Genomic DNA, 56,459 nt, shown 5'->3' with positions numbered 1-56,459 from the left:
CTCATCCGGCACGCCGCGCACGATACAGCCCCAGCGGCCAAGCAGCGTCGACAGCCCTTCGAGAATCGACGGGTCATCGTCGATGCACAACACGCAGCGTCCTTCTATTGCCGAACTGTTCACGACCGTATCGCTCAGGCTCGATACGATCCGTGTCGGATCGCCCGCCTGGACGAGGAAGCGGAATGTCGAGCCGCGCCCGGGCGCCGAGTTCATCTGCAACTCGCCACCGAGCAGGTCAACCAGGCGGCGCACGGTTGGCAGCCCAAGCCCGTGCCCCTGGCGCGCGTCGCGCTGCGGATTCGCGACCTGATAGAACTCTTCGAAAATGCGCCCCTGTTCAGCGAGCGGAATGCCGATGCCCGAATCGCGCACTTCGATATAGCCGCCCGAGCGCCGCCCCGCGCGACGGAAACCGAGCCAGATCGCGCCTTCCTCGGTATAACGCACCGCGTTCGACAGCAGATTGCTCAGCACGCGTTCCAGCAGCACCGGATCGCCGTGCACGATCATCGAGGTCGGCGCAATGCGCAGCGCCAGCCCTTTCGCCGCGGCCTGCGGCCGGTACTGGCTGCCGACACGCTCGAACAGTTCGGCGAGCCGGAAATGCAGCCGGATCACCTGCGTCACGCCGCTTTCGAGCCGCGCCAGATCGAGCACCTGATTGAACAGCTGGTTCAGCGCCTCGACGTTGCGCACGATGTGGTCGGCGGTCTTCGCGTGCTGCGCCGGCGCGACCGTGCCGTCGTTCAGCGAAGCGGCGAGCAGCCCGATCGCGTGCAACGGTTGCCGAAGGTCATGGCTCGCCGCCGCGAAAAACCGGGTTTTGGCAAGGCTGGCCTCCTCGGCGACCAGCTTCTGCGCCGCCAGCGATTCCGCCAGATATTGCTGGTCGACGCGCGCCTCGACCACGCGGCGAAACAGCTTCCGGTAGCTCAACGCATACACGTTGATCGCGCAGAAGAAGAACGCCAGGACGATCGCGAGAATCGTTCGATCGAACGTATGGACGCTGAAATGCAGCGCAATCGAAGGCAACAGCAGGAACGGAATCGCGGTGACGAAGTTGCGAAAATCGAAACCGTTGGCCATGAACACGCCCGCCGCAAGCGTGACGAGCATCACCGTGTGCAGCAGCGGCAGGTCGGCATGCGGGCTTTGGAAAGCGAACCAGATGGCCGCGCCCGGCGCCGAGTAGAGCAGCATGCCGCGCAGCGCGTGAAGGTTGATCCATCCGCGCGGCGTCAGCGCGGTGGGCCACCGGCGATTGCAGAGCCACAGCGCCAGCCCGGCGCAGTTGGCGACGGCGTAAAACCCGAAACACAACGCGAAAAGATGCGGCGACGGAATGTCCGGCCAGTAGATCGAGATCAGTACGACGATCGAAAACCAGTGCGACACGAAGGCAATCGGGTCCTGCGCGTACAGGACCGGCACAAGATCTTCGTCAATGGCCCGCTGGATCGGATCGGCCCGCATCGTGCGGTCTCCTTGCTGGAAGCCAGCTGTCTGAATGGCGAACCGTGCTGGCTGCTCGCCCCGTTGTGCCGCGTCGTAGCGATGGTTTACCCGGGAGTTTACCCATCAGCTACCACTTAATCCATATAGGCGAAGGCGTCGGTAAAAACCATACTGGTTGCAACTTACCAGCGCGGCCAAAGCCTTTCGGGGCTTTTCAAACAGCCAGATTCACGGCTTCCCGGCGGATTATCCGCCTCCCCCGCGCTCCATGCCCCAAATATTCGACGGAGGCTTTCATGGGCGCTCTTCCGGGCCGCGACCTGGCACGACATCTCGACGACGCAATCCTGCCCGATCTGTGGCGGCGCCGCACGCAGCTGTCGCACGACGAAATGGCGTCGATGTACGACCTCGTCCGGCGCGCGCTGCGCACGTACCATCCCGTCGAACTGCAGGCGCTCGGTGAAGACAAGGAAGAACTCGTCGCCCAGTTCATCTATACGAAGGTGCTGCGGCTCGCGCCGGGCCATACCGAATCGCAGGCCTGCCCGGAAAGCGCGCCCTCGAGCAGCTACGCGCTCTGTGCGTATTTCCGCCGCTATCTGATCGACTGTCTGCGTAGCGCAAGCCATCAACGCAATGTCTCCATGGAAAACGACGGCATGGAACAGGAAATCGACCTGCACGCCCAGGCCCTCGAAGATCCGGTCGACAGCGTGTTGATGGACTACGGTCTCAACGAACACTGCGTGCGCCGCGCCGCCCGGGCCTTTATCGCGAGCCTCGAGGAGCCGGAGCAGATCGTGCTGGCCGGCAGCCTTGGCTGGTGCTCCGAATGCAAGGGCGGTCTGTCGGCCGTTGCCGCGCAATACAGCGTGCCGTCCTACCACTATCGCGCCGTCAAACTCGGCGTCACCATGAAAAAGACGGCCGACGCCGACGATTTTTCCAATACGAAGATCGGCCGCTGGCTCGTCGATGTGCTCGGCATCGCGATCAACCTCGACAATCGCGATGCCATTCTCGTCGCGCTGAATCTGCTCGCGGCCGAATCGAACGCGCAGGAAATGAATGAAGCAGCCGCATAACTGAAGCGCAGCCTGGGCGCAGTCTTTCGTGTGCGGACCGGCCGCATGAAAGACTGCGCGTTTTTTCAATTGCGTCTGCTTGCGCCGTCTAAGATAAATAGGCCCGGGGCGCTCCCCCGCGCTGTCGCGTCCAGTCCCGTCCATTCCTGCCAGGGTTTCCCCGCCCTGCGCCCGTGCATGAGAGGTGGTCGTATGAACCGCTTGTCCAGCGCCATTGCGGCGATAGAGCCACATTACGAGGTCGTTGTCGTCGGATCGGGCTATGGCGGCGCTATTGCCGCGAGCCGCATGGCGCGTGCAAAGCGCAAGGTGTGTCTGCTCGAGCGGGGCCGCGAATTCATGGCGGGCGAGTTTCCGTCGACGCCCATCGAAGGTGCCGGGCAGGTGCAGTACAACACGGCAGTCAAGCAGATCGGCTCACCGCTCGCGCTGCTCGAAGTGCACCTCAATGCCGAAGTGAACGCGGTGGTGGGTTGCGGGCTCGGCGGCACGTCGCTGATCAATGCGAACGTGGCGCTGCATCCTGATCCGCGACTGTGGGACGATCCGCGCTGGCCGGCCGCGGTACGCGACGACAAGGACGGTTTGCGCGACGGTTACGCGCGCGCGGTCGCGATGCTGACGCCCTCGCGGGTGCCGGACGATTTTCCGCGTCTGCCGAAACTCGATGCGCTCGAAATGTCGGCAAAAGCGCTGGGTATGGAACAGCGCTTCTACCGGCCGCCGATCACCGTCACTTTCACGACGGGACCCAACGCGGCAGGCGTCCATCAGGAACGCTGCATCGGCTGCGGCGACTGCAATTCCGGCTGCAATCACGAAGCAAAAAATTCGACGCACATGAACTATCTGCCCGATGCCGTCGCGCACGGTGCGCAGATTTTCACGGGCGCTGCCGTGCATTCCGTCGTGCGCGACCCAGCCACGCAAAAATGGCGGGTGCGCTACCAGATCGTCGACGTCGGCCGGGAAATCTACGACGCTCCCGACCTCTTCGTGACCGCCGATCATGTGATCCTGTCAGCAGGCACGATCGGTTCGACCGCCATTCTGCTGCGTTCCCGAGAAGCCGGTCTGCCCGTTTCGCCGCAACTGGGTCATCATTTCACCGGCAACGGCGACGTGCTCGCGTTCGCGTTCAACACCGATACAGAAATCAACGGCGTCGGCTGGGGTACGCACAAGCCAGGCGAGATTTCGCCGGTCGGCCCGACGATCTGCGGGATCATCGATCATCGCGACACGCCGGATGTGAAGGACGGTTTCGTCATCGAGGAAGGTTCGCTCGCGGCGCCGATCGGCGGCCTGATGATGGGCGTCCTTGGACTCACAGCGCCGCTCGCAGGCGTGCCTGTGCCGGATCTGCCGGGCGAAGGCAAGCTGGACGACGAAGCGCGCATTCTCGAAAGCATTCTGCGCGGACCGTATCACGGCGCAATGCGCAACACGCAGACGTATCTCGTGATGGCGCACGACGATGAAAGCGGTCAGATTTCGGTCGAGAACGGCCGGCCGCGCATCAGCTGGCCCAATGCAGGCAAGCAGCCCATCTACGAGACCGTCGAAAAGACGCTCGAAGAAGCGACTGTCGCGCTGGGGGGCAAATACCTGCGCAATCCCATATCCCTGGACGCATTCAGGGACCGCCAGGTGACCGTGCATCCGCTAGGCGGCTGCGGCATGGCGGAAGACGCCGCGAATGGCGTCGTCGACCAGGCGGGCCGCGTGTTCAGCGGCCCGGCAGGCAACGCGGTACACGATGGCCTCTACGTGATGGACGGCGCGGTGATGCCGATGTCGCTCGGCGTCAATCCGCTGCTGACGATTTCCGCGCTGGCCGAGCGCAACTGCGCGCAACTGGCCGCATCGCAGGGCTGGGCGATCGACTACGAGTCCGCCGGCACGAACGCTCCGCCTGCGCCGCCGAAAGCCGGCATCCGCTTTACAGAAACGATGATCGGCGACTACACGCCGACAGGCGCGAAAGATGCCGTCAACATGCGCTTCACGGCGACCATCCAGTCGGACGACCTCGAAGACATGATGCAGAATCCGCGGCATCAGGCGGGCATGTCCGGCACGATGACGTGTCCTGCACTTTCATCGCAGCCGCTGACGATCAGCGATGGGCGTTTCAACCTCTTCGTCGTCGACGAAAACAACGTCGACCGGCGCGACATGAACTACCGGATGACGCTTCAGTCCGTAGAAGGCAAGGCGTACTACTTCTTTGGGCAGAAAATCATTACGCGCACGTCCCTGCTCGAACTGTGGACGCAGACGAACACGCTCTACGGTCAGATGCGCGAAGCGCCGGCCGAGGATGCGCCGGTGATCGGCACCGCGACGCTCATCATCACGTTCGAGAATTTCCTGAAGCAGTCCCGCACTTACGACATTACCAACGCGCCCGATAACGAAACGCGGCTCGCGATGGCCGTGAAATTCGGGAAGTTCTTTAGCGGCATGCTGTTCAACGAATATGGCGGCGTCGCGACGCCGCTGCAGTACTTCGATCCTGACGCGGCACCGCGTGTGAAGCGCGCGTTGCGCACGCCAGTTCCACAAGTCTCGTTCTTCAAGACCGATGACGGCAAGACTTTGAGACTTACCCGCTTCCACGGCGGCGACAAAGGTCCGGTGTTGCTGATCCACGGCTCAGGCGTATCGAGCCGCATCTATTCGACTGACCTCATCGATACGAACCTCGTCGAATTCCTGTGCGCGACGCAACACGATGTGTGGCTCGTCGATCTGCGCGTAAGCATCGAGCTGCCGAGCGCGCCCGATCCTACGACCGCCGACGCCGTCGCGCAATACGACATCCCCGCGGCTGTGGCGAAAGTGCGCGAACTGTCGGGCGCGGACAGCATCCAGATTGTCGCGCACTGCTTCGGCGCGGTTGCCTGCACGATGTCGCTGCTGTCAGGGCTTAAGGGCGTTCGCTCGGTCGTGCTCTCGCAGGTTTCCGCGCACCTCGTTCCACCGCCATTGGCGCGGATAAAGGCCGGCTTGCACGTGCCGGATATTCTTAAGCATTTCGGTATTGAGGATATGAGTGCGTACACGAAACGCGATTCATGGCCGAAGAATCTGCTCGACGACGCATTGCGCTTTTATCCGGTAGAAGACGATGAGGAATGCACGAACGCAGTGTGTCATCGCGCGACGTTCATGTATGGTCTTCTCTACGAGCATGCGCAGCTCGACGAGCTGCTGCATTCGAATCTGCAGGAGCTGTTCGGCGTACACGATGTCGAACTCCTCGACCAGCTGGCAGAGATCGTTCGCAAGGGACATGTGGTGAACGCTTCCGGCGATGACGTATATATGCCCAACCTCGCGGGCATGAACCTGCCGATTGCGTTCATTCACGGCTCGGAAAACCGCGTGTACCTGCCCGAAAGCACGGAGAAAACGTACAACCTGCTTGTCGATCAGTTCGGGCCGGACAAGTTCGAGCGCCACATCATCGACGGTTACGGCCACATCGATTGCATATTCGGCAAGCAGGCTGCGGTCGACGTGTATCCGGTGATCGCAAGGCATCTGCTTGCGCATTGAGTTTTTCAATGCGCTAACGATCCGGGAACGCTAAAGCAGTTTGCCCGGATTCAGGATGCCGTTAGGGTCGAGCGCATGCTTGATAGCGCGCATCGCCGCAAGCTCCTGCGGCGAGCGCGATATCGGCAGAAATTCGCGCTTGAGCAATCCAACGCCATGCTCCGCTGATACCGAGCCGTGCAGCGGCCCGAGCATGTCGTAGACAAACGCGTAGATCGCATGATGATCGATGCCGGGCACTGAATGGCCGTCGACGGTCACGTGCAGGTTCGAATCGCCGATATGGCCGAAGAAATATGAACGGTTGCCGGGCCATTTGTCGTTGAGCGCGGCGCGGCATCGATCGACGAAGCGGCCAATCTCGCCTATCGACAGGCTCACATCGAAATTGACCGGATCGAGCCGCGACGGAAACTCCGCCGTGCATTCGCGGATCGCCCACAACGCACGTGCGTCGGCAACTGATTGCGCGATCACCGCGTCGCGGATTGTCTGCGCTTCTAGCGCTTCGTTCAGCGCGGACGCAAAACGCTCGCCGTCATCCGTCGCATCGAAGCTGGCGTGTTCGATCAGTGCATAGAGCGGATGCGCGTCTGCAAACGGCGAACGTGCCTCAGCGGTGAGCGACACGCCAAAGTCGAAAAAGTCCGGCCACATGATTTCGAACGCGCCGATATCGTTGCCGAAACGCCTCGTGAGACCGCGTAGCAGGTTCACCGCTGCGTCGTAGCCATCGAGCGCGACGAGCGCGGTATGGCGCGAAGCGCGCTGCGGATGCAGCTTCAGCACCGCGCGCGTGATGATGCCGAGCGTGCCCTCCGACCCGATGAACAGATGCTTGAGGTCATAGCCAGTGTTGTTCTTCACCATCCTGCTCATCGAAGTCAAAACGGCCCCATTGGCAAGCACCGCTTCGAGCCCCAGCACCTGATCGCGCGCAGTACCCGACTGGATCACGCGATTACCGCCCGCGTTCGTCGCGAGATTGCCGCCGATCTGGCATGAGCCGCGCGCGCCGAGATCGAGCGTCAGTTCGAAACCTGCTTCCGCCGCCGCATCCTGCGCGACCTGCAGCGTAGTGCCGGCGCGCACGGTCATGGTGGCCGAGGCGATGTCGATTTCCTCGACGCCACTCATGCGGTCAAGCGAAAGTGCGATGTCAGTCGCGCGGGGAATCGCGCCGCCCGCGAGGCCGGTCATGCCGCCCTGCGGCACGACGCCTTGACGCGCTTCGTTGCAGATCATCATTGCGCGCGCAACTTCTTCCGTCGTACGCGGCAACAGCAGCGCAGCGGGACGCATCGGTTCGAGACGCGTGTAATCCGTCATCGAGCGTTCGCCGATCTGCTCGCCCGTACGCACCGCATCGTCGCCGAGTGCTTCGCGTAGCGCGTTGATGGTCGCCGCTAGCGCTGTGACGTGTTCCATCGTCATGCCGTGGTTCCCTGTGGTGCGTGTTTTTTCCGGTAGCCCATCGAATCGTTGATGCGCCCGAGAATATAGTCGCCTGCCGCGACGGGCTCATATCGGCGTTCGGTATCGCTCGCGCCAAGATCGCGCGGATCGACCAAAGCGCCATACGTAGGATCGTAAAACGTCGCGATCGAATAGCGCTCGCGACCCGACGCATTGATCACGCGATGCAGCGTCGAGCGAAAGCGGTCGTTGGTCCAGCGCGCGAGCAGGTCGCCGACGTTCACCACGAAGCTGCCGGGAATGGGCGGCGCATCGACCCATGTATCGTTCGCGATCTCTCGCACCTGCAATCCACCGACCTGATCCTGCCACAACAGCGTGATGCAGCCATAGTCGGTATGCGGTGCAACGCCGAACTGGTCCGCATCGGACAGCGGCGGTTGCGGCGGGTAATACACCATCTGCGTGCGCTGCATCCGCTTCGTATAGCGCGACGCAAAGAAATGCTCATCGATGCCAAGGCCGACGGCGACCGCGCGCAGCAGATCGGCGCCGCACACGGCCACTGCCTCGTAATAGCCGTACAACGCGGGCCGCAGTTCGGGCATGAAGTCCGGCCAGTTGTTCGGGCCGCGCAGCGCCTGCCCCGCGAGCACATCGGGATCGTCCTCCGCCAACTCCAGTCCGATGCTGAAAAACTCCTTGTAGTCAGGCCTTTTCGCCTGATACATCGTGGCGTCGCCTAAAGCGTTGAAGCCTCGATGCCGCTGGTTCACAGCCGCCCGGCGTTTCGTCTCGACCGGAAACGAGAAGAACATGCGGGCGGCCTCTGCGGCGGCATCGATGGCCGGTTGCGGCACACCATGATTGACGATGTAGAAGAAGCCGATCGTCGTGCACGCTTCGTAGATTTCGCGGCCGACGCGCGCGAGCGCCTGCGGATCATCGCCCGCGCGTACGCCAGCAAGGTCGACGACCGGAATGCGGGTGACAGGTGGCATCGCAACGCTCCATATCGGGCCTGCACAACAAGGCAGGCTCACGGTGGGAAAGGACCTCATGACTTCATCGTTGTATATACCGCCAAAAGCACCTTCGCAAGGTACACCGCAACGCCGTGCGAAAGCCAATGATCAGACCGTTCGTACCGGAACATACCTTATTTATTTCCCGGCAGAACTGCGGTATATACTGCCCCGCATGGCTCGCGTCGACCATCATTCACGCGGCACCGCTTTGCCCACCGGAGAATCTCATGAGCATCCTTGCAGGCTGGAAGTGTCGTCTGATGGCGTTGACGTTGTGTGCCGCGAGCGTCGGCAGTGCGTATGCGGACGATCAACTCGCGAAGGTGAAAAAGGCCGGCGAGCTCGTTGTCGGCACGGAAATGCAGTTCGCGCCGTTCGATTTCCTCGAGAACGGCCAGCAGGCAGGTTTCAACAAGGACCTCTTTGCAGAAGTCGGCAAGGAACTCGGCGTGAAGGTGCGTTTCATCGACCTGCCGTGGCCGAGCGTGCTGCCCGGTCTTGAAGCGGGCAAGTTCGACATGGTCGGCGGTCCGCTGACGGTGACGAAGGCGCGCATGGAACGCTACACGTATACCCTGCCCATCGCCGATGCTACCGACGCCCTCCTCAAGCGCGCCAACGACACCGCCCTCAAGCAGTCGTCGGATATCGCCGGCAAGACGGTCGGTGCGGGCAAGGGTTCCGCGCAGCTCGACCAGCTCAAGAGCTACGTCGCCACGCTGCCGAAACCGCCTGAAATCCGCGAATACGTCGACAACAATCAGGCTTACGCCGATCTCGCCGCGGGGCGCATCGCCGCTGTCGCGAACTCGATGACGAACATTGCATACGTCGCGAAGCAACGCCCGGAATCGTTCGCGGTTGTCACGCCGCCGTTCGGCGCAAAAGTCTACTTCGCGTACTGCCTGCGTAAAGACGCGGACAGCAAGCCGCTCGCCGATGCGTTCAACGCCGCGCTCGTGAAGATGCACAGCGACGGCCGCCTCGCCACGCTGCAGAAGAAGTGGTTTGGCGTCGCGATGGATGCGCCCACAACCATGCCCACACCGAACTACTGATGCACCGATGACGTTTGCGATGCGTGTCGACGTAAAGCCTGAGAACACGCATCGCTGTTTAACCTTCGCCCGCTGGTGCCATGTTCAGCACAACCGTCTTCGCGCAGGGTTTGCCGTTGCTGCTTCACGCGGCCATCGCTACCGTCGGCATTTCGCTGACCGGGCTTATGATCGGCTTCTTTGTAGCGGTCGGCGTGTGTTCCGCGCGGCTGTCGACGAATCGCGCCGCACGCATGTTCGGCGGCGCCTATGTGTTTTTCTTTCGCGGCGTGCCGATGCTGGTGCAGCTGCTGCTCGTTTATTACCTGCTTCCGTTCGTGGGAATCAACGTGTCGCCGCTCGTTGCTGCAATCAGCACCGTGTCGCTCTGTTCCGCGTCGTATATCGCGGAAATCCTGCGCGGGGGCTTTCTGAGCATCCCGCACGGACAGATCGAAGCCGCCCGCATGCTCGGCCTTTCGCCGTTCGACATGCTGCGGCGAATTCAGGTGCCACAGGCGTTCCGGCTGACGTTGCCTTCGCTCGTGAACGAAATGGTCTTGCTGATCAAGGCGTCGTCGCTGATCTCGGTGGTCGGCGTCGCTGAAATCACGCGCACTGCGCAGAATATTGCTGCCAGCACGTATCGTCCGCTGGAAGCGTATGTGGCGGCGGGCCTGATCTATTTCGTGATCTGCGGGGTGCTTTCGCTGGTTGCACACGCCGCCGAATACCGTTTGCAGCACGCCTGAGGCTATCGCGATGCAGCAATTCGATCCCACCATCATCACGCACAATCTGCAGCCGATTGCGGCAGGTCTCGCAACCACGCTCGGCACGTGGGTCGCGGGCGTGCTGATCGGCCTGGCGCTCGGTTTCGTGATCGCCGTCGTTCAACTCTTTGGCGGACGCTGGATACGCGGTGTACTGCGCGCGTATATCGAGTTCTTTCGCGGCACGCCGTTTCTCGTGCAGCTGTTTCTGCTCTACTACGGCGGACCTTCAATCGGTCTCACACTCGAACCGATGACCGCAGGCGTCCTCGGCCTCGGTCTTTACGGAAGTGCCTATTTTGCAGAGGTTTTCCGCTCCGGATTCCAGTCTGTCCCGCCCGGTCATCTCGAAGCGGCATCGTGTCTTGGACTATCGCGGTGGCAGGCCGTCGTGCGCATTCAGGTGCCGCAGATGCTCGTGCTGATCGTGCCCGCGCTGACGAACCTGATCATCGTGCTCAGCAAGGAAACGGCCGTGCTGTCGATCGTTACCGTGCCTGAACTGACGTTCGTGCTGACCGGTATTGGCTCGGCCACGTTCGCCTTTGTCGAGACGCTGCTGGTGCTGTGCTTCTGTTACCTCGCGCTGGTCGAGCTGACGTCGCGCGCGGGCATGTGGGCCGAACAACGGCTCTCCCGCTTCATGGCATGACTCATGGCATGACTCATGGCATGACCCGAGGCTGAACACTGGACGTGAACATGAATGCGATGACCGATATGCCCTCCTCTCTCACTTCCGCCACTCCGTCAGAACGAAGCGCTGCTGCGCCGCTGATCGAGGTGCGCGATCTCCGCAAGCGCTTTGGCGAAAACGAAGTACTGCGCGGCGTCGATCTCGACATCAGAAAATCGGAAGTGGTGTGCATCATCGGACCCTCGGGTTCGGGGAAGAGCACGCTATTGCGTTGCCTCGCCGCGCTCGAAACCTACGATCAGGGCGACGTACGCATCGAAGGCGAACTGCTCGGCTATAGCGAACGAAACGGCAAACGCGTGCGCGCATCGCAGGGCGACATCAATCGCGTGCGTCGCAATGTCGGCATGGTGTTTCAGCAGTTCAACCTGTGGCCGCACATGACTGCGCTAGGGAATGTGATGGAAGCGCTACGGCGCGTGCGCAATCTGTCCGGCGACGAAGCCCGTCGACGCGCGCTCGCGATGCTCGACACAGTCGGTCTCTCGCATAAGGGCGATGCGTATCCGGCGAAGCTGTCCGGCGGCCAGCAGCAGCGCGTTGCGATTGCGCGTGCACTCGCGATGGAGCCGCACATCATGCTGTTCGACGAGCCGACGTCCGCGCTCGATCCGGAACTGGTCGGCGAAGTACTGCAGGTGATGAAGCAGCTTGCGCGCGATGGCATGACGATGGCCGTCGTCACACACGAAATGGGATTCGCCGCGCAGGTCGCGGACAAGGTTGTGTTCATCGATCAGGGACGCATTGCCGTCGAAGGCAACCCGCGCGACGTGTTTCATGATGCGCAGCAGCCGCGTCTGCGGCAGTTTCTGCAGAACTATATCGACCGCAATGCCTTCTGGACGCGCAGCGGCGCCGATGGAGAACCCGCGTGAGCGGCAGCGCTTCACGCGGCGGCAGCGGGAGCGGCGGGAGCGCAGCGCAGAGCCCGGCGAACGGCATCGCCGCGGCACCACCGGCCACGCGCTATGAGCAGGTCAAGCGCTATATCCGCGACACGATCGAATCCGGCGCGCGACGACCTGGCGACCGCATTCCATCGGAACTCGATCTCGTAGCATCACTCGGCGTATCGCGGATGACGGTGAACCGCGCGCTACGCGAACTCACGAGCGAAGGACTACTCACACGTGTATCGGGCGTCGGCACATTCGTGGCTGAAACAAAGCCACAGTCGACGCTCCTCATGATCGCCCATATCGGCGACGAGGTCCGCTCACGCGGACACGAATACACCTACGACACGCTGCTCACGCAGCGCGAAACCGCGCCGGCCGTTGTATCGAATGCATTGGGACTTGCGCCGGGCGCATCGGTGTTTCATGTGATCTGCGTGCATCGCGAGAATGGATTACCGGTGCAGCTCGAAGACCGCTACGTCAACCCCGCGATTGCACCCGACTTCATCCACCAGGATTTCTCTTCCGTCAGACCTTCGGAATATCTGTTCGCAACCGTACCGGCACATGATATCGAGCATATCGTCGACGCTGGACTCCCGACGCGCGCCGAAGCCGCGTTACTCGAAATCGCGCAGGAAGAGCCGTGTCTGACGCTCGTGCGGCGCACGTGGACGAGCGGCGTTGCGGTAACGTTCGCGAGATTCGTGCATCCGGGGTCGCGCTATCGGCTCGGGTGCCGGTTCACGCCCGATACGTCGCAACGCCAGGGCTAGAGCCAGCGTGAGTCGTTAGTCACGCACAAAAAACCGTCACACGTGCCCGGCCAGATGGAAACGTGACGCCGGATGCCACAGACGCACCGACGTCGCCACATCGGCGCCGACCCACGTCCTGCGCCATAGCAACAGACACGGTTCCCCGATCTCCATCATCAGATGACGCCGCACGTTCGCGTCCGGCTTCTGCGCGTAGATGCGAAACTCCGCGCGCTGGATCGGCGCGACGCGCACCATGTAGTGATTCGGTGTCTCGATCGTGAAGTCCTGCTGGAGATACTCAGGAAACACCTTCGGGTTCACGAAACGATCTTCATACTGGATCGGCTCGCCTTCTTCGGCGTGCACGATGCACGAATGAAACGCCGGCCCCGCTTCGAGACCGAGCGCCTCCAGTGAAAGCGGGTCGTCGCTGGGCTCGAGCGTCAGCACCCGCGCCGTGTGGCGATGGCCGCGCGCGGAGATTTCGTCGGCAATATTGCGGATCTCCAGCACGGTCGACTCATAGCGCTGCGGCGCGACGAACGTGCCCGAGCCTTGCACGCGCGTCAGCACCCGCTCGGTGGTCAGTTCGCGCAGCGCACGCGAGACCGTCATGCGCGCCACGCCGAACTCCTTCACGAGTTCGGTTTCGGACGGAATCAGCCCGCCGGGTTTCCAGACGCCTTCTGCGATGCGCTTCACCACGTAGCGCTTGATCTGCTCATAGGCAGGCAACGCTCTCATCGATACGACCGCGCCAGCGCTGGCCGTTCGATCCTGTTCTAGTTCTGGTTGCTCGTTCAGATTCACGTCGACCTCGTGGGTTGTACGCAATGCGCCAGACAGCTTGCCGGTTGGGCCGCCACTGGGTCAATCAACCGGTCGGTTCAACCGGCGCTCGCCACCGAATGTGAATCGTTTGCCGCGATGCTGGCAGCGTCGGTGGCGGTTATGTTTGTGTTGCTGGTGAGCGTGAAGTCAGGGGCGTCTGCGGGCGGCGTCGCGGGCTTGCCCGGCGTCGGAAAAGGCGGTGGCGCGGCGTCGGCGATCAGACGGAACGCGGCGGCCATGTCGTCCGCGAGTGGGCGGTCGTCACGATACGTCGGCACCAGGCCGCGCACGCGACGCCACAGTGCATCGGTGTGCGGCGCACGCGACGCATCGATGGTCTGCAGGTCATACGCCTGCGCGGCGGCCAGCAGTTCGATCGCGACGATACGGCCCGCGTTTTCGATAATTTCAAGCGCCTTCAAGGCAGCGGGCGTCGCGTGACACAGATGATCTTCCTGCAGGCCCGACGTGATGCCACCATCGAGACTCGCCGGCGCGGCAAGCCGCCGGTTCTGCGCGACAAGCGAAGCCGCCGTGTACTGCGCGATCATGAAGCCGGAGCATGTGCCGCCAGGCTCCGCGAGAAACGCGGGCAAGCCGCTCACCAGCGGATTCACGAGCCGGTCGAGACGACGCTCGGCCATCGCGGCGACCTGCGCGATTGCGGTGGCGAGACTATCCATGGCCAGCGCAATCGATGCGCCCACGGCATGCGCCTGCGAATACACACGCGGCGCGTCGGGCGTGCCGGCGACGATCGGGTTATCGGTGATCGAAGCGAGTTCACGATTGACGACGTCCACAGTCGCGGAGAGTACGTCGCGCGCCGCGCCGTGGACATGCGGAATGGTCCGCATGCTGAGCGGGTCCTGTGTGCGCTGTCCAACAACCGCAGCGAGAATGCCGCTATCAGCAAGCGCATTGCGCATCCGTTCGCCGACGACGTTCAAACCGGGCGACACGCGCAGCGCGAGCGAATCGGCGTCGAACGCGGCAAGCTGTCCACGCAGGTTCTCGAAGCTCATGGCCGCGACGGCGTCGGTCCAGTCGAGCAGACGTTCGGCGCGCGCGAGCGCCAGGGCAGCAAGACCCGTTACGCAGGGCGTGCCGTTAATCAGGCTTAAGCCCTCTTTCGCTTCGAGTACGAGCGGTTCGAGCCCGAGCCGCCGCAGCGCCTCGCGGCCGGAAATGCGTTCACCGCGATGCCGCGCGTGCCCTTCGCCGATGCACACCAGCGCGATATGCGCCATGTGACTTAGATAGCCGACTGAACCAAATGCCGGCACTTCCGGCAGGCAATCGGCATCGAGCAGCGCGACGAGCCGGTCGGCGACTTCGAGCCGGATGCCGGAATGGCCGTGAGCGAAATTATTGACTGCTGCTGCGATGATCGCGCGGGTTTCCGCGGCGCACAGCGGCGCGCCGACACCCACCGCATGGCTCATCAGGATATTGCGCGACAGCGTGCGCTGCTCGGATGGCGAGACGATCACATCGCACAACGCGCCAACGCCAGTATTCACGCCATACGCGCGAATCCCGCGCTCGACGATCTGTTCGACGAGCACACGCGCCGCCGCAATGCGCGCGCGGGCATCGGCGGACAGTTCGAGCGGCGCGCCGGCGGCGATCGCCGCAACCTGGCGCCAGTCGAGAGGACGATCGGAACGGATCACAGCCATGATATTGCTCAGTTTGCAGTACGGTGATGGTGGCTCGAAACGAATTGCTTGAAGCGCTCGGATTTGAGTTCGCCGAAGACTTCGTTCGGCGTGCCATCCGCTTCGACCTGTCCTTGATGCAGGAACATCACGCGATTCGACACGTGGCGCGCAAAGCCCATTTCGTGCGTGACGACCAGCATCGTGCGGCCTTCCTCAGCGAGCGAGCGCATCACGCGCAGCACTTCGCCGACGAGTTCCGGATCGAGCGCCGAGGTGGGTTCATCGAACAACATGACCTTTGGATGCATGGCGAGCGCACGCGCAATCGCGACGCGCTGCTGCTGGCCGCCTGAAAGATGCGCCGGATAGTGGCCACGCTTTTCCACGAGACCGACCTTTGCGAGCAATGCTTCGGCTTCTTCGATCGATTCGGCGCGCGTGCGCTTCAATACCCGCATCGGGCCTTCGATCAGGTTTTCGAGCACCGTCATGTGCGACCAGAGGTTGAAGTTCTGGAACACCATGCCGAGCTGCGAACGAATGCGATCGACCTGACGACGGTCGCGCGGCTGCAGCTTGCCGTCGCTGCGCCGCTTCATCTGGAGTTCTTCGCCCGCGAGCGAAACCGAACCGTCGTCCGGCGTTTCCAGCAGGTTCAGGCAGCGCAGGAAGGTGCTCTTGCCCGAGCCGCTCGCGCCGAGGATCGAGATCACGTCGCCTTCGTGCGCGTCGAGCGAAATGCCCTTCAGTACGTGATGCTCGCCGAACGACTTGTGAATGTTCTTGACCGACAATGCAACGGGTGCCGTAGCGTTCATGTGATTCTCCAGAATGACTGCCGTTCAGGGTGCGGCACGACGTGCTTCAGTGGTGGCGGAAACCGGGCGTTGCGCCGCTGCGGGCGGCGCATCGCGCAGGTGGCGCGACAGGCGGCGTTCGAGCAGACCGAGCAGACGCACGACAACAAAATTCAGGAACAGATAGATCAGCGCCGCGCAGATGAACACTTCGGTGGTGCGATAGGTCTGCTGGATGATCTGTTGCGCGACGCCTGTCACTTCCCACACGGTGACGAGACTCGCGAGCGCCGTCGATTTGACGAGCAGCACTGCTTCGGTCGAATACGCCGGCAGGCACTGACGCAGCGCGATCGGACCAATCACCCGACGCAGCAGCGAGAAGCCCGACAGGCCGATCGAGTACCCTGCCTCGATCTGTCCGACCGGCACGGCCATCAGACCGCCGCGAATGATCTCGGCCGTATAACCCGCGGTACACAATGCGAGCGAGAGCACCGCGCACATATACGGCTGGCGCAGGATCGGCCACAGGAAGCTCTCGCGGATCACGCCGAACTGGCCGAGCCCGTAGTACACGAGAAACAGCTGGATCAGGAGCGGCGAGCCGCGAAACACGAGAATGTAGGCGCGAGCGAAGCGGTTCGGCAACCAGTGCGGGGACACGCGCATCGTCACGATCACGAGCGACAGCAGGCCGCCCAGGATCAGCGACGAAAAGAACAGACCGAGCGTGACCGGCACAGCGCCGAGCAACTGGCGCACCGTGTCGAGGAGGAAATCGAAGTCGAAATGCATGATGTCGGTGTCCCTGTCAGTTGCGCGCGAAATTGCGCTTGAAGGACCGGCCGACCCGCGCTTCTGCGTGGTTGAAGACACGGTTCGAGATGCCCGTCATCAGCAGATACAGCGCGCCGCCCACAACGAAGAAGGTGAAATATTGATGCGTCGAACCCGCCGCGATCTGGCTTGTGCGCAGCAGTTCGGCGAGGCCGGTGACGGAAATCAGCGCCGAGTCCTTGAGGCTCAGCTGCCACACATTGCCGATGCCCGGCAACGCGAAGCGCAGCACCTGCGGAATCAGGATGCGGCGCGCGACCAGCAGCGTCGGCATGCCGGTGGCACGCGCCGCTTCGAGTTCGCCTTTCGACACCGCGAGCACCGCCGAGCGATAGACCTCGGCCTGATACGCGCCGGAAATCATCCCGACGGCCAGCGCGCCGATCACGAACGGCGGCACGCCGACAAAGCCTTCCGCGCCGAACCACTGCCCCACCGTGGTCACGAGCGTCGAGCCGCCGAAGTAGAACAGATAGATGACGAGGAGTTCGGGCACGCCGCGAAACACCGTCGTATAGAAATCGCCGATGACGCGCAACGTGCGATGGCGTGACAGTTTGGCCGCGGCGACCAGCGCGCCGAACACGGCTCCAACCGCGAGCGCCGCCAGCGTCAGCCCGACGGTCATCAACGCCGCGAGCAGCAACACGCCGCCCCAGCCTTCCGGCCCGAAGCCGAGCATCTCGATCAGAGCCATTCGCTACTCCTCAACCAGTACGATCGATGAACCGACGGTTCGCGTGGCACGTGCGCCGCGCGAACCGTTACAGCCATACAGCGTTACCGCAGGGTTGCGTGCTGTGTGTGCGGGTTGCATCGCACAGTGCAGCCCTGTCATATCGCGTTGCAGATCAAGGCGTGACGTCGGTCTTGAACCACTTGTCGGCCAGCTTCCTGACGGTGCCATCAGCCAGCGCGGCGCTGATCGCCGTGTCGAATTTCGCTTTCAGATCGGCGTCCTGCTTGCGGAATGCCAGGCCTTCACCCGGACCCCAGATCGGGCCGCCGATCTTCGGTCCAGCCAGGATGATCGACGCGTTTTCTTTCTTGTCCATGTTCGCGGCGTAGTACGTCACGTCGTCGAACGAAGCGTCGATGCGGCCCGCGACCAGATCCAGATCGCGTTCCGGCGAAGTCTTGTAGACGCGGATCGTGGCGACGTCCTTGAAGCCGTCGTTGATGAATTTAGTGTAGACGGTGCCCGACTGGATACCGATCGTCTTGCCCTTCAACTGCTTGCGCAGTGCGTCGACGGTCGGCTGGTCAGTTTTCGGGTCGCCAGTCAGCTTGACGGGCGCGGCGGTGGGCGAAGCTTTCGCCAGCACTTTCGGGTCGGTCACAGCGAACGTGGCCGGCGTGGCCGCATACGGCTTCGAAAAAGCGATGATTTTTTCGCGCTCAGGCGTGATCGAGATCGCGTCCATCAGCACGTCGAACTTGCCGGCCTGCAGGCCCGGGATCATGCCGTCCCAATCCTGGGCGACGAGATTGCACTGGATCTTGATGCGCGCGCAGAGATTCGCGACCAGTTCCGGCTCGAAGCCGCCGAGCTTGCCGCCCGGCAATGTCAGGTTCCACGGCGCATAGCCGCCTTCGAGTGCAATCGTGACCGATTTCCATTCTTTCGCCTGCACAGGCGCCGCGAGAATCGCAGCCGTGCCGAGAACTGCGCCAATCAATGCCTTTGCCAACGTAGTGCGCTTGACCTTCACGTCGAATCTCCTTTGATTGAGGACCACCAGACCACCGGTCAAGCGATCACCCGCCCGGCGAATTTGTATAGACAAGTCTGCACGAGACAAAAAGCAGTCGCAAGAAAATTTGTCGAAAATCGCGGAAAGTTGGGGTAAGCCCTATGGATAAAGGCCTTTAAGGCGGGTCGAGGCGCGGGATAGTCACAACGGCAGTGGGGAGATTCGCGCCGGGATGGGGCATTTTGTCTAGACAGGTTGATGTGATGGTGCAGACAATGCTTCAGGCTGGAGCGTCAAGGTACGTCCCGCATTCGACAGGCTTCACCGCTCCCGGCAGCCAGGCCCAGACGGACGGGATTTATCCACGATTGTCCCCAAGCACCCGCTTCGGCATCCGCCGCAGTGCCGCCCGCTGGATCACCGGATCATTCAGCCAGCTCACCACACGCCCGGCAACAACCGGTATCTCACCCGCCCGGCGTACTCCGCGTAACCCGGCAACTGCGCCGCCAGCATCCGCTCTTCCATGACCGCCCGCCAGCCGATGCCGGCCACAAGCAAAGGCACGCACGCCAGCCCCCACCACGAGCCGAGCAGCAACGGCGAGCCGATGAAGAACAGGATCGCCGCCGCATACATCGGATGACGCACCCACGCATACGGGCCAGAATCGATGACCTGATGCCCGCGCTCCGTCTGCACCTTGACGACCGGCGCCGCAAAACTGTTCGCGCGAAACACGAACCACGTCATCCAGACGCACAGAAACATCGCGAGCGCGCCCGCGATGTTCAACCATGGCGGCACGAACGACCACTGCCAGCGACGCGCATCGAGCGCCATCAGCACGAGCCACGCGCACCACACGACCGCGACACAGGCCATGAACAGCTTGTCCCACCCGCTCTGGCCGCGCTGCACGAGCGGCTTGAGACGCTCTTCGAGCAATCCTGGATCATGTCGCGCGAGCCGCAGGCCGATCCATAACCCGAGCGCACCCATCTCGGCCAGGTAGCACCAGCCAGCCGGCCACGCCCATGTGCCTGCCGCGCCGAACAGCAGAACGCCCATGCCAGCGAGCCACAACACCGTCTGGACAACGAGTCGCGTAATCATTGTGTTATGTGCCTACGTACGCAGCACGGCGCGTCCCTTCACGCGCTCGAACACACGGCCAGGATCAATATCGCCTGTATCGATGCCGAAAAGGCCGCGCAGAACGTCCGCGAGTTCGCTCGCATCGGCGATCGGTCGCTCGGTCACGTGGCCGTCCTTCGTACGTTCCGTCAGACGGTCGTCGAAGAGCGTCGCGCGACCGCCCGGCACCACGCGCGTCACCACCAGATCCGTCGTAAAGAACGATTCGGGATACGTCGACGTGTACCAGTTGCTCACTTCGTAGTCGATCCATTCCACGCGGTTCAGATCGAAGCGATAGACCTTCGCCCATGTCTCGCCCGCCTGCAGTTCGAGGTCGAATGCGCCGTGCGATGCGTCAGCGAGGCGGAACGGTTCGAGTGTCGTCTGCTGCGTTTCGCCAGCGATGAGGCGCAATGGCGACGTCAACGTCGCCGAGCCGAAACCGACGTCGGCCATCCACGCACTGCCATCGAGATCGACGCGCATCAGCATGTGCGTTCGCGGCGGCACGGCGTCGGGATCACGGCCCCACAACACGCGCGCAATGAGCGGCGTGACTTCGAAACCGAGCTGCATCAGCACGTGCGCGAAGAGCCGGTTCTGCTCGAAACAGTAGCCGCCGCGACGACGCTCAACCAGCTTGTCGACGACTGCGGCAAGATCGAGCGAAACACGGCGACCGGTCAGCGGATCGAGGTTTTCGAACGGGATTGCGTGCGCATGTAGACGCTGCAGATCACGCAGGACGTCGAGGGTCTGCGCGCGCGGCCCGGTGTAGCCGATACGCGCGAAATAGCGGTCGAGGTCGAGTGGGTTGGCCATCGGGGTCTCCTGCCCGGTCGCATCGAGGGAATTGAACGCGTCACGAACGCCTGGCGAACGCGTTACGGAAATGGATCATAACCTTGGGCAACGCGACCCGCTGCCCGCGCTGCCCGTTTCCCCGGCGCGGAAAACGCGCCGGGGAAAGTTGGGAACGACGCGCCGCGCGGCTTACTGGACGCCCTTCAACGCACTCGTCGCGATCGACGGCACCGATATGCCATGACTCGACGCGAACTGCACGGCCGCGCTCAATGTTGACATCAGCGATTGCAACTGGCCCGGTGCGGACTGCGCGATATATGAGGCGGCCTGAGCCGTCTGCGGATTCAGCCCCGACTGCAGCAGCGACGATGGGCTCATCTGCCCGACACTGCCCAGCCCTGACTGCAGGCTCGAATACTGGCTGACGCCCTTGCCCAGCGACGAGAGTCCGTCGGTGAATGCCTGCTTGTTGACTGGCGTACTGGACGACGCGCCGCCCGCGAAAGCCTGCGTCAACGTCTGCGACAGCGACTGCTGCGTGCTGCCGACCTGCGACAGCGTACTGGCCGAAGGCACGCCGCCGCTGAGCAGACCGGCCGCCTGCTGCGCCTGACCGGCCGCACTGCCAAGACCCATTGCCGACGCAAGGCTCGATTGCCCGCTCAGCACCTGCTGGTTGGCGCCGACATAGTTCTGAAGTAGCTGCGTGACGCCGCCCGACGAAGGCGCCGCGCTGTTCGCGGCGTTTCCGCCGCCGCCAATGCCGAACTGCTGAAGGTTGAGCTGCGCGTGAGACGCGCCGCTCGCCAGCAGCCCTGCACCGGCAATCAACGACAACGAGAGCGAGAGGATGCGTTTTTTCATGTGTATCTCCTGACAGTAGCCTTTCGTGGCAATCGTGCGCTTCGACAGCACGCTGACGGCAGCGTTCGGCCGCCTGGCCATCCCGCTGATGCAAAGCAACGAAGGCACATGAAAGTTATAGCGTTTGCCGCACCGCCGACGGCGACGTTTTCGTCTGAGTTGAGATTCATCGGCGACGCCTCACGCTGGTGTAACGGTTTCCAGCGAACATGCGCTACTTCATGCGCCCATATCTGACCGGCAAAACCCCAAAAATCCAGCCAATCCTTTCTTTTTAATTACATTTATATTTCCTGACAATTACGGAAAAGCGGCTTTTATCGCCGTTCGTCAATCTCTTGTATAAATTTAAGTAATGTCTATGCGAATCATTCTCATTTGTGTTGACTGAGCTATGCGGGGTGCGTACGATTCTGCTTATCCGCAGTGCGTCATGTCGTCGACCGCTGCTGCGATCTGGCGTCCGACCTTTGCCTTCCATCTTGCAGATCGTCACGCAAATACCAACAAACAAGGATTTCGATGAAGCTCGTCCGGTCCACACGGCTCGCTCGTGAAGCGCGTTCGCGTGACGAAGCCCGACCGCGCACTCGCGCGATGCGCGTCCCGCCCCTCCGCAGGGCGGCGTTCTGTACGGCGTTCGCGTTTGCGACATTAAGCGGTGGAGCTGCATTCGCAGCCGCCAGCCCTGATGCCACGCCTGAAGCGCCTGAAGCCGACCTGAACATCAAGGCGCAACCCGCCGACCAGTGGACCGGTGTCTGGACACGTCAAACGCTCCTTGGCGATATGGGCGGGTTGCGTCCGTGGCTCGGCAAATACGGCGTGACGTTTGGCCTCACCGAAACCAGTGAATATCTCGCCAACCTGCGCGGCGGCCTCTCGCGCGGCGGCGATTACGATGGTCTGACAACAGCCACCGTCACCGTCGATACGCAGAAGGCGTTCGGTCTTCAGGGCGGCACCTTCAACGTCAGCGCGCTGCAGATTCACGGCCGCAACCTGAGCGCCGACCGGCTCGGCACGCTGAACACGGCGAGCGGCATCGAGGCACAAGGCGCGACCCGTCTGTGGGAAATGTGGTACCAGCAGTCGTTCCTGAACAAGCGGCTCGACATCAAGGTCGGTCAGCAAAGTATCGACCAGGAATTCATGACGAGCCAGTATTCGGCGCTCTTCGTGAACACGATGTTCGGCTGGCCGGGCGTTCCTTCGTACGACATGCCGTCGGGCGGTCCGGCGTATCCGCTGGCTGACCTCGGCGTACGCGTGCGCGGGCAGATCACGCCTTCGCTGACGGCATTGGCCGGCATCTATGACGGCGATCCGCTCGGCAACGATCGTGACAACCTCAGCGGCACGAACTTCAACCTGCACAACAGCACGCTCTTCATCGGCGAGTTGCAGTACGCGATCAACCAGCCGGCTGACGGCGAAATGGTCGGTATGGGCAAGACCGGCCTGCCGGGCACGTACAAGATCGGCGTCTGGTACAACAACGGCCGCTTCGCCGATCAGCGCTTCGACAACACGGGCGTTCCGCTCGCCAACACGACCCTCTCGACCGGCACGCCGCAGTCGCATCACGGCGACTACAGCATCTATGCCGTCGCTGACCAGATGGTGTGGCGTCCCGATCCGGACGAGCCGCGCAGCCTCGGCGTGTTTGCGCGCGTGATGGGCGCGCCGGGCGATCGCAACCTGATCAGCGCGAGCGCCAACCTCGGCATCGTGATGAAGGCGCCGTTCCAGGGTCGCGACAACGACACCGCGGGCATCGCGCTGACGTACATCAAGGTCGGCAGCCACGCACGCGACTTCGACCGGGACAGTCTCGCGTTCACCGGCGGCCCGTACCCGATCCGCAACAGCGAAACCGTGCTGGAAGCGACCTATCAGTATCAGGTCACGCCATGGTGGCAGCTGCAGGCCGACGCGCAATACACGTTCAACGCAGGCGCGGGTCAGAACCCGAACGACACGACCCAGGCACTGCGCAATACGTTCGTGGTCGGCGTACGAACCAACATCACGTTCTAACGCTTTCCCTGACAGAACCCTACGAACCCTACGCATTCGATCATGACGGAATCAATGTTTTGCGCGAGCGGCACGGAGACATACATGACCTTCCCCACGCGCCAGGCTGACCGCCGCACGACGGGCACTGTCCGCGCCACGCTCACCGCCGCGCTGACCTTCGCCGCGCTGTTCGCAGCGGGCGCTGCACAGGCGGAACCGAAAGGCTTCCTCGAGACGCTGAAGCATCACGAGACGCTCATTAACACCGTGCCCGATAACGGCGACCAGAACCCGTACGCTGTCGTCGTCGCGCCGGTTTCCATCGGCACGATCAAACAGGGCGACGTGCTGGTCGGCAACTTCAACAACGCAACGAACCTGCAGGGCACCGGCAGCACGATCATCCATTACCACCCCGACACGAAGCAGATGTCGACCTTCGCGACCATACCGCGCGACCTGAAGGAATGCCCGGGCGGCATCGGCCTCTCGACCGCGATGACGATGCTGAAATCGGGCTGGGTGATCATCGGCAGCACGCCGAGCAATGACGGCACCACCGGCACCAAGGGCGCCGGCTGCCTGATCGTGCTCGACCCGCAGGGCAAGGTTGCATCGACCATCGTCAGCCCGAACATCAACGACCCGTGGGGCAACATGGCCGTCGTCGATAACGGCACGAGCGCGACGCTTTTCGTGAGCAACGCGGGCTTCGGCGTCGGTGGCGCGGATGGCAACCCGCCGGTGTTCAAGCAGGCCACGGTGCTGCGCCTCGAACTCGACATTCCCCAGGGCAAGCCGCCGGTCGTGAAGAACGAAACGGTCGTCGGCAGCGGCTTTGGCGCGCAGGCAGACAAGGGCGTGTTCCTCGTCGGGCCGACGGGCCTCGCGCTCTCGAATGACCGGAAGCTGCTGTATGTATCCGACGCGACGGGCAACCGCGTCACCGAGATCGACGATCCGCTGACGCGCGATACGAGCGCGGGCGTCGGCCGCCAGCTGACCGCCGACGGACTGCTGCATCGGCCGCTCGCGATGGTGACGGCGCCGAACGGCCACCTGCTCGTGACAAACGCGCTCAACGGCCAGGTCGTCGAAATCGATCCGGTGGAAGGCAAGCAGCTTTACGCACGCTGGATCGACACGGACAAGGCGCAATCGCCGCCGGGTAATGGCGACCTGTTTGGCATTGCAATGACGCCGGAAGGCGACGGTTTCTACTACGTACAGGATGACGTGAACACGCTCGTGCTCGCGAAATAAGCATCATGGCAAACGACCACACGCCCCCATCGCGCCCGTCGCGACGCGGGTTTCTCAAGGCAGGCGGCGCCGCGGTAGCGGCCGGCGCCGGCCTCGGCACGACAGGCGTCGCGCAGGCCGCGCCCGGCAAGACGCATGCGGACGATCCGCAGCACGCTGTCGAGCCGTTCTTCGGCGCACATCAGGGCGGCATCGTCACGCCGCAGCAGAGTCACACGTATGTCGCGGCCTTCGATCTGACGACCGAAAAACGCGATGACGTGATCGGCCTGCTGCGCGCATGGACCGACGCCGCTGCACGCATGACGCAGGGCGCGACCGCTGCCCCGCTGGGCACAGCCGACGATAAGTCGGCCGCCGATTCGGGCGATGTCCTCGGGCTCGGTCCGCAGGGTCTCACGATCACGTTCGGCTTCGGTCCCGGCCTCTTCACGCAGGACGGCAAGGACCGCTATGGCATCGCGAATCGCCGGCCGGCCGCGCTCGTCGATCTGCCGCGCTTCAACGGCGACCAGCTGATTGAGCAGAAGACCGGCGGCGACCTCTATATCCAGGCCTGCGCGAACGACGCGCAGGTCGCGTTTCACGCGGTGCGGCAACTCGCGCGCATGGGTTACGGCGCGATCCAGATGCGCTGGGGTCAGGCGGGTTTCCTGTCGGGTCCCAAAGGACAGACGCCGCGCAACCTGATGGGCTTCAAGGACGGCACGAACAACCCGTCGACGGAGAAGCCGTCGCTGATGAACCAGTTCGTCTGGGCCAGTGCCGCCGACGCGCCATGGATGCAGGGCGGCACATACACCGTCGTGCGCCGGATCCGCATCACGCTCGAACACTGGGACCAGATGCAACTCGGGTTCCAGGAAGAGGTGTTCGGCCGGCACAAGTACAGCGGCGCACCCATCGGCATGAAGAACGAGCTCGACGCGCTCGATCTCAAGGCCGAGGACAAGGACGGCAATCCGGTCATCGCGCAGAACGCGCACGTCCGTCTGTCGAATCAGGCAACCAACAATGGTGCGCAGATTCTGCGCCGCTCGTATTCGTACAACGACGGCACGAACTTCTATATCGAGCGGTGGCCGCCATGGCGCCAGGAAACGGAATACGACGCCGGCCTGATTTTTATCGCGCATCAAAGCGATCCGCGCACCGGTTTCATTCCGATCAACGACAAGCTCGCGAAGTTCGACTTGATGAACCAGTTCACGACACACGTCGGCAGCGCGGTGTTCGCGTGTCCGCCGGGCGCGCGACAGGGTTCGTTTATCGGCGCGGGCCTGTTCGAGACGTAAGGGGGGCGGGCTGCTTTTACGTTTTACGGCCCGCGAACCGCGTACGCCGGACGCACAGAACGCATTAAACACATTGCACGCAACACACATCGAATCATTACATCAAGGGGATAGAAGGATCATGGCTCAATCATGGTTTCGCGCGCGCTTCAGCGCGTCCTGCATCGCGGCCGCACTGTCGCTCACGCTGGCGGCGCCTGCCGCGCACGCTGCGTCGATCGTGCTGTACAGCGCGCAGCACGAGCAGGTCGTCAACATGCTCGCGAAAGATTTCGAAAAGCAATCGGGCATTTCGGTGAAGATCCGCAACGGCGAAGGTCCGGCACTCGCGGCGCAGCTCGTCGCGGAAGGCTCGGCCACACCGGCTGACGTGTATTTCACGGAAAACTCGCCCGAGCTGATGCTGCTCGAAGAAAAAGGCATGCTGACCAAAGTCGATCCGTCGACGCTTGCAACGATTCCGGCGCGCTTCAACTCGCCGTCGGGCCAGTGGGTTGGCGTGACGGCGCGTGAGAGCGTCCTCGCGTACAACACGACGAAAGTCCAGCATTCGCAGTTGCCGCCGTCGCTGTTCGATCTGGCGAAACCTGAGTGGAAAGGCCGGATCGGCATCGCACCGAGCGACGGCGACTTTCTGCCGCTTGTGAGCGCCGTGCTCGCGCTGAAGGGCCAGGAGCAGACGCTGCAATGGCTCAAGGGCCTGAAAAAGAACGCGCAGATTTTCGATGACGACGAAGGCGTGATCGCAGCAGTCAACCGCGGCGGCGTGGCCACGGGCATCATCAACAATTATTACTGGGCACGCCTGCACGCCGAACTCGGCGACAAGGCTACGCGCAGCGCGATCTATCACTATGGCAATGGCGACGTGGGCGCACTCGTGAACGTGTCGGGCGCGGCCGTGCTGAAGACCACGCACAACGCGGATGGCGCGCAGCAGTTCCTGAAGTATCTGGTCAGCGAACGGGCGCAGACCCTGATGGCGAAGAGCCACGTCAGCTACGAATATCCGCTGCATGCAGGCGTTGCAGCTGATCCGGTGCTTAAGCCGCTAGCGGAACTGACGCCGCCGACGCTCACGCTCGAACAGCTTGGCGACGACAGCCAGGCTGGCAAGCTGCTGCGTCAGGCAGGCCTGCTGTAATGATCGATCGATGAGCGAAATCATCATTGCCGCTACAGCGGCTCCCGCACCGGCGCGCGTCCACAGACGCGCGCCGCGCGGTCTGCTCGCGGCAGCCGCACTCAGCGCCTTGCTGGTGCTGCTGCCGCTGGCGTTTACGTTTTATCGCGCAACGACGTTCGGCTTCGACGAGGCGATTGAACTCGTGTTCAGACCGCTCGTCGGCGAGCTGTTCGTCAATACGCTGCTGATTACCGTGAGCGCGACGCTCGCAGCAGCGGTGATCGGCACGGCCGCTGCGTGGTTCGTCGAACGCACGCATGTGCCGGGACGTCGCGTGTGGGCGGTGCTCGCCGCCGCGCCGCTTGCGATGCCGGCGTTCATCACAAGTTACGCGTGGGTGTCGCTGAGTCTCGATCTGCAGGATTTTGCGGGCGCGCTGCTCGTCATTACGTCCGCGTATTTTCCGCTGGTGTATCTGCCGGTTGCCGCCGCGCTGCGCGGTATGGATCCGGCGCTCGAAGAAAGCGCGCGCGCACTCGGCTGCGGACGCTACGCCACCTTCATGCGCGTCGTGCTGCCGCAACTGCGCCCCGCCCTGCTCGGCGGGATGCTGCTCGTGGCACTCGGCGTGCTATCCGAGTTCGGCGCATTCCAGATGCTGCGCTTTCGGACCTTCACGACCCAGATCTACGCCGAATTCCGCACGAGCTTCGACAACAGCGGCGCATCGTTGCTCGCGTGCCTGCTGATCGCGCTGTGTCTCGTGTGCCTTGCGCTCGAATTTCGTGTGCGCGGTGGTGCGCGGTATGAGCGCGTCGATCGCGGGGCGAGACGCGCGGCCCTGCGCTATGACCTCGGCAAGTGGCGCTGGGTCGTTTCGGGCGGCTTCGCGACGCTCGCCATTGTCACGCTCGGCGTGCCGCTCGGCATGATCGGGTTCTGGCTCACACAGGAAGGCGCAGCGGCTGTCACGCCGACCGAAGTGTCGCCGGAACTGCTGTTCAACGCGACGGTGTCGTCGCTGGGCTTTGGTCTCGCCGCCGCGATCGTGACGACGCTGCTTGTCATTCCGCTCGCGTTCCTGCTGGTCCGTTTTCCGGGACGCCTCGCAACGGTCTTCGAACGCACCGTGTTTCTCGCGCAGGGCGTGCCCGGGCTTGTGATCGCGCTGGCGATCGTTTCGCTTGCGGTGCATGCGCTGCAGCCGCTGTATCAGAGCTCGACGCTGCTCGTTATCGCGTACGCAATCCTGTTCATGCCGCTCGCGCTCGTCAGCGTGCGCGCGGCGTTGCTGCAGGCTCAGCCGCGTCTTGAGGAAACCGCGCGGGCGCTCGGTCTGAACTGGACGCAGACATTTGTCCGTGTACTGCTGCCGCTCGCCGGGCCCGGGCTGGGCGCGGCGGCATCGATGGTCTTCATTTCGGTTGTCACCGAACTCAACGCGACCCTTCTGCTCTCGCCAATCGACACGCACACACTCGCCACGCAGGTGTGGTCCGATACGTCGACGCTCGCGTTTGCCGCCGCCGCGCCGTATGCGGCGCTACTGACGGGTATTTCGCTGTGCGCATCCGGCGTGCTGTTTGCGCTGCTCGGCCGCTCGGCGCTGCTCGGACGCGATGGATAGCCTGCAATGCGCAGCAAAGCACACGGCATGGCGCGACGACCCGGAATCGACGCATAATTGCTGCGCAACGACGCACGCATGACAACGCACAGGCACCCCGCCCCTTTTTATCCGGTTCACATGAGCAATCTTCGTATCAGCGGGCTGCACAAATCCTTCGACGGCCACGCCGTGCTGCATGGCGTCGACCTGTCGGTCGAGCGCGGCACGCTGCTCGCGCTGCTCGGCCCGTCCGGCAGCGGCAAGACCACACTTCTGCGGGTGCTATGCGGCTTCGAGCGCGCGGACAGCGGCGTCGTCGAAATCGATGGCCGCCGGGTTGCGGGCGACAACCTGCATCTGCCGTCCGAACAGCGGCGCATCGGCTACGTGCCGCAGGAAGGCGCGCTGTTTCCGCATCTGTCCGTGGCGGACAACATCGTGTTCGGCTTGCCGCGCGGACAGCGTCGCGCGCAGCATCGTGTGGCGGAACTGCTGGAACTGGTTGGATTGTCCGCGAACTACGCGAACCGCGCACCGCAGCAGCTTTCAGGTGGCCAGCAGCAGCGTGTGGCATTGGCCCGCGCGCTCGCGCCCTCGCCAACGCTCGTGATGCTCGACGAGCCGTTCTCGTCGCTCGATGCCGCGTTGCGACTCGAAACACGTCAGGCGGTAGCGAATGCGCTAGCCGCGGCGGGTGCGACGGCGGTGCTGGTCACGCACGATCAATCGGAAGCGTTATCGCTCGGGCGCGAAGTTGCCGTGTTGTGGAACGGCAAGCTGATCCAGACCGCGACGCCCGAAACGCTCTATCGACGCCCCGTCTCGCGTGAACTCGCTTCGTTCATCGGCGAAGCGGTGCTGCTGCCAGGTGTCGCGTCGCGCGATGTCGCCCGGTGCGCGCTGGGTGAGCTGAAGCTGTCGACAGCCGTTGCCGATGGTCCGATCGATGTCATGGTGCGGCCCGAACAGATTTACGTGCTTCACGCGGAAGACGTCACACGTCATGGCAAGCCCACGTTCAGCGCAATCGTGCGCGAAGTGACCTTCAATGGCCAGGACGCGAGCGTCGTGTTGCAGTTGCAGGACGAATCTGGCGCCGTGGGTTCAGGCGCGCCACCGGATGGAACCGTCATTCGCGCCCGCGTGCCGGGCTATCGCAGCCCGCAGCCAGGTGAACGCGTGCGACTCGCTGTCGACGGCGAAGTGACGGCCTACGCGCGCGTCTGACTCCGCATCGACAGATCCTGCATCATCTGCGCGGCGAGATAGTCGCAGGTCGGCCGGTCGGATTTCGCACTGCGCGCGACGACGATCTCCAGGGGTTCGATCGTCGGCAGACCCTGCGCCTCGCCATAAATCGCCAGCCGCGACGGCACGCTGCAGCGCGCTAACGCCACGACGGCAAGTCCAGCATCGACGGTCGCCACAAGACCAAGCAGGCTCGCGCTGCTGTACGCGGCGCGATACTTGATGCCCGCACCATTAAGCGCCGCAAGCGTGTGCGCCCGCGCGACACACCCGTGCTCATACAGACCCACCGGCAGCGGCGACGTCGCCAGCACCGACGTATCGTCGGGCGCGCCGACCCACACCATATCCTCACGACGCACCAGGTCGCCGCGCAGCTTGCGGTCACGCGTGACGAACGCGAGATCGATCTTGTTGTCGGCCAGCATCGGCGCGAGCGCGGTGCTCTGCGCGCAGACGATCTCGATCTCGACGCGCGGATACAGGGTCGAAAAGCGCCGCAACACGGGCGACAGGAGTGACGACACGTAATCGTCCGGCGCGCCGAGTACAACGCGCCCGGTCACGTCCGGCCTCGCGATCGCCGACCACGCCTCCTCGTGCAGATCGAGCATCCTTCGCGCGTACTCAAGCAGCGTGTTGCCGGGACGCGTCAGCGCGAGATTGCGCGTGTCGCGCATGAAAAGCGTCGTGCCCAGCATGCGCTCCAGCCGCTTGATCTGCATGCTGACGGCCGCCTGCGAACGGTGCACCGTCACCGATGCCTTCGTGAAACTGCCCGCTTCCACCACCGCAACGAAAGTGCGCAACAGATCGACATCGAACTCGGGATGCATGATTCATCAATTTATCTTATGGAATTTCTCAATTTAATTCGTTTGTGAGCGATCGGCAAGTCCTCGATACTAGGTTCGTCAACGCATGCGAAGGAGCCGGTTAACATGAACATCACCGAACGCCAGCAGGGTGCCGTCACACTGGCAGCCGGCGGACTGTTGATGGGCACCATCGGGATCTTTGTCGAGGAAGCGCGGCTCGGCGCGCTCACGCTGGTCTTTTTCCGCTGCCTGTTTGGGTTTCTCGCGCTCTTCGCGTATTGCGCCTGGAAAGGCTTTTTCGCGCGCCGCTATTTCACGCGGCGCACCGTCGTGCTCGCCGTCGTGTCAGGCATGCTGATGGTCACGCAATGGGTCTGGTTCTTCGATGCAATTCATCGCACGAGCATTGCCGTCGCGACGGTCGTCTTTCATGTGCAGCCGTTCTGGGTCGTGCTGATTGGCGCGGCGCTGTTTCACGAGCGGCTCGGCATCGACCGGCTCGGCTGGATCGCCACCGCGTTTGTCGGCCTCGTGCTTGCTTCCGGCATGATGGCGAGCGCAGGTGTGCAGGGGCACGCGGGCTATCTGACTGGCATCGGCGAAGCCCTCGCCGGCTCGGTGCTGTACGCGAGCGTCACGTTGATCGCGAAGAGCCTTGGCGATATGCGCCCGCACCTGCTGACGCTCGCGCAGTGTTTTGTCGGCGTGATCTGCCTGCCGTTTATCGCGCCGCTCGCAGCCGTTCACATTTCGCCGCAGCAGTGGTTCTGGGTGATCGGAATGGGCGTGCTGCATACCGGGCTCTCGTACGTGCTGATCTACGGCGCGTTGCCCAGGCTGACGACGCCCGTCATCGCCGTGCTGCTGTTTGTCTATCCGCTAACGGCCATTGCCATCGATGCGCTCGTGTACGGCCGCGCGCTTTCGCCGATGCAACTCGCCGGCATGGCGTTGATTGTGGCCGCGAGTCTCGGCGTGAATCTCGGCTGGCCACTGCTTTCGGTTGTGCTGCCGGATACGCGTGCACGTGCCGGGCGCCACGCCGACTGACGCTGTTCAGTCGCCGTAGTGAAAGCGGCAGGCGATCACGTAGATCAAACCGTCTTGCGGTAGATAGACCAGACGGTCGGCCCGCGTGATTCGCCTCGACCAGAAGCCCGTCAGATTGCCAACGAGCGGCTCGGGTTTGCCGGTTCCCGTAAACGGATCGCGCCGGCATTCCTCGAGCAGCGCGTTGATGTTTTGCAGGACCTTCCGGTCCGCCTGCTGCCAGTGCAAATAGTCTTCCCACGCTTCGTCAGTAAAGGCGAAAGCGGTGTCAGCCCTTGCGGCCTCTTTGTTGCGGCTCTTCTGTTTGCTCATTGTTCAGCAGGTTGCGTGGAATCGCCTTGCCAGCCTTGACCTGGGCGATGGAACGCGCAAGCCGTTCGGCGTTTTTCGGGGAGCTCAGCAGATACAGCGTTTCCTGCATCGCGTTGAAATCCTCGAGCGACACCATGACCACATGCTCACCGCTTTGCCGCGTAATCATCATCGGCGTGTGGTCGCGGCATACGTCATCCATCGCCTGCTTGAAGCCGGCGCGCGCCTCGCTATAAGTTAGGACGTTCATTTTTGGGTTCTCGACCTGAGTGGTTTCGCTCCGGTCGCTCCTGTCAGATTGGGTTGGCAGCGCTGCTTTCACAGGCCTCCCTTCGGGCACCCTTTCGGGACAATTGCAGCTTTCCATCGGGATCGCTCATTGTACAGAACACCGTACAACAAGACAATCGCCGCCAATGCAACGCCTGCCTGCAACCTTGAGGCAAAGCATGGCATCTGGCGGCGGCCGGTAACAGTCAGCCGATCAGCCAACCGCAAAGTAACGGCGGTGCGGCGTATTAGGCCCGCGCCGCCGCCCGTTCACTGTGGCAACACCTCCCCTCTGGTCTCCGGCGCGAACGGAATGATGAACAGACCGATGACGAAAGCGGCCGCTGTTATCGCGACCGGTATGCCGAGCGTATGCATGTTCAGCACGGCGGCGCCGAGCAGGAAGTTCACGCCCGCGCCCACGAACCGGCCGAACGACGTGCAGAACGCAAACGCGGTCGCGCGCACGCGGGTTTCGAACTGCTCCGGCAGCCACAGGCTGAACAGCGCGAAATTGCCACCGAAGAAGCCGAGCACCACGAGCCACGCGATGAACGGCGCCAGTCCGTTCGGCAGATAGAACGCCCAACCGAACGCCCCGACGATCGACACCGCCATCCCCGTGAAATAGATCGCAAGCGTATTCTTGCGTCCGATGCGTTCAGCGAGCGGCGGCAACGAGAGACAGCCGATGATCGTGGCGATCGAAAGCAGACCCGTCGCGATCGACGCCATCTTGATCGCCTCGGGTTTCGCCATCCCGGCCTTCGTCGCGAGCTGGATCACCGCCGACGGTTCGTACACCGCGCCGGCCCACAGCCCGATGATCGCGATCGTGAGCAGCGCGCACGCAACCCACGTGCGGCGTCGATATGCCGGCCCGAGAATCTCGCGCAACGGCTTGCTGTGCACGGTGCGCGCTTCGGCTTTCGTCCACTTCTCCGGCTCCTTCACGCGCAGCAGGATCAGGATCGCGCACACGACCGGGACCGCGCCCGTGAGGAACATCGCGCGCCAGCCGTAATGCACGCCGATCGTGTAGTTCAGTGCGGCTGCGAGGAAGAAGCCCGCGTAGTAACCCGTCTGCAGATAGCCCGCGCCCATCTTGCGTCGGTCTTCCGGCCACGCTTCGGCGACGTACGTACCCGCCAGCGCCCATTCGCCGCCGATTCCGACACCTGCAATGAACCTGTAGATGCCGAGTTCCCACACGTTGTGTGCGGTCGAGGCGAGCCCCGTGAAGATGGCGAACGTGAAGATCGTGCCGGCCAGCACCTTCGTGCGGCCGAAGCGGTCGGCGAGCGGACCCCAGATAAACGACAGCCCCCAGCCGACGAGGAATAATGCGAAAAGAATCGAGCCGGCAAGGCCTACGTTGGCCGGCGTCGCGGCATACCCTGAGCGCGGTAGCAGCTCGGTGAGCGCGGGCGTGAGGACGAGCGCGTAGATGAACGAGTCCATCCCGTCGAGCGTCCAGCCAGCCCACGCGCCCCAGAAGCCTGCAATCTGCGAGCGATTGAGCGGTGTGCGATGTCGCGCGCCTGCCGCGCGGTCCGTCAGTGAATTCATCATGCTCCTCCGGTAATGCGGTTGGAATACGTGCTTCTGAACGACCGTGCAGCGGGCCTGCGAGGCGAAAGCCACGCGACCTTGCCGCCATGATGCGGGCATCGACTCACAGACGATGCAGCTGGGCGCGACGGCTTGCCGGCCTGGCTGGATGACTGTTGACGGGTCGAGGCACCCGGGTTTCTCCTGCTGGAGAAAACATCATTTCATATATAATATTTGATCTCATGAGCGAAGCAACGAGTGGTTTTCCCTTACACGGCGGCAGGCAGGCCTCCCTTCTTCCGGAGGCCGCTGCACCGCGGGCCAGTACGTCACGTGTGATCGCGGACGCGCTGCGCGCCGCGATCGTCGACGGTACGCTGGCGCCTGGCGCGCCACTGCGGCAGGACGCGATCGCCCGGCATTTCTCGGTCAGCGCGATTCCGGTTCGCGAGGCGCTGCGTCAGCTGGAAAGCGAAGGCTGGGCCAAGGTCGAGATGCACAAAGGCGCGACGGTCGCGCCGCTCTCGGCAGCCGAGGCGCGCGAAATCTATGAAATCCGCTCGGCGCTCGAAAGTCTTGCGATCGGGCTTGCCATCCCGGCGCACACCCCCGCGACGCTGCTCGAATGCGAAAGGCTGTGCAAGGCGGCCGAGCTCGAATCCGATCCGTCGCTGTACGCGGCCCGCAACCGCGCGTTCCACATGAGCCTCTACGCGCCCGCGGCCCGTCCGCAACTTGAGGACCTGATGGCAACGCTGCACCGGCGCGGAGAACGCTATCTCCGGCTCAAACTGGGTCTGCCGAGCTATAAGGGCGAATCCGACCAGGAACACGTCGCCTTGCTGGACGCCGTGCGTCAGCACGACATTCCCGCGGCACAGAAGCTCGTCGTGCGCCACCTGCTTGACACGGGCGAACTGCTTTATCGTTTCATCACCGAGCGCGTCGAGGCCGAGGCCGCGCAACCGAAAACCCGCAAGCCGCGCGCTTCACGCGGTTCGATCAAAACCGGGAGTTGAATCCGCCGATGAACCAGCGAGCCGCAACATCACCCGTGTCACCGCCTTCAACTCCGGCCGCTGCCGGCGGCGCCGCGCCCGCCGCGCGCTCCTGGACCACGCGTCGCGACGAAAAGAACCGTCGGCTCGCCGCTGTTGCCCCGTGGCTGAAGGACGGCGTTCTACCTGCGGAGCGCATCATCGATGCACTGGAAACGCTGATCTGCCCTGGCGACCGCGTCGCGCTCGAAGGCGACAACCAGAAGCAGGCCGACTTCCTGTCCCGTTCGCTGGCGAAGGTCGATCCGCAGAAAGTGCACGACGTGCATCTGCTCATTTCGACGATCAACCGGCCCGAGCATCTGACGCTCTTCGAAAAAGGCATCGCGCACAAGGTCGACTTTTCGTTTGCCGGACCGCAAAGCCTGCGCGTCGCGCAACTGCTCGAAGATGGCCAGCTGGAGATCGGCGCGATCTATACGTACGTCGAGCTGTATGCGCGGATGTTCGTCGACCTGACGCCGCACGTCGCGCTGCTGTGCGCGGAAAAAGCCGACCGTCACGGCAATCTCTACACCGGCCCGAATACCGAAGACACGCCGACCATCGCCGAAGCCGCCGCGTTCCGGCATGGCATCGTGATCGTTCAGGTGAACGAGATCGTCGATGAACTGCCGCGCGTCGATATTCCAGGCTCGTGGGTCGATGTCGTCGTCGAGGCGGACCGGCCGTTCGCCGTCGAGCCGCTCTTCACGCGCGATCCGCGTCACATCGGCGATCTGCAGGTGCTCACCGCGATGATGGTGATTCGCGGCATCTACGAGCCGTACGGCATTACGTCGCTGAATCACGGTATTGGATTCGATACCGCCGCGATCGAACTGCTGCTGCCTACGTACGGCGAATCACTCGGCCTCAAGGGCAAAATCTGCCGAAACTGGACGCTCAATCCGCATCCCACGCTGATCCCCGCGATCGAATCGGGCTGGGTCGAGAGCGTGCATTGCTTCGGCAGCGAAGTCGGCATGGAGCGGTATATCGAAGCGCGGCCCGATGTGTTCTTTACTGGCAGCGACGGCAGCCTGCGATCGAACCGCGTGCTCTGCCAGCTGGCCGGGCAATATGGCGTTGATCTGTTCATCGGCTCTACGCTGCAACTCGACGCTGACGCAAATTCATCGACTGTCACACGCGGCCGGCTCGCGGGCTTCGGCGGCGCGCCGAACATGGGTCACGATCCGCGCGGACGACGTCATTCGAGCGAAGCGTGGCTCAAGCTGCTAAAAGACGAGGGACCGGTTTCGCGTGGCCACAAGCTCGTCGTGCAGCTGGCGGAGACGTACAAGAAAGGCGGCGAGCCCACGTTCGTCGATGAACTCGACGCGATCGCGGTCGGCCAGAAAAGCGGCATGCCTGTCGCACCGGTGATGATCTATGGCGACGACGTCAGTCACGTCGTCACCGAGGAAGGCATCGCGCATCTGCACAAGGCGGAAGGCGTCGAAGAACGACGCGCGGCGCTCGCTGCAGTCGCCGGCGTAACGCCAGTCGGCCTGCGAGCGAAGCGTGAGAAAACCGACGAACTGCGCCGCCGCGGCATCGTCGCGTATCCCGAAGATCTCGGCGTCCGGCGCGGCGAAGCGAAGCGCTCGTTGCTGGCTGCGCGCAGTATCGACGATCTCGTCACGTGGTCGGGCGGGTTGTACGCGCCGCCGGCACGCTTCAGAAGCTGGTGACGTGATGGGGGCCATCAGCAGCAGTGCCTTGATGCCCGCGCGCGCTGTCCGTCGTAGTGCGAAGTGCGACGATAACACGCGGCGCGCGTTGCCGCCGCTTTCCGACGCCCAGCTGGCCGCGTACGCCGTGACCGCGCTGATCGAGGAAGCGCAACTGACGCCGAAACCCGCACTCGTCGACCGACGCGGAAGCGGCGCGCATCGGGATCTCGATCTTGCGACAATGATTCGGTCGGCGAACGCGCTCGGACCGACATTTGCCGCGCTCGCCCGCGTTTCGCGCGGACGTGTGCCTTCCGCGACGTTGCGCGCTGAACTGGCGCAGATCGGTCGCGCGGGCGAGCTCGCGATGATGCAGGCCACCGGCGGCAGTAACGCGCATCGCGGCGCGATCTGGATTCTCGGGTTGCTGGCGGCGGGCGCGGCGATTTGTGGAGATGAGGCCGCGCAGGCCTCATCGATTTGCGAATCCGCCGCGCAGATCGCGTGCTTTCCCGACCGCTTTGCCGCTCCTGTCAGCGAGAGCCACGGGGAGCGTGTGCGCCAGCGTTATCACGTCGGCGGCGCGCGGCGGGAAGCGCAGGATGGCTTTCCACACGTGATCGACATTGGCCTGCCCGCGCTGCATCGCGCGCGCGCCGATGGCATCCCGGAAAACGCGGCGCGCATCGACACCCTGCTTTCGATCATGGTGTCGCTTGACGATACCTGCCTGCTTCATCGCGCCGGGCTGCCGGGTCTTGCCGCCGGCAAGCAGGGCGCGCGACGGGTACTCGCATGCGGCGGCAGTGCCTCACTGCCTGGTCGCATGGCGCTCGCCGCGCTCGAAAGCGAATTGATGACACTCAACGCATCGCCCGGCGGCTCAGCCGATCTGCTCGCCGCCACCCTCTTCATCGACACACTCATTCAACGCGACGCCAGCGGAATCACCAGCGGGAGTGCTGAACCATGGAACATCTGACTTTCGACTATCCGGCGCGACGCGCTGTCACGACACGCGCGCACGTCGGCGTCGTCGGCTCGGGCGATCTGGAGGTGCTGCTGTCGCCGGCCGATACGATGAGCGCGCATGTGATCGTGCGTACGAGCGTCGACGGCTACAGCCACATCTGGAAGCACGTGCTCGACCGGTTTTTTTCGCGCTACGACGGCGCGGCGCAGATCGAGATCAACGATTTCGGCGCGACGCCCGGCGTTGTCGCGCTGCGACTCGCCGAAGCCATCGAGGAAGCCGGATCGGGAGATGCCGCATGAGCACCCTTGAAACAGCTGTTCCCGCGCTGCTGCACGAAAGCTTCATCGAGTTGTCCGCGCGCGAACGTGCGCGTTCATTGCTCGACGCCGGCACGTTTCGCGAACTGCTCGGCCCGTTCGACCGTATCGAATCGCCGTGGCTGCCGATGCAGGGCATCGTCTGCCAGGCCGATGACGGCGCGGTGATCGCGCGTGGCACGATCGACGGCCAGCCAGCGGTCGTTGCCGCGATCGAGTCGGCGTTTCAGGGCGGCAGCATCGGCGAGGTGTCGGGCAGCAAGATCGCGGGCGCGCTTGAACTGGCGCTGCGCGACTGCGAGCGCGGCCGGATCGTGCGGCCCGTCGTGCTGTTCGAAACCGGCGGCGTGCGATTGCAGGAAGCGAACCTCGGGCTCGCGGGAATCGCCGAAATCCAGGCCGCCATTGTGGCACTGCGCCGGCATGTGCCCGTGGTCGGCGTGATTGCGGGCATGGTGGGCTGCTTTGGCGGGATGTCGCTGGCGGCGGCGTTGTGCTCATATCTTGTGGTGACGAAACAGGGACGCCTCGGCATGAACGGCCCCGAAGTGATCGAGCAGGAAGCCGGCATCGAAGAACTCGACGCCAGCGACCGGCGCCGCATCTGGCAACTGATCGGCGGCGAGCAACGCGCGGCGGCCGGGCTCGCCGATATCCTCGTTAGCGACGACGCCACCGCCGTGCACGATATCGTGCGCCAGGTGTTTTCGCGCGGTGTGCCGGCTGCGCATCGCAGCGAAGAAGTGGACACGTATCTCGCAAGGCTCGCTGATATCGATCCGGCTACGGTCTCGCCTGAATCGATGCGCGCTGTCTTCCGGGCAACCGCCACGGCCGGCCAGAAGGAGGACGCATGAACGACACGTCACTGACACGCGGTGCGCGCTGGTTCCGCGCGCTCGCTGGCGAACCGGTGACGGCCGCGCCCGTCTGGAGCGCCGACGCATTGCTTGGCGATGAAGCCGCGCGCTTTATCGCGGTGGTGCCCGATCCCATGAACCGTTTTCCCCGCGCGACCGATAACGTCGTCGGGCTTGAACAGGGATGGCTGCTGGCGCGTGCTGTGCGCGAGACGATCGCAGCGGATGCTCACGCGGGCACACGCAGGCCGATCGTCGCGATCGTCGACGTCAAAAGCCAGGCGTACGGCTATCGCGAAGAGATGCTCGGCATCCACCTGGCGTGCGCGGCGGCCGTCGATGCGTATGCGTCCGCACGCGACGCCGGCCATCCTGTCGTCGCGCTGATCGTCGGGCCGGCGATGTCCGGTGCGTTTCTCGCGCACGGCTATCAGGCGAACCGGATCGTCGCACTCGACGCGCCCGGCACGATGGTCCACGCGATGGGCAAGGACGCCGCGGCACGCGTGACCCGGCGCACCGTCGAGGAACTCGATGCGCTCGGCGAGAAGATCGTGCCGATGTCGTATTCGATGACTTCGTTCGCAAAGCTGGGTCTGCTCGATCAGTTGATCGAAGGGATCGACGCCGATGCGCCCAATGAAACGCAGATCGAGCGCGTGCGTCAGGTCCTGGTCGAGTCGGCTCGCGCCGCGCGTGACGGAGCGCGTGATCTGTCCCACCGGCTCCAGTCCGACACGGCGAAAGCAACACGTGCGGCATCGATCGAAGTGCGCCGGCGACTGGCCGAACAGTGGGATGCGACCTGATGCGTATCTGCACCGCGCCGCCGTTTTCCAGCGAAACGGTTGACGAAACGACTCGCGACGCTGCCGGTCCGGCCGGCAACGGAACCGCGCGTTGGCATGCACACGACCTGCTGAGGTTGCGTCACCTGCGCCACTTCGACGGCGAGCCGGCGTGGGTGCGCGATGCGTTTGCCCACGCGCCCTTCGCTGTCGTGCGACGCGCACAGGCCGCAGCAGGCTTCGTTGCGATCGGCATGCGCGGAACCCGTCGAGCCGAGCGCTACGGCACGTGGGCGCAGGCCTTCGACGTCGAAGCCACGATCGCGCCCGAAGATCTGGTCGATGCTGCGCCTCTGTCGGACCGGCGCACGCTGCCCGCCTTCATCGCGCTGACGGCATTGCAACACGACGCGGCGAACCTCAAACGGTTTGTGTGGGGACCGGCTGGCAGCGTCGGCTTCGAACTTGCGACCCACGTGCCGACCGTTACCGCGTCGAGCGATCTCGATCTGCTGATTCGCGCACCGGCGAGCTTGCCCAAAGAAGCCGCGGTCGCCTTGCTGGCCGAACTGCAGCTGCACGCGGAACGCGAAGGCATTCGCATCGATGCGCAACTCGAAACGCCTGCTGGCGGGATCGCGCTCGCTGAACTTGCAGCCGGAAAGGCGCACGTGATGGCGCGGCATGCGCAAGGCCCGTGCCTCGTCGCCGATCCGTGGTTCGTCAAAACGGACGATGCCTGATGCCTGCCTTTGTATTTCCCGGCCAGGGCGCGCAGCAGGAAGGCTATCTGCGCCGCCTGGCGGGGCACACATCGGCAAACGAGACGTTTGAAGAAGCGTCAAACGCCCTGAACACCGACGTCCTGACGCTCGACACAGCCGAAGCGCTCCGCTCGACCGTTGCCGTGCAGATCGGGCTCGTTGTCGCAGGTGTCGCGACCGTGCGCGCACTCGCGGCCGAACACCTGACGCCGGATGTCAGCGCTGGCCTTTCCGTCGGCGCGTACCCAGCGGCGGTGAGTTGCGGCGCGCTGGCTTTCGACGATGCCCTTCGCATGGTGCGCAAGCGCGCCGAGCTGATGGAAACCGCGTATCCGTCGGGTTACGGCCTGGCAGCAATAAGCGGGCTGACCGAGCATGAACTGGAAAAGCTCGCCGCAGACCACGCGAGTGAAGGCCGAACGCCGGTCTATATCGGAAACGTCAACGCGCCACGTCAAATTGTGATGGCCGGCGCCAACGATGCACTCGACGCGTTCATCGAGCGTGCGCGTGCCGCAGGTGCCCGCAAGGCGACACGGCTTGCGGTCAGCGTGCCCTCGCACTGCAAACTGCTTGCACATGCGAGCGATGAACTGCTCGATTTCGCCAGAGACATTCCGTTTCGAGCGCCCGTCAGCACGTATGTTGGGAACCGCGGAGGCCGGCCATTGCACACGCCCGAAGCGATTCGCGACGACCTCGCCACCAACATGCGTTACACCGTGCGGTGGTTCGATGCGCTAACTGTCATGATCGAAATGGGGACACGCGTTGTGGTCGAGGCCCCGCCGGGACAGGTACTGACCGACATCACGCGAGAAGCCTTCCCGGAGGTATCCGCGCTCGCGGCGAACACCATCGCGTTCGAACGACTTGCTGAAACGCTGCGCCGACGCATCGAAGCCAGCGACCGCTGACGCACAGTGCGCCCTCGCGCTACTCCAGAAAGATTTCCTGCAACGTCGACAACGCGTTCGACAGCGCCAGTTCCGACACCACACCCGCTTTCTTCGCAAGCCGCGTCTTGTCGACCGTGCGAATCTGGTCGAGCAGCACAAGACCCTTCTCGCGCTGAAACGTTAGCGGCACACGAAAGGGCGCGGGCTTGCCACTGGTGGTCATCGGCGCGACGATGACCGTGCGCAGATGGTCGTGCAACTCGGCCGGTGAGACCACCACGCACGGTCGCGTTTTCTGGATTTCGCTACCGATGGTGGGATCGAGCGCGACCAGCCAGACTTCACCCCGCGCTACCACACGAGCCCCGCGTCGTCCGCGTTTGGAAACTCGCCCATCACGAGACTGTCGTTGCCCGACGCAGCGAGCGCCCGGCTCGCCTCCGCCCAACCCGCACGCACCTTCTGCTTTGGCCGGCGCAACACCAGCGCATCACCTTCTACCAGCATTTCCACTTCGTCCTCCAGTCCCAGTTGAGTCAAGATCGGTTTCGGGATCAGTACGCCATGCGAATTACCCATTTTGCGAATCGTCGTTTTCATGGCGTCACCCGGAGTGGAAATGCTATGCGGTTAAAGGCGGCATGTAAATACAATGTTGGTACATTCTAGCACGGCAAATGGCATAGGATGAATCTCATGCCCAGTGGCTCCCGACAAAAAGAAGAGCCCCGCATCATTCATCGAATGATCGCGGGGCCGCTCATTCCAGCGCGATGCCCACAGCACCAGAAAAGACCGTCTGGTTACGGCCCAGCCTTCTGCAAGCCGCCCATCGCATCCGGCCTGGAACCGGAGTCAGCGCCCGTTTCTTCGCGCGACGAATGCACGCGCCTGCGATCCACCGTCGCGACCGCACCCGTCCCGCCAGTCCGTCGCGCGCCGCGCGCATGGCGCTCGATCAACCGCTGCAGCAGGCAGAACGCACATAGCAGCGCGCCGATCACGATGCGCGTCCACCACGAACTGAGCGTGCCGTCGAAGGTGATCAACGTCTGGATCGTGCCGAGAATGCCAACGCCGAAGAGTGAACCGATCACATAACCGACGCCACCCGTCAGCAACGTCCCGCCGATCACCGTTGCGGCGATCGCGTCGAGTTCCATGCCCTGCCCCTGCAGGCCATATCCCGACAGCACGTAGAACGTGAAGACCGCGCCGCCCAGCGCCGAACAGAATCCGCTCAGCGCATAGACGCCGACTTTCGTACGCGCGACCGGCAAGCCCATCAGTAACGCCGAGCGCGCATTGCCGCCGATCGCGTAGACGTTGCGCCCGAAGCGCGTGAAGTGCGCGATAAAGATGGCCGCGACGAGCGTCGTCATTGCGATCAGCACGTTCGCGCTCACGGACCCTGTGCCGATTTTCAGCCGGTACGCGGAAATAGCCTTGAACGTCGGATCGCTGATCGTGATCGATTGCGTCGTGATGAGAAAGCACAGGCCGCGCGCGAAGAACATGCCCGCGAGCGTCACGATGAACGGCTGCAGCCGGAAGAAGTGGATCAGCGCGCCCTGCACTGCACCGAACAGCGTGCCCATCACGAGCACGATCGGCAGAATGATCCACACCGATAGATGCGCGCGTTCGGCAAGCACGGCTTCGACAATCGTCGTCAGCGCGACGACCGAACCCACCGACAGATCGATGCCGCCGGAGACGATCACGAACGTCATACCGATCGCGACAATCAGCAGAAACGCATTGTCGACGAGCAGATCGAGCAGCACCTGCCACGAGAAGAAGCCCGTGTACATCACCGAACCGAAGCCGAACAGCGCGCAGAAGAGCGCGATCGTCACCGCAAGCGGCAAGGTGCGTGGATCGAAAATGCGGATGAAGGCAGCTGAAAGGCGGCTCATCGCGCCACCCCGCGCTGTGTAACCAGCGTCATCGCCATCGCGCGTGCGGACGGCGACTGGATCACGCTCACCGCCAGCACGACCGCCGCCTTGACGACGAGCGTCGCTTCGGGCGGCACGCCGATCGAATACGTCGTGTACGTAAGCGTCTGGATGATCAGCGCGCCGAGCACCGTGCCCGCCAGACTGAACCGGCCGCCAAGCAGCGACGTGCCACCCAGCGTCACCGCGAGAATCGCATCGAGTTCGAGCAGCAGGCCGGCATTGTTGCCATCGGCGCTGCGCACGTTCGAGCTGATCAGGATGCCCGCCATCGACGCCGTCAGCCCCGAGAATCCGTACACCGCAAACACAATCGCCTTCGAGCGCAGACCGACCAGCCGCGTCGCAACCGGATTCACGCCGATCGCGCGGATGAAAAGCCCGAGCGCCGTGCCTTCGACAAGAAGCGCCGTCGCCAGCACGGCGGCCGTCGCAACCCACACCGAAAACGGGACGCCCAGCAGATAGCCGCCGCCGACGAACAGATAGCCCGGCGCGCCGATCGGAATGATCTGGCCGGCCGTCAGCAGTTGCGCGACGCCGCGTCCGGCGACCATCAGGATCAGCGTGGCGATGATCGGCTGCATGCCGACGAACGACACCAGGAGGCCGTTCCACATCCCGCTCAGTACGCCCACGACAAGCGCCGCGCACAGCGCCTGCGCGACGAGCGCGGGCGTCGGCACCGCGTTGCTGGCGAGCGTCGTGGCCGCCGCCGCGCCCGCGATGGCGACCACAGCGCCGACTGAAATATCGATGCCGCGCGTCGCGATCACGAGCGTCATGCCGGTCGCGACGAGCACCAGCGGCGCCGCGCGATTCAGGATATCGATCGGTGCGCCGAACAGGTGACCGTCAAGCATGCGTATCGACAGGAAATTCGGATTGACCCACAGGTCGAGCAGAAATAGCAGCACAAGCGTCACGCAAGGCCAGACGAGCGGTCGTTCGGCGCCTTCGCGCCCGAGCCAGTTTGGTATTTTCATTCGGCGCTTCCTGCGATGAGTCGATAGATGTCGTCTTCGTTCGAGACGTTGCCAGCCACTTCCGCGATCTTGCGACGGTCGCGCAGCACCGCGACGCGATGGCTCACGCGCACGACCTCGCTGACTTCCGACGAGATGAACAGAATGCCCAGCCCCTTGCCGCACAGCGCGAGCATCCGGTCCATGATGTCGAACTTCGCGGCGACGTCGATGCCGCGTGTCGGCTCGTCGAGAATCAGGATTTTCGGATCGGTGGCGAGCCAGCGCGCGAGCAACGCTTTCTGCTGGTTGCCGCCCGACAGCAGACCGATCGGCTGCTCTGCGTCGGACGCCTTGATGCCGAGGCGCTCGATCCATGTGTCGGCGATTTCGCGCGCGCGGCGCCGGCTGATCTTGCGCAGCCAGCCGCGCTTCGCCTGCAGCGCGAGCAGGATGTTTTCGCGGATCGACAACTCCGCGACGATGCCCTCCTTCTTGCGGTCTTCGGGGCAATAACCGATGCCGTGACGCACCGCGTCGTGCGGCGAACGCAGCCGCACCGTGTGGCCGTCGATCGTGATCGTGCCGCTATCCGCGCGATCCGCGCCGAACAGGAGACGCGCTGTCTCCGTGCGGCCAGAACCAAGCAGGCCGGCGAGCCCCAGAATCTGGCCGGGTTGCACGTCGATATCCAGCGGCTGGATCGTGCCGCGCCGCCCGACGCCACGCAACTCGACGAACGGCGGCACCGTTGCCTTATCCGCCGGACCTTCGCGCGCGGCCTCCTTCAGACGCGTGCTCATCCGCTCATGCCCGACCATCTTCGACACGAGCCGGTCCGCCGACAGATCGCGCGCAAGATACTCACCTTCGCGCTCGCCGTTGCGCATCACGGTGATCCGATCGGAAATCGCGTACGTCTGCTCGAGAAAATGCGTGACGAACAGGATCGCGATGCCCGATTGCTTAAGATTCCGTAGTATTTCGAAAAGCTGTGCGACTTCGCCGTCGTCGAGGCTCGACGTGGGTTCGTCAAGAATCAGCACGCGCGCATCGACGGAAATCGCGCGCGCAATCGCCACCATCTGCTGCACGGCGATCGGGTACGCGTCGAGCGACTTCGTGACATCCAGCGAGACGTTCAGACGCGCAAGCGCCGCCTCCGCGCGCCGCCTGATTTCAGGCCAGTCGATACGACCGAACCGCTTCGGCTGCCGGCCCGCGAAGATGTTCTCCGCCACCGACAGGTTCGGACACAGATTCACTTCCTGATACAGCGTGCGGATGCCCGCGGCCTCCGCTTCCTGCGGCGATGCGAACTGCACAGCTGCGCCGCCAAGGTGGATCTCGCCGCCGTCGGGCGCCACAACGCCCGTGAGCACATTGATCAATGTCGATTTGCCCGCGCCGTTCTGCCCCATCAGCGTGTGAATTTCGCCGGGATAAAGACGGAAGTCGACGTTCTGCAGGGCCTTTACGCCTGGAAACGTCTTGCTGATGCCTCTCGTTTCGAGCACTGGCGCGCGTTCGCCCGCGGGCGCTCCATGGACGTTGGGCGCCGGGCGGGCGTTGGGCAATGCTGGTTCAGGTGTCGGATGGGCCATAGACCTTTGATGGTCGGTTGAAAAGACGCCGTCCGTTGTCGCAGCAACGGACGGCGTTGAGGCACCACACTGGAGAAACTGGCTACAACGCGTTCAAAGGCGCGATCAGTATTTACGCGTCGGGAGCGTCTGCGCCGCGACGCTCATCGGGAATACGGTCTCCTCAGTCAGAATGCGCTTCGGCAAAGGCTTGCCGGCCACCACGTCTTTCACGGCCGACATCAGTTGCGGTCCGAGCAGCGGGCTGCATTCCACATCGACGTTCATCTTGCCCGCCGCCATCGCCTGGAAGCCGCCCTTCGTCGCATCGAACGAAACGACGATCACATCCTTGCCCGGATGCATGCCGGCTTCCTCCATGGCCTGGATTGCACCCAGCGCCATGTCGTCGTTATGCGCATAAACTAAATTAATTTTATTTCCATAAGTTTTGATAAACGCTTCCATGACCTGTTTGCCACCGGCCAGCGTAAAGTCGCCGCTTTGGGACGCGATGATCTTGAATTTCGGATCGTTCTTGATCACTTCGAGCAGGCCGGAATGGCGGTCATTCGCCGGCGCGGAGCCGACCGTTCCCTGCAGTTCGGCGATGTTGACGGGGCCTTTGTCGTTTTTGTAGTGATCTGCGATCCAGTGGCCACCGCGCCGCCCTTCTTCCATGAAGTCCGAACCGATCATCGTCACGTAGAGCGACGTGTCTTTCACGTCGATGTTGCGGTCGGTCAGGATCACGGGAATCTTTGCGGCTTTTGCTTCAAGCAGCACAGGTTCCCAGCCCGATTCCACGACCGGCGAGAACGCAATCACGTCGACCTTCTGCGCGATATACGAACGGATCGCCTTGATCTGGTTTTCCTGCTTCTGCTGGGCGTCGGAGAATTTGAGGTTGATTTTCGCGTCCGCGGCGGCGGACTTCACCGATTCGGTGTTGGCCGTGCGCCAGGCGCTTTCGGCGCCCACCTGCGCGAAGCCCAATGTGATCTTCTTGTCTTCTGCCTGCGCGCTGAAGGCGGAGAGCGTGAGGGCGCCCGCGCCCACGCAGGCCGCGAGTGTGCGCAACGCGGTGCGTCGTGAAATGGTCATGACTGTCTCCTGATCTTTGTTCTGTATAGGTTGCCCCCGCCTGTTGGCCGCGCCAGATGGGGACGAAACCAAGCGTAGTGGCTCCCTCCCGAAGCGTCCAATCATTTGATTTGCCGAACCCATACCAGTTTTGATATGGAGTGGCCCGCTGCAACGCACGAAGCGGGATCGCGACTCGCAAGAAATCGTGCCCGCTTGTTTACGTTTTCCTGATACCGCCACCCGATGTCTTTAGACGCTCCCTACAACGGGCACGCTAGTCTTGCATCACCCTGGCTTTGTAGTGATATCGATGGACATGATCAGTCATCCGGTGAGCAGGACCGTCGGTGCGCTGTGCGTCGCGCTGACGCTCGCAATGGCTTCAGGCGCGAGCCGCGCCGCGGCCACCAGCGGCAGCAACGACAACGGCGACGAAGCGGCGCGAGCCAGGCACGTGAGCGTCGTCCGGATCCTCACCGGGCAGTTTCGGGTGACGGAAGCACGCGCGGAACATATCGTCGACGCGGTCGAGCGGACGGCCGGGAAGCTGCGGGTACCGATGTCGCTGATTCTGGCGATCATCCAGACCGAATCGAGCTTCGATCCGCACGCGACGAGTTCCGCGGGCGCGATCGGGCTCATGCAGGTCATGCCGGCAACACAGCGAGACACCGCGCCGCGCACCGACATTCATGATCCGGATGGCAACATCTACGTGGGAACGTCGATCCTGCGGCGCTATATCGATCAGGCAGGTGGCGACATGGGCGCGGCGCTTAACCGGTACAGCGGCGGCACGCACGGCTACGCGCGGCGGGTGCTCGCACGCTGGCACTACTTCAGCGATTTCGCGGATCCGGGTACGCCCGCTCCGGCCCACGCTGCGACGCTGGTTCTGCGGGTCACCACCGCAGAACCGGCAGCGGAGCTCGCCGGCCCGGCAGTTATCCGCGCGGCGTCACAAAGCGAAACGTCAGATTGACGCGCTCGCCCTCTACGCGAAGTTCTTTCGGCACACGATGCCGCCATTCCGCCTGTGTCCGACCGCGCATCACGAGCAGGCTTCCGCCTTTAAGCGCATACGACTGCACGACACCCGTCCGGTTGTGCTTCAGATCAAACGTGCGCGCGACGCCCAGGCTCACCGACGCGATCACCGGCTGCGCGCCGAGTTCGGGTTCGCGATCGGCATGCCAGCCCATGCTGTCGTTACCGCTTCGGTAGCGGTTCAACAGCACGCTGTTAAAGCGCACGCCACTGGTCGCTTCAGCGGCGGCCTTCAGTTCGGCCACAGCGGGCGTCCACGCGTCAGGCACGTTGCGGATGCCCGAGTACACGTAGACAGCATCCGGCTCGCCCTGCCACGCGGTCAACCGTGGCAACGGCACGCGGCCAGCGGGCGTCATCATCGTGTCCTGCTTCCACGCGACTTCGTCGACGATGCGCGCGAGCGCGACCGACGCGACCTCGGGCGAAAGCCACTCGGGATACCAGTCGACGTCAGGTGCGGGAAGATCGTTGAAGAGGTCGGGCATGTGTGCATTTCCGGTGAACGCGTCACCATCGATCCGTCAAAGAGAAACCATCGTTATTATGAATGCCGAAGCGGGGTGCATCATCCGCCACCTTGCGCTTTCATCCCTTTTCTATCTCGCGGGGTTTCCCATGACGCTCTCAAACGAAGCACTCGATCAGCTGTTTCGCACCGCTCGCACGCACAACGCCTGGCTGCCGAAACCCGTCGACGACGCGCTGCTCCTGCAAGTCGTCGAGCTCGCGCTGCTCGCGCCAACATCCGCCAATTCGAGCCCCGGGAGGTTCGTGTTCGTGAAGACGCCCGAGGGCAAGGAAAAACTCCGTCCCGCGATGGCGCCCGGCAATCTGGATAAAACGATGGCGGCGCCGGTGACGGTGATCGTCGCGATGGATATGGCGTTCTACGAGCATCTGCCGAAACTGTTCCCGCAGGCCGACGCGCGCAGCTGGTTCGCCGGTAACGATAAGCTCATCGCGGACACCGCATTTCGCAACGGAACGCTACAAGGCGGCTATCTGATCATGGCCGCGCGGGCGCTGGGTCTCGACGCCGGTCCGATGTCCGGCTTCGATCAGGAACGGGTCGACGAGGCGTTCTTCGCCGGCACAACGCTGAAATCGAATTTCCTGATCAATCTCGGCTACGGCGACGCGTCGAAACTGTACCCGCGCAATCCGCGCTTCACGTTCGACGAAGCCGCGAAGTTCGTCTGAGATTTTCGACCGGATGCCGGCGCGATGTGTCCGTATGGATGGGCGTGGCGCGAGGCATTCAGGCGAAAAGCGCCACATAGAAAACGATCGTGCCGATCAGGGCGCCGACAAAACAGAAACCCTCTTCTGCCTCGTCGCCATTTGAGCGCAACCACGCGCCCACGACGCCGAAAAATCCGGCGATGCCCAGTGCCACGCACACCATCACCACGTCGAAAAGCGCACTTCGGCCGAGCTCGGAAAACTCGATCTGCCGCACGCCGAAATACAACGCGAGCGCCATCACCGAGAGCACCACAAGCGGCAGCATCACATGGCTGCCTTCGTGGCCGACATGATGCACGCGGTGGCCCGTGTGGCTGTCGTGAGCGACAGTCCGTGTCGTTTTCATCATTCGTCTCCCATATCGCTCTCTGAAGCCGGCGATAGATCGAACCATGACCGTCACCGGTTTGGACCGCCTCGGCGCTGGAAGAATCCGGCCCCCGAGACAGAAAACGCGATCAGCAACGACACGGTTCAATTTGAGAATAGTCGATCTCCATACGCAATTCAAAACCTGTTTAGTTCATTGCTGGCGGCAAGTTTCAACGGCCCGTGCACATGCTGCGATGCACGAAATCCAGCGTACATGGCGACATGCGCGCCAAGCCTTTGACGTTTTCGCCAAAGGCCGTTCTGCAGGCCGCCGGCACCCCTCTCAAACTCTCGGTAGAATGGTTTGCCTGCCCGCCGTTTCGTCTCCGGGCGCTGCCGCGTTCCTTCAGCGCCGGTTGCTTCCTTCCGCGTCAACTACCCCTCTATGCGCCGATCATTTTCGTTTCTGGCTCGCATCATCTTCATCGGTATCCTGCTGCACATTTATGTCGGCTTTCGCCTGATTCCCGACCTGCCGGTTGGCACCACGTGGCGTGTGCTCGCCGCCCTGTGGCTTGTACTGTCGGTGTTTGTGATTCCGCTCGGGATGCTCGCGCGAACCATCGAGCAACAGCCGCTCGGCGATCGCCTCGCGTGGATCGGCCTGATGGGCATGGGCTTCTTCTCGTCGCTGCTCGTGCTGACGTTCGGGCGCGATCTGTTGCTCGCCTCGCTGCTGACTATCGACGCGATCTGGCCGCACACCATCCCGCTCGCGGTATGGCGCACCGATACCGCGGCAGCCGTGCCGCTGCTCGCGTTGCTTTCGACGGCAGTCGGTCTTTTCAATGCGCGCCGGCGCGCACGCGTGGTCACGATCGACGTGCCGATCGACGACCTGCCCGCTGCGCTCGACGGCTTTACGATCGTCCAGATCAGCGATATTCACGTCGGCCCGACCATCAAGCGCAGTTACGTCGATGCGATCGTCGATGCGGTCAACAAGCTCAAGCCCGACCTGATCGCGGTAACGGGCGACGTGGTCGACGGCAGCGTCGAACAGCTTTCAGATCACACGCGCCCGCTGTCGCGGCTAAGCGCATTGCACGGCGCGTATCTCGTCACTGGCAATCACGAGTACTACTCCGGTGCGCATGCATGGATCGATGAGTTTCGCCGGCTCGGCCTGACGGTGCTGATGAACGAGCACGTCGTCGTTGAACACAGGGGCGCGCAGGCGATCATCGCGGGCGTGACCGACTTTTCCGCGGGACATTTCGATCCTGCACATCGCAGCGATCCGGCCGCCGCACTGACAGGCGCGCCCGGCGACGTACTGATCCGCGTGCTGCTCGCGCACCAGCCGCGCAGCGCGGAAGCCGCCGCTGACGCCGGCTTCACGCTGCAACTCTCGGGGCACACGCACGGCGGGCAATTTTTCCCGTGGAATTTCTTCGTGCGACTTCAGCAGCCGTTCACAGCGGGCCTCGCGCGCATGAACGGCCTGTGGGTGTACACGAGTCGCGGCACCGGCTACTGGGGCCCGCCAAAGCGTCTCGGCGCGCCGTCCGAAATCACGCGCGTCCGGCTCGTACCGGCTGAAGGCATCTGACATGCCCTGCCGGCTGCCATGGCCGGCCGCATTCCGCGTCTGGTCACCGGGCTTCGTCGTGGTACGCCCGGCTCACTGCCGTGGTAAAACTCGTGCTGACGCAGCATCGAAAGGATGAAAACCGGATCATGGATGGCAACAAATCACTGCATCAAACGTCGTTTTACCTGCTCCTGTTTGCGGTGTCCGTTGCGCTATGTTTCATCCTCGCGCCGTTTTTCAATACCATCTTCTGGGGCAGCATTCTCGCCCTTCTCTTCCAGCCCGTGCAGCGCCGTCTGCTGATCAGGTTTGGCCGTCGCCGCAATCTCGCGGCGTTCACGACATTGCTGCTGTGTATCGTAATCGTGATCCTGCCCTTGACGCTGGTTGCCGGCACGCTCGTGCAGCAAGGCACGCTTGTCTATGGCCAGATGAAATCGGGCAACCTGAACTTCGGCAATTACTTCGACCACGTCGTGCACGCGTTGCCGGCTTCCGCGCAGCGTTTGCTCGATCAGGTCGGGCTCACCGACATCTATGATCTGCAACAGAAGCTCACCGCGGGGGCAGCGCAGATCAGCCAGTTTCTCGCGGGCCAGGCGTTGAGCATCGGACAGAACACGCTGCAATTTCTGATCAGCTTCGGCGTCATGCTCTATCTGCTGTTTTTTCTCGTGCGCGATGGGCGCGAAATATCGCGCCTGATCCGCGAAGCGATTCCGCTCGACGAAGACCGCAAGCAGCATCTGGTGCGCAAGTTCACGACCGTCGTGCGCGCGACCGTCAAGGGCAACGTCGCGGTGGCGCTCATTCAGGGCGGCCTGGGCGGTATCGCGTTCTGGTTCATTGGCATACAGGGCGCGCTGCTGTGGGGCGTGATGATGGCGTTTCTGTCGCTGCTGCCCGCGATCGGCGCGGCGCTGATCTGGGGACCGGTGGCGATCTATTTCCTGCTGACCGGCGAACTCGCGAAAGGGATCGGGCTGATTGCATTCTGCGCGATCGTGATCGGCATGGTGGACAACGTGCTGCGCCCGATTCTCGTCGGCAAGGATACGAAGATGCCCGACTGGGTCGTGCTGATCTCGACGTTAGGCGGCATGGCGATGCTGGGCATCAACGGCTTCGTGATCGGGCCGCTCGTCGCCGCGCTGTTCATGAGCTGCTGGGATCTTTTCACGCGCGACAAGCATGGCGCGTCGATCGAAGAGTGATGAATGCGGTCGCCGCGAAACCGGCCATCGCGGTGCTAGGGGTTCTCCGGCGGGTGCGGCTATTCGCCGGGTTGCGGTCAACCCGCGATGTCCTGGCGCGCTTCACGAATACTTTTCCGGACAGGTTGACCTGCCCTTGTGCAAAAGCCTAAAATCCGCCCATTCTTTCGAAAAGGAAGCCATCGTGGACAGTAGTTCGAGTCGACCCTCGATCCAGCCGACCGCCTGACGGCAAGACCTCCGCGCCAGCTTTCCCCTGCCGCCGTCTTGCCCTCCTGGCAGACGGTGCGCGTCACCTTCATCCTCGTGCACTGTTTTCAGTCTCCGCGGCCTGCCGCGGGGCGGTTGCTTTTTTGCATCGCGAGCCTGTGTTTCCGCTCGCAAGCATCGCTACACAGACGTTGATCGCGCCATTTCGCGCAACTGTCACGTGTTTCGTTCAACCTGCAAGTTTTGCCCGCGCATCCTTCGCCAGCCATACGCATTGGCCGGGTAGCGCGCGCGGGCAAGCATGAACCGTCGTAATCAAACTGATGACATTCGATCTTGTCCTGCGGCTGCTGGCCGCTTTCGCCTGCGGCGTCGCGATTGGCCTTGAACGGCAGATGCGCCAGCGCAATGCCGGCCTGCGCACCATTACGCTCGTCGCAAGCGGCGCGTGTCTCTTCGTCCTGCTCGGCGTGCTAACGGGCAATGGCACAGCGGGCGTCACGCAGATTGCCGCCTATGTCGTATCCGGCGTCGGCTTTCTCGGCGGCGGCGTGATCATGCGCGACAAGGGCTCCATTCAGGGCATCAATACGGCCGCGACGCTGTGGTGCTCGGCGGCCGTTGGCGTGCTGTGCGGCGCCGGGCACTATGGCCCGGCGCTGGCCGGCACGGTCATCGTCCTGCTTACGAATACAGTCCTGCGGGAAGTGAGCCGGATGATCAATTCGACACCGGTGTCGAATGCGGATCTCGTGCGCGAGTACGCGCTGACCGTCGTCTGCCGCGAGGACAACGAGATCCATATCCGTACCGTGCTTTCGAACTCAATGTATTCGACGCCGCTGTCATTCCAGAGTCTCACAAGCGAGGATGTCGCGGATCAGGCCGGCCGCATTCGCGTCACGGCAACGCTGAAGCTGCACCCGAAAGATCAGCCAAAACTGGAACTGATGGCGAGCCGCATCAGCATGGAGAAAAGCGTGTCGAGCGTGAGCTGGGTCGCGAACGAGGCGGAACCGACACCCGAATAAAACTGTGCAGTTGCCGCGAATCGAGGCAACTGTCGCGCAGATTGTAAATTTTCGCCTCAATGATGGACGCGTTATGACGCGTCGACTAAGCTCCGCCAGCGTGATTGTTCGCGCTTAAAACATAGGAGTCCATTATATGGAACATGGCATTCTTGCCTGGCTGATCATTGGTGCGGTCGCAGGCTGGCTCGCCGGCCTGCTGGTGAAAGGCGGCGGATTCGGATTGATCGTCGACATCATCGTGGGTGTTGTCGGAGCGTTTATCGGCGGCTGGCTGGCCGGAGCGCTCGGTATTTCCCTCGGCGGCGGATGGATCGGTTCGATCGGCACCGCGGTGATTGGCGCCGTTGTGCTGCTCATTGTCATCCGGCTGATCAAACGGGCGTAAATCTGGCAGCGGTCGACGGATATGCGTCAACGTCAGGCGATCCGGGTCGCCTGACCTTTACGTCTCCGGTGTTGCCGCCGCCGACGTATCGCGCTGGTCTTGTTGAAGCCCGCTCCGGCGAATCAATCGCGATGCCGCGCGATGCAGTGTGCTGCATTGCAGCGTGCGCGGCCCCAACACACAGAATCGCCGCGCAAACTATGAGACTGGCGCATCCAATGAATTTGCTTATTGGATATCGAGCTTTACCGATCGTCTGGAGGGGCTAAAGTTCATGTGTGTTGTCCCATCGTGCTGACTGTCTGGCACTCGGAGGAACGCCATGGGCATCTGGAAGCCGGATCCGAGCTTTTACCCGTCACCCCGTCTTGCCGCGCAGGCGCCGCCCGAAAAGCTCGCGTACGTCGCGGCCTTCGACCCCGATCGCAACCTGCCGGACGCGATCGAAGTCGTCGACGTCGATCCCGATTCGCCAAACTACGCCAGCATCGTCGGCACGCTGCCGATGCCGAATACCGGCGACGAACTGCATCACTTCGGGTGGAACGCGTGCTCGTCGTGTCTGTGTCCCAATGCGCCGCATCCGCACACTGAGCGGCGCTATCTGGTCGTACCCGGACTGCGCTCATCGCGCATCTACATCGTCGATACCAAGGCCGATCCACTGAAGCCGAGCATCGCCAAAATCATCGAACCGGAGACGATCGCGGACCGCACCGGCTACACGCGACCGCATACGGTCCACTGTGGCCCAGGTGGCATCTATCTGACTGCGCTGGGGAATGCCGACGGCGGCGCGCCAGGCGGGGTTTTTCTGCTGGATCCGCAAAGTTTCGAGCCGCTGGGGCGCTGGGAAGTCGACCGCGGACCGCAACAACTCGCCTACGACGGCTGGTGGCATCTCGGCTACGACACGCTTGTGACGAGCGAGTGGGGAACGCCCGACACCTTCGAAAACGGGTTGATTCCCGAGGTCCTGCTAGGCGCGCGATATGGTCGCCGGCTGCACTTCTGGGACCTCACGCGCCGCAAGCATCTTCAGGAAATCGATTTCGGTCCTGAGTATCAGCTCGTTTTCGAACTGCGTCCCGCGCACGATCCGACCAGGGCATATGGCTTCGTCAACTGCGTGATCAGCCTGAAGGACCTGTCGTCGTCAATATGGGTCTGGTACCGCGACGGGAACGCATGGGCCGTGCGCAAGATTATCGACATTCCCGCTGAGCCAGCCAGTGCCGACGTTTTGCCGCCGGTGTTGCAGTCGTTCGGCGCTGTGCCCCCGCTCGTGACGGACATCGATCTATCAATGGACGATCGCTTTCTCTACGTTTCCTGCTGGGGAACGGGCGATCTGATGCAATACGACGTATCTGATCCATTCGCGCCGAAGCAGGTGGGCAAAGTGCGAATCGGCGGAATCGTGTCGCGCGCGGCTCATCCTGCCGCACCGGAGAATGCGCTGAACGGTGGTCCACAAATGGTGGAGATAAGCCGCGATGGCAAACGCGTCTATTTCACGAACTCGCTCTACGGCGCGGTCGACCCGCAGTTCTATCCAGAGGGAATCGACGGCTGGATGGTTAAACTCGATGCTGGCGCCGATGGCGGTCTGACATTCGATCAAAAATTCTTTCTTGAATGGCCAGCAGGACATCGTCCGCATCAAATCCGGCTGCAAGGCGGCGACTGTTCTTCGGATTCATACTGCTACCCGTAACATCGATGAATCTTTCGACGTCCCCGTGGTGGATCTGGGCTGTCGTCGCCGGACTGGGGACGTTTCACGGACTCAACCCCGCGATGGGATGGCTGTTCGCTGTCGCACTCGGCCTGTATCGACGAAGCCGACGGGTGGTGCTCCTGGCGCTGATTCCGGTTGCGCTAGGTCACGCGATGGCGGCTGCATGCGTGCTCGTCGCGGGCCTCTCGTTGAGCATGACGATCGACCATCATATGTTGAATCGCGTGTGTGGCGTGATATTGATCGGATGGGCTGCGTGGCACGCGTTACGCGGCCATCGAATGCGTTCTCGCGTCGGCATGCAAGCCGGGTTCGTGGGACTGACCGCCTGGTCATTCGTCATGTCGAGCGCGCATGGCGCGGGATTGATGCTGATTCCCGCGCTCCTGCCGATCTGCAATGGCCTTTCGGATGGTTCGGCAGCAACACTTGCCGGCACGCAGATCCTTTCAGGTGTCCCGCCCGTTGCCGCGGTTGCGGCTGCCGCCCTGGCCGTTCACACGGCTGCGATGCTGCTCACGACCGGCATCGTGTCATTGCTGGTCTTCGACCGCTTCGGTGTGGCGTGCCTGCGAACGAAATGGGTGAACGTGGATCTGGTATGGACAGCGTCACTGGCGGGATGCGGGGTGATACAGCTCGGGCTTTAACGCGGGCAGTCTGCGCACGTGGAATACGCAGTCTGCGGGAGCGGCCGGATGGCGGGCGGGTGGGTCGGTGGCGGGCTTTTTGGGGGCGGTAAACGCAGAAACCCCACCTTTGTGGGGTGGGGTTTCTGTTGCTGCTGGGGAGCCTGACGATTACCTACTTTCACACGGGCAATCCGCA

Annotated in this window: 54 protein-coding genes (1 of these 54 running past the window's edge); 30 read left to right on the top strand and 24 right to left on the bottom strand. The window is 63.1% G+C overall.

What is annotated here, in order from left to right:
• A protein-coding gene (locus P3T16_RS29720; protein WP_429344968.1) for an ATP-binding response regulator crosses the window boundary here: on the bottom strand, positions 1-1,479 show its 5' portion. Its footprint begins 366 nt before the window's first position; only the first 1,479 of its 1,845 coding nucleotides appear in the window; its start codon is at positions 1,477-1,479; its stop codon lies beyond the left edge, outside the window.
• 278 nt (positions 1,480-1,757) lie between these two features.
• Here P3T16_RS29720 and P3T16_RS29715 point away from each other — a divergent pair, with 278 nt between their 5' ends.
• Both P3T16_RS29715 and P3T16_RS29710 read left to right on the top strand, forming a co-directional pair.
• On the top strand, positions 1,758-2,549 hold the full coding sequence (locus P3T16_RS29715) for a hypothetical protein (RefSeq protein WP_429257275.1): 792 nt from the start codon (positions 1,758-1,760) through the stop codon (positions 2,547-2,549).
• Between the two features lie 192 nt (positions 2,550-2,741).
• On the top strand, positions 2,742-6,113 hold the full coding sequence (locus P3T16_RS29710; RefSeq protein WP_429344967.1) for an alpha/beta fold hydrolase: 3,372 nt from the start codon (positions 2,742-2,744) through the stop codon (positions 6,111-6,113).
• A gap of 30 nt (positions 6,114-6,143) precedes the next feature.
• Here the strand turns inward: P3T16_RS29710 and P3T16_RS29705 are convergent, their stop codons facing one another.
• Positions 6,144-7,547, bottom strand: coding sequence for an FAD-binding oxidoreductase (locus tag P3T16_RS29705; RefSeq protein ID WP_429257273.1), 1,404 nt, complete (start codon positions 7,545-7,547; stop codon positions 6,144-6,146).
• On the bottom strand, positions 7,544-8,530 hold the full coding sequence (locus P3T16_RS29700) for an isopenicillin N synthase family dioxygenase (protein WP_429344966.1): 987 nt from the start codon (positions 8,528-8,530) through the stop codon (positions 7,544-7,546). The genes P3T16_RS29705 and P3T16_RS29700 overlap by 4 nt, the downstream gene beginning before the upstream one ends.
• Positions 8,531-8,784: 254 nt before the next feature.
• On the opposite strand from P3T16_RS29700, the gene P3T16_RS29695 reads away from it, so the two are divergent.
• The 5 genes from P3T16_RS29695 (at position 8,785) to hutC (P3T16_RS29675) (ending at position 12,742) form a co-directional block, all read left to right on the top strand.
• The gene (locus P3T16_RS29695) at positions 8,785-9,615 is read left to right on the top strand and encodes a transporter substrate-binding domain-containing protein (RefSeq protein ID WP_429257271.1); all 831 of its coding nucleotides are present in this window, start codon (positions 8,785-8,787) and stop codon (positions 9,613-9,615) included.
• A gap of 80 nt (positions 9,616-9,695) precedes the next feature.
• A complete protein-coding gene (locus P3T16_RS29690) occupies positions 9,696-10,346 on the top strand; it encodes an amino acid ABC transporter permease (protein WP_429344965.1) in 651 nt (216 codons plus the stop codon).
• A 10-nt stretch (positions 10,347-10,356) separates the two neighbouring features.
• Positions 10,357-11,019, top strand: a complete 663-nt coding sequence (locus tag P3T16_RS29685) for an amino acid ABC transporter permease (protein WP_429344964.1) — start codon at positions 10,357-10,359, stop codon at positions 11,017-11,019.
• A gap of 50 nt (positions 11,020-11,069) precedes the next feature.
• On the top strand, positions 11,070-11,942 hold the full coding sequence (locus P3T16_RS29680) for an amino acid ABC transporter ATP-binding protein (protein WP_429344963.1): 873 nt from the start codon (positions 11,070-11,072) through the stop codon (positions 11,940-11,942).
• Positions 11,943-12,007: 65 nt separating this feature from the next.
• Positions 12,008-12,742 (top strand): histidine utilization repressor, encoded by a 735-nt coding sequence (hutC, locus tag P3T16_RS29675; protein ID WP_429344998.1) that lies wholly within the window; start codon positions 12,008-12,010, stop codon positions 12,740-12,742.
• Positions 12,743-12,778: 36 nt separating this feature from the next.
• Here hutC (P3T16_RS29675) and hutC (P3T16_RS29670) read toward each other — a convergent pair whose 3' ends face one another.
• The 9 genes from hutC (P3T16_RS29670) to P3T16_RS29630 all read right to left on the bottom strand — a co-directional run bounded on the left by hutC (P3T16_RS29670) (position 12,779) and on the right by P3T16_RS29630 (position 21,364).
• Positions 12,779-13,471 (bottom strand): histidine utilization repressor, encoded by a 693-nt coding sequence (gene hutC / locus P3T16_RS29670; RefSeq protein WP_429344997.1) that lies wholly within the window; start codon positions 13,469-13,471, stop codon positions 12,779-12,781.
• A 143-nt stretch (positions 13,472-13,614) separates the two neighbouring features.
• Entirely contained in the window at positions 13,615-15,240 is a 1,626-nt protein-coding gene (locus P3T16_RS29665; protein WP_429344962.1) for an HAL/PAL/TAL family ammonia-lyase, read from the bottom strand.
• An 8-nt stretch (positions 15,241-15,248) separates the two neighbouring features.
• Positions 15,249-16,040: an ABC transporter ATP-binding protein gene (locus P3T16_RS29660; RefSeq protein WP_429344961.1), complete on the bottom strand. Its 792-nt coding sequence runs from the start codon at positions 16,038-16,040 to the stop codon at positions 15,249-15,251.
• Between the two features lie 24 nt (positions 16,041-16,064).
• On the bottom strand, positions 16,065-16,817 hold the full coding sequence (locus tag P3T16_RS29655) for an ABC transporter permease (RefSeq protein ID WP_429257265.1): 753 nt from the start codon (positions 16,815-16,817) through the stop codon (positions 16,065-16,067).
• Positions 16,818-16,833: 16 nt separating this feature from the next.
• Positions 16,834-17,556 (bottom strand): ABC transporter permease, encoded by a 723-nt coding sequence (locus P3T16_RS29650; RefSeq protein ID WP_429257264.1) that lies wholly within the window; start codon positions 17,554-17,556, stop codon positions 16,834-16,836.
• Positions 17,557-17,710: 154 nt separating this feature from the next.
• Positions 17,711-18,571 (bottom strand): transporter substrate-binding domain-containing protein, encoded by an 861-nt coding sequence (locus P3T16_RS29645; RefSeq protein ID WP_429257263.1) that lies wholly within the window; start codon positions 18,569-18,571, stop codon positions 17,711-17,713.
• Positions 18,572-18,991: 420 nt separating this feature from the next.
• The gene (locus P3T16_RS29640; protein WP_429344960.1) at positions 18,992-19,669 is read right to left on the bottom strand and encodes a methyltransferase family protein; all 678 of its coding nucleotides are present in this window, start codon (positions 19,667-19,669) and stop codon (positions 18,992-18,994) included.
• A 12-nt stretch (positions 19,670-19,681) separates the two neighbouring features.
• On the bottom strand, positions 19,682-20,515 hold the full coding sequence (locus P3T16_RS29635; RefSeq protein WP_429344959.1) for an arylamine N-acetyltransferase family protein: 834 nt from the start codon (positions 20,513-20,515) through the stop codon (positions 19,682-19,684).
• A gap of 171 nt (positions 20,516-20,686) precedes the next feature.
• Positions 20,687-21,364 (bottom strand): hypothetical protein, encoded by a 678-nt coding sequence (locus P3T16_RS29630; RefSeq protein WP_429257260.1) that lies wholly within the window; start codon positions 21,362-21,364, stop codon positions 20,687-20,689.
• Between the two features lie 522 nt (positions 21,365-21,886).
• On the opposite strand from P3T16_RS29630, the gene P3T16_RS29625 reads away from it, so the two are divergent.
• From P3T16_RS29625 to P3T16_RS29600, 6 genes are all read left to right on the top strand, one after another.
• Entirely contained in the window at positions 21,887-23,404 is a 1,518-nt protein-coding gene (locus P3T16_RS29625) for a carbohydrate porin (RefSeq protein ID WP_429344958.1), read from the top strand.
• 84 nt (positions 23,405-23,488) lie between these two features.
• Positions 23,489-24,649 carry a hypothetical protein gene (locus P3T16_RS29620; protein WP_429344957.1) on the top strand — a complete coding sequence of 387 codons (1,161 nt, stop codon included), beginning with the start codon at positions 23,489-23,491 and terminating at the stop codon, positions 24,647-24,649.
• 5 nt (positions 24,650-24,654) lie between these two features.
• The gene (gene efeB / locus P3T16_RS29615; protein WP_429344956.1) at positions 24,655-25,944 is read left to right on the top strand and encodes an iron uptake transporter deferrochelatase/peroxidase subunit; all 1,290 of its coding nucleotides are present in this window, start codon (positions 24,655-24,657) and stop codon (positions 25,942-25,944) included.
• Positions 25,945-26,065: 121 nt separating this feature from the next.
• The gene (locus tag P3T16_RS29610; protein ID WP_429344955.1) at positions 26,066-27,088 is read left to right on the top strand and encodes an iron ABC transporter substrate-binding protein; all 1,023 of its coding nucleotides are present in this window, start codon (positions 26,066-26,068) and stop codon (positions 27,086-27,088) included.
• Positions 27,089-27,098: 10 nt separating this feature from the next.
• A complete protein-coding gene (locus tag P3T16_RS29605) occupies positions 27,099-28,697 on the top strand; it encodes an ABC transporter permease (RefSeq protein ID WP_429344954.1) in 1,599 nt (532 codons plus the stop codon).
• A 120-nt stretch (positions 28,698-28,817) separates the two neighbouring features.
• Positions 28,818-29,906: an ABC transporter ATP-binding protein gene (locus P3T16_RS29600; protein WP_429344953.1), complete on the top strand. Its 1,089-nt coding sequence runs from the start codon at positions 28,818-28,820 to the stop codon at positions 29,904-29,906.
• Here the strand turns inward: P3T16_RS29600 and P3T16_RS29595 are convergent.
• The gene (locus tag P3T16_RS29595; RefSeq protein ID WP_429344952.1) at positions 29,891-30,763 is read right to left on the bottom strand and encodes a LysR substrate-binding domain-containing protein; all 873 of its coding nucleotides are present in this window, start codon (positions 30,761-30,763) and stop codon (positions 29,891-29,893) included. The genes P3T16_RS29600 and P3T16_RS29595 overlap by 16 nt on opposite strands.
• Positions 30,764-30,868: 105 nt before the next feature.
• Between P3T16_RS29595 and P3T16_RS29590 the strand changes: the two genes are divergently transcribed.
• Positions 30,869-31,795, top strand: coding sequence for a DMT family transporter (locus P3T16_RS29590; protein WP_429344951.1), 927 nt, complete (start codon positions 30,869-30,871; stop codon positions 31,793-31,795).
• 6 nt (positions 31,796-31,801) lie between these two features.
• On the opposite strand, the gene P3T16_RS29585 is transcribed toward P3T16_RS29590, so the two are convergent.
• From P3T16_RS29585 to P3T16_RS29575, 3 genes are all read right to left on the bottom strand, one after another.
• Positions 31,802-32,107, bottom strand: coding sequence for a Txe/YoeB family addiction module toxin (locus tag P3T16_RS29585; RefSeq protein ID WP_429257252.1), 306 nt, complete (start codon positions 32,105-32,107; stop codon positions 31,802-31,804).
• Positions 32,064-32,357: a type II toxin-antitoxin system Phd/YefM family antitoxin gene (locus P3T16_RS29580; protein ID WP_429257523.1), complete on the bottom strand. Its 294-nt coding sequence runs from the start codon at positions 32,355-32,357 to the stop codon at positions 32,064-32,066. The genes P3T16_RS29585 and P3T16_RS29580 overlap by 44 nt, the downstream gene beginning before the upstream one ends.
• Before the next feature lie 290 nt (positions 32,358-32,647).
• Complete coding sequence (locus P3T16_RS29575) at positions 32,648-33,946, bottom strand: MFS transporter (RefSeq protein WP_429257251.1); 1,299 nt, start codon at positions 33,944-33,946, stop codon at positions 32,648-32,650.
• A gap of 227 nt (positions 33,947-34,173) precedes the next feature.
• Here P3T16_RS29575 and P3T16_RS29570 point away from each other — a divergent pair, with 227 nt between their 5' ends.
• Genes P3T16_RS29570 through mdcH form a run of 8 tightly spaced genes read left to right on the top strand, consistent with a single transcriptional unit; the run spans position 34,174 to position 41,269 of the window.
• Positions 34,174-34,950, top strand: coding sequence for a GntR family transcriptional regulator (locus P3T16_RS29570; protein ID WP_429344950.1), 777 nt, complete (start codon positions 34,174-34,176; stop codon positions 34,948-34,950).
• A gap of 8 nt (positions 34,951-34,958) precedes the next feature.
• Positions 34,959-36,665 carry a malonate decarboxylase subunit alpha gene (gene mdcA / locus P3T16_RS29565; protein ID WP_429257249.1) on the top strand — a complete coding sequence of 569 codons (1,707 nt, stop codon included), beginning with the start codon at positions 34,959-34,961 and terminating at the stop codon, positions 36,663-36,665.
• Between the two features lie 31 nt (positions 36,666-36,696).
• The gene (locus P3T16_RS29560; RefSeq protein ID WP_429344949.1) at positions 36,697-37,629 is read left to right on the top strand and encodes a triphosphoribosyl-dephospho-CoA synthase; all 933 of its coding nucleotides are present in this window, start codon (positions 36,697-36,699) and stop codon (positions 37,627-37,629) included.
• Positions 37,617-37,922, top strand: coding sequence for a malonate decarboxylase subunit delta (locus P3T16_RS29555; RefSeq protein WP_429257247.1), 306 nt, complete (start codon positions 37,617-37,619; stop codon positions 37,920-37,922). The genes P3T16_RS29560 and P3T16_RS29555 overlap by 13 nt, the downstream gene beginning before the upstream one ends.
• The gene (locus tag P3T16_RS29550) at positions 37,919-38,797 is read left to right on the top strand and encodes a biotin-independent malonate decarboxylase subunit beta (protein WP_429344948.1); all 879 of its coding nucleotides are present in this window, start codon (positions 37,919-37,921) and stop codon (positions 38,795-38,797) included. The genes P3T16_RS29555 and P3T16_RS29550 overlap by 4 nt, the downstream gene beginning before the upstream one ends.
• Entirely contained in the window at positions 38,794-39,609 is an 816-nt protein-coding gene (mdcE, locus tag P3T16_RS29545) for a biotin-independent malonate decarboxylase subunit gamma (RefSeq protein WP_429344947.1), read from the top strand. The genes P3T16_RS29550 and mdcE overlap by 4 nt, the downstream gene beginning before the upstream one ends.
• Positions 39,609-40,331, top strand: a complete 723-nt coding sequence (locus P3T16_RS29540; RefSeq protein WP_429344946.1) for a malonate decarboxylase holo-ACP synthase — start codon at positions 39,609-39,611, stop codon at positions 40,329-40,331. Before mdcE ends, P3T16_RS29540 begins: the two co-directional genes overlap by 1 nt.
• Positions 40,331-41,269: a malonate decarboxylase subunit epsilon gene (gene mdcH / locus P3T16_RS29535; protein ID WP_429344945.1), complete on the top strand. Its 939-nt coding sequence runs from the start codon at positions 40,331-40,333 to the stop codon at positions 41,267-41,269. Before P3T16_RS29540 ends, mdcH begins: the two co-directional genes overlap by 1 nt.
• A 19-nt stretch (positions 41,270-41,288) precedes the next feature.
• Here mdcH and P3T16_RS29530 read toward each other — a convergent pair whose 3' ends face one another.
• The 6 genes from P3T16_RS29530 to P3T16_RS29505 all read right to left on the bottom strand — a co-directional run bounded on the left by P3T16_RS29530 (position 41,289) and on the right by P3T16_RS29505 (position 46,864).
• Positions 41,289-41,609, bottom strand: coding sequence for a type II toxin-antitoxin system PemK/MazF family toxin (locus tag P3T16_RS29530; protein WP_429344944.1), 321 nt, complete (start codon positions 41,607-41,609; stop codon positions 41,289-41,291).
• Positions 41,603-41,851, bottom strand: coding sequence for an AbrB/MazE/SpoVT family DNA-binding domain-containing protein (locus P3T16_RS29525; RefSeq protein ID WP_429257241.1), 249 nt, complete (start codon positions 41,849-41,851; stop codon positions 41,603-41,605). Before P3T16_RS29525 ends, P3T16_RS29530 begins: the two co-directional genes overlap by 7 nt.
• A gap of 203 nt (positions 41,852-42,054) precedes the next feature.
• Positions 42,055-43,170, bottom strand: a complete 1,116-nt coding sequence (yjfF, locus tag P3T16_RS29520; RefSeq protein WP_429344943.1) for a galactofuranose ABC transporter, permease protein YjfF — start codon at positions 43,168-43,170, stop codon at positions 42,055-42,057.
• Complete coding sequence (locus tag P3T16_RS29515) at positions 43,167-44,198, bottom strand: ABC transporter permease (RefSeq protein WP_429344942.1); 1,032 nt, start codon at positions 44,196-44,198, stop codon at positions 43,167-43,169. Before P3T16_RS29515 ends, yjfF begins: the two co-directional genes overlap by 4 nt.
• Entirely contained in the window at positions 44,195-45,781 is a 1,587-nt protein-coding gene (locus tag P3T16_RS29510; RefSeq protein WP_429344941.1) for a sugar ABC transporter ATP-binding protein, read from the bottom strand. Before P3T16_RS29510 ends, P3T16_RS29515 begins: the two co-directional genes overlap by 4 nt.
• Before the next feature lie 105 nt (positions 45,782-45,886).
• Positions 45,887-46,864, bottom strand: coding sequence for an ABC transporter substrate-binding protein (locus P3T16_RS29505; protein ID WP_429257522.1), 978 nt, complete (start codon positions 46,862-46,864; stop codon positions 45,887-45,889).
• A 292-nt stretch (positions 46,865-47,156) separates the two neighbouring features.
• On the opposite strand from P3T16_RS29505, the gene P3T16_RS29500 reads away from it, so the two are divergent.
• On the top strand, positions 47,157-47,828 hold the full coding sequence (locus P3T16_RS29500) for a lytic transglycosylase domain-containing protein (protein ID WP_429344940.1): 672 nt from the start codon (positions 47,157-47,159) through the stop codon (positions 47,826-47,828).
• Here the strand turns inward: P3T16_RS29500 and P3T16_RS29495 are convergent.
• Positions 47,791-48,381 carry an alpha-ketoglutarate-dependent dioxygenase AlkB family protein gene (locus P3T16_RS29495; RefSeq protein WP_429344939.1) on the bottom strand — a complete coding sequence of 197 codons (591 nt, stop codon included), beginning with the start codon at positions 48,379-48,381 and terminating at the stop codon, positions 47,791-47,793. The genes P3T16_RS29500 and P3T16_RS29495 overlap by 38 nt on opposite strands.
• 130 nt (positions 48,382-48,511) lie before the next feature.
• Here P3T16_RS29495 and P3T16_RS29490 point away from each other — a divergent pair, with 130 nt between their 5' ends.
• Complete coding sequence (locus P3T16_RS29490) at positions 48,512-49,096, top strand: malonic semialdehyde reductase (protein WP_429344938.1); 585 nt, start codon at positions 48,512-48,514, stop codon at positions 49,094-49,096.
• Positions 49,097-49,154: 58 nt separating this feature from the next.
• Here the strand turns inward: P3T16_RS29490 and P3T16_RS29485 are convergent, their stop codons facing one another.
• Positions 49,155-49,487 (bottom strand): hypothetical protein, encoded by a 333-nt coding sequence (locus tag P3T16_RS29485; protein WP_429257234.1) that lies wholly within the window; start codon positions 49,485-49,487, stop codon positions 49,155-49,157.
• Positions 49,488-49,898: 411 nt separating this feature from the next.
• On the opposite strand from P3T16_RS29485, the gene P3T16_RS29480 reads away from it, so the two are divergent.
• From P3T16_RS29480 to P3T16_RS29455, 6 genes are all read left to right on the top strand, one after another.
• Positions 49,899-51,065 carry a metallophosphoesterase gene (locus P3T16_RS29480; RefSeq protein ID WP_429257233.1) on the top strand — a complete coding sequence of 389 codons (1,167 nt, stop codon included), beginning with the start codon at positions 49,899-49,901 and terminating at the stop codon, positions 51,063-51,065.
• A gap of 128 nt (positions 51,066-51,193) precedes the next feature.
• Positions 51,194-52,261: an AI-2E family transporter gene (locus tag P3T16_RS29475; protein ID WP_429257232.1), complete on the top strand. Its 1,068-nt coding sequence runs from the start codon at positions 51,194-51,196 to the stop codon at positions 52,259-52,261.
• 533 nt (positions 52,262-52,794) lie between these two features.
• On the top strand, positions 52,795-53,502 hold the full coding sequence (locus P3T16_RS29470; protein ID WP_429344937.1) for an MgtC/SapB family protein: 708 nt from the start codon (positions 52,795-52,797) through the stop codon (positions 53,500-53,502).
• Between the two features lie 136 nt (positions 53,503-53,638).
• Positions 53,639-53,890: a GlsB/YeaQ/YmgE family stress response membrane protein gene (locus P3T16_RS29465; RefSeq protein WP_429257230.1), complete on the top strand. Its 252-nt coding sequence runs from the start codon at positions 53,639-53,641 to the stop codon at positions 53,888-53,890.
• A 322-nt stretch (positions 53,891-54,212) separates the two neighbouring features.
• Positions 54,213-55,607, top strand: a complete 1,395-nt coding sequence (locus P3T16_RS29460) for a selenium-binding family protein (RefSeq protein ID WP_429344936.1) — start codon at positions 54,213-54,215, stop codon at positions 55,605-55,607.
• Between the two features lie 5 nt (positions 55,608-55,612).
• Positions 55,613-56,281 carry a hypothetical protein gene (locus tag P3T16_RS29455; protein ID WP_429344935.1) on the top strand — a complete coding sequence of 223 codons (669 nt, stop codon included), beginning with the start codon at positions 55,613-55,615 and terminating at the stop codon, positions 56,279-56,281.
• Positions 56,282-56,459: the final 178 nt, after the last annotated feature.

Origin of the sequence: Paraburkholderia sp. GAS42 (assembly GCF_050436565.1) — a bacterium.
GTDB lineage: Bacteria > Pseudomonadota > Gammaproteobacteria > Burkholderiales > Burkholderiaceae > Paraburkholderia.
This window is presented reverse-complemented; position numbering and strand designations above follow the sequence as displayed.

What these genes read in the sequence shown, in the direction of transcription:
- P3T16_RS29715 (WP_429257275.1), top strand. Translation starts at nt 1,758, where the DNA reads ATGGGCGCTCTTCCGGGCCGCGACCTGGCACGACATCTCGACGACGCA.
- P3T16_RS29710 (WP_429344967.1), top strand. Translation starts at nt 2,742, where the DNA reads ATGAACCGCTTGTCCAGCGCCATTGCGGCGATAGAGCCACATTACGAG.
- P3T16_RS29705 (WP_429257273.1), bottom strand. Translation starts at nt 7,547, where the DNA reads ATGACGATGGAACACGTCACAGCGCTAGCGGCGACCATCAACGCGCTA.
- P3T16_RS29700 (WP_429344966.1), bottom strand. Translation starts at nt 8,530, where the DNA reads ATGCCACCTGTCACCCGCATTCCGGTCGTCGACCTTGCTGGCGTACGC.
- P3T16_RS29695 (WP_429257271.1), top strand. Translation starts at nt 8,785, where the DNA reads ATGAGCATCCTTGCAGGCTGGAAGTGTCGTCTGATGGCGTTGACGTTG.
- P3T16_RS29690 (WP_429344965.1), top strand. Translation starts at nt 9,696, where the DNA reads ATGTTCAGCACAACCGTCTTCGCGCAGGGTTTGCCGTTGCTGCTTCAC.
- P3T16_RS29685 (WP_429344964.1), top strand. Translation starts at nt 10,357, where the DNA reads ATGCAGCAATTCGATCCCACCATCATCACGCACAATCTGCAGCCGATT.
- P3T16_RS29680 (WP_429344963.1), top strand. Translation starts at nt 11,070, where the DNA reads ATGAATGCGATGACCGATATGCCCTCCTCTCTCACTTCCGCCACTCCG.
- hutC (WP_429344997.1), bottom strand. Translation starts at nt 13,471, where the DNA reads ATGAGAGCGTTGCCTGCCTATGAGCAGATCAAGCGCTACGTGGTGAAG.
- P3T16_RS29665 (WP_429344962.1), bottom strand. Translation starts at nt 15,240, where the DNA reads ATGGCTGTGATCCGTTCCGATCGTCCTCTCGACTGGCGCCAGGTTGCG.
- P3T16_RS29660 (WP_429344961.1), bottom strand. Translation starts at nt 16,040, where the DNA reads ATGAACGCTACGGCACCCGTTGCATTGTCGGTCAAGAACATTCACAAG.
- P3T16_RS29655 (WP_429257265.1), bottom strand. Translation starts at nt 16,817, where the DNA reads ATGCATTTCGACTTCGATTTCCTCCTCGACACGGTGCGCCAGTTGCTC.
- P3T16_RS29650 (WP_429257264.1), bottom strand. Translation starts at nt 17,556, where the DNA reads ATGGCTCTGATCGAGATGCTCGGCTTCGGGCCGGAAGGCTGGGGCGGC.
- P3T16_RS29640 (WP_429344960.1), bottom strand. Translation starts at nt 19,669, where the DNA reads ATGATTACGCGACTCGTTGTCCAGACGGTGTTGTGGCTCGCTGGCATG.
- P3T16_RS29635 (WP_429344959.1), bottom strand. Translation starts at nt 20,515, where the DNA reads ATGGCCAACCCACTCGACCTCGACCGCTATTTCGCGCGTATCGGCTAC.
- P3T16_RS29630 (WP_429257260.1), bottom strand. Translation starts at nt 21,364, where the DNA reads ATGAAAAAACGCATCCTCTCGCTCTCGTTGTCGTTGATTGCCGGTGCA.
- P3T16_RS29625 (WP_429344958.1), top strand. Translation starts at nt 21,887, where the DNA reads ATGAAGCTCGTCCGGTCCACACGGCTCGCTCGTGAAGCGCGTTCGCGT.
- P3T16_RS29620 (WP_429344957.1), top strand. Translation starts at nt 23,489, where the DNA reads ATGACCTTCCCCACGCGCCAGGCTGACCGCCGCACGACGGGCACTGTC.
- efeB (WP_429344956.1), top strand. Translation starts at nt 24,655, where the DNA reads ATGGCAAACGACCACACGCCCCCATCGCGCCCGTCGCGACGCGGGTTT.
- P3T16_RS29610 (WP_429344955.1), top strand. Translation starts at nt 26,066, where the DNA reads ATGGCTCAATCATGGTTTCGCGCGCGCTTCAGCGCGTCCTGCATCGCG.
- P3T16_RS29605 (WP_429344954.1), top strand. Translation starts at nt 27,099, where the DNA reads ATGAGCGAAATCATCATTGCCGCTACAGCGGCTCCCGCACCGGCGCGC.
- P3T16_RS29600 (WP_429344953.1), top strand. Translation starts at nt 28,818, where the DNA reads ATGAGCAATCTTCGTATCAGCGGGCTGCACAAATCCTTCGACGGCCAC.
- P3T16_RS29595 (WP_429344952.1), bottom strand. Translation starts at nt 30,763, where the DNA reads ATGCATCCCGAGTTCGATGTCGATCTGTTGCGCACTTTCGTTGCGGTG.
- P3T16_RS29590 (WP_429344951.1), top strand. Translation starts at nt 30,869, where the DNA reads ATGAACATCACCGAACGCCAGCAGGGTGCCGTCACACTGGCAGCCGGC.
- P3T16_RS29585 (WP_429257252.1), bottom strand. Translation starts at nt 32,107, where the DNA reads ATGAGCAAACAGAAGAGCCGCAACAAAGAGGCCGCAAGGGCTGACACC.
- P3T16_RS29580 (WP_429257523.1), bottom strand. Translation starts at nt 32,357, where the DNA reads ATGAACGTCCTAACTTATAGCGAGGCGCGCGCCGGCTTCAAGCAGGCG.
- P3T16_RS29575 (WP_429257251.1), bottom strand. Translation starts at nt 33,946, where the DNA reads ATGAATTCACTGACGGACCGCGCGGCAGGCGCGCGACATCGCACACCG.
- P3T16_RS29570 (WP_429344950.1), top strand. Translation starts at nt 34,174, where the DNA reads ATGAGCGAAGCAACGAGTGGTTTTCCCTTACACGGCGGCAGGCAGGCC.
- mdcA (WP_429257249.1), top strand. Translation starts at nt 34,959, where the DNA reads ATGAACCAGCGAGCCGCAACATCACCCGTGTCACCGCCTTCAACTCCG.
- P3T16_RS29560 (WP_429344949.1), top strand. Translation starts at nt 36,697, where the DNA reads ATGCCCGCGCGCGCTGTCCGTCGTAGTGCGAAGTGCGACGATAACACG.
- P3T16_RS29555 (WP_429257247.1), top strand. Translation starts at nt 37,617, where the DNA reads ATGGAACATCTGACTTTCGACTATCCGGCGCGACGCGCTGTCACGACA.
- P3T16_RS29550 (WP_429344948.1), top strand. Translation starts at nt 37,919, where the DNA reads ATGAGCACCCTTGAAACAGCTGTTCCCGCGCTGCTGCACGAAAGCTTC.
- mdcE (WP_429344947.1), top strand. Translation starts at nt 38,794, where the DNA reads ATGAACGACACGTCACTGACACGCGGTGCGCGCTGGTTCCGCGCGCTC.
- P3T16_RS29540 (WP_429344946.1), top strand. Translation starts at nt 39,609, where the DNA reads ATGCGTATCTGCACCGCGCCGCCGTTTTCCAGCGAAACGGTTGACGAA.
- mdcH (WP_429344945.1), top strand. Translation starts at nt 40,331, where the DNA reads ATGCCTGCCTTTGTATTTCCCGGCCAGGGCGCGCAGCAGGAAGGCTAT.
- P3T16_RS29525 (WP_429257241.1), bottom strand. Translation starts at nt 41,851, where the DNA reads ATGAAAACGACGATTCGCAAAATGGGTAATTCGCATGGCGTACTGATC.
- yjfF (WP_429344943.1), bottom strand. Translation starts at nt 43,170, where the DNA reads ATGAGCCGCCTTTCAGCTGCCTTCATCCGCATTTTCGATCCACGCACC.
- P3T16_RS29515 (WP_429344942.1), bottom strand. Translation starts at nt 44,198, where the DNA reads ATGAAAATACCAAACTGGCTCGGGCGCGAAGGCGCCGAACGACCGCTC.
- P3T16_RS29510 (WP_429344941.1), bottom strand. Translation starts at nt 45,781, where the DNA reads ATGGCCCATCCGACACCTGAACCAGCATTGCCCAACGCCCGCCCGGCG.
- P3T16_RS29505 (WP_429257522.1), bottom strand. Translation starts at nt 46,864, where the DNA reads ATGACCATTTCACGACGCACCGCGTTGCGCACACTCGCGGCCTGCGTG.
- P3T16_RS29500 (WP_429344940.1), top strand. Translation starts at nt 47,157, where the DNA reads ATGGACATGATCAGTCATCCGGTGAGCAGGACCGTCGGTGCGCTGTGC.
- P3T16_RS29495 (WP_429344939.1), bottom strand. Translation starts at nt 48,381, where the DNA reads ATGCCCGACCTCTTCAACGATCTTCCCGCACCTGACGTCGACTGGTAT.
- P3T16_RS29490 (WP_429344938.1), top strand. Translation starts at nt 48,512, where the DNA reads ATGACGCTCTCAAACGAAGCACTCGATCAGCTGTTTCGCACCGCTCGC.
- P3T16_RS29485 (WP_429257234.1), bottom strand. Translation starts at nt 49,487, where the DNA reads ATGAAAACGACACGGACTGTCGCTCACGACAGCCACACGGGCCACCGC.
- P3T16_RS29480 (WP_429257233.1), top strand. Translation starts at nt 49,899, where the DNA reads ATGCGCCGATCATTTTCGTTTCTGGCTCGCATCATCTTCATCGGTATC.
- P3T16_RS29475 (WP_429257232.1), top strand. Translation starts at nt 51,194, where the DNA reads ATGGATGGCAACAAATCACTGCATCAAACGTCGTTTTACCTGCTCCTG.
- P3T16_RS29470 (WP_429344937.1), top strand. Translation starts at nt 52,795, where the DNA reads ATGACATTCGATCTTGTCCTGCGGCTGCTGGCCGCTTTCGCCTGCGGC.
- P3T16_RS29465 (WP_429257230.1), top strand. Translation starts at nt 53,639, where the DNA reads ATGGAACATGGCATTCTTGCCTGGCTGATCATTGGTGCGGTCGCAGGC.
- P3T16_RS29460 (WP_429344936.1), top strand. Translation starts at nt 54,213, where the DNA reads ATGGGCATCTGGAAGCCGGATCCGAGCTTTTACCCGTCACCCCGTCTT.
- P3T16_RS29455 (WP_429344935.1), top strand. Translation starts at nt 55,613, where the DNA reads ATGAATCTTTCGACGTCCCCGTGGTGGATCTGGGCTGTCGTCGCCGGA.